45 protein-coding genes (2 of these 45 only partly in view) are annotated in these 57,671 nt (G+C 70.5%); 26 read left to right on the forward strand and 19 right to left on the reverse strand.

Annotated features, from left to right (window positions below; all coding sequences use genetic code 11):
- On the forward strand, nucleotides 1–368 hold the final stretch of the coding sequence (locus ACFOW8_RS22435) for a cytochrome P450 (protein WP_378553299.1). Its footprint begins 811 nt before the window's first position; only the last 368 of its 1,179 coding nucleotides appear in the window; its start codon lies beyond the left edge, outside the window; it ends in the stop codon at nucleotides 366–368.
- Nucleotides 369–377: 9 nt separating this feature from the next.
- Here ACFOW8_RS22435 and ACFOW8_RS22440 read toward each other — a convergent pair whose 3' ends face one another.
- Nucleotides 378–1,064 (reverse strand): cutinase family protein, encoded by a 687-nt coding sequence (locus tag ACFOW8_RS22440; protein WP_378553301.1) that lies wholly within the window; start codon nucleotides 1,062–1,064, stop codon nucleotides 378–380.
- 182 nt (nucleotides 1,065–1,246) lie between these two features.
- On the opposite strand from ACFOW8_RS22440, the gene ACFOW8_RS22445 reads away from it, so the two are divergent.
- Entirely contained in the window at nucleotides 1,247–1,483 is a 237-nt protein-coding gene (locus ACFOW8_RS22445) for a hypothetical protein (protein WP_378553302.1), read from the forward strand.
- A 251-nt stretch (nucleotides 1,484–1,734) separates the two neighbouring features.
- On the forward strand, nucleotides 1,735–7,197 hold the full coding sequence (locus tag ACFOW8_RS22450; protein ID WP_378553304.1) for an ATP-binding protein: 5,463 nt from the start codon (nucleotides 1,735–1,737) through the stop codon (nucleotides 7,195–7,197).
- A gap of 130 nt (nucleotides 7,198–7,327) precedes the next feature.
- Here ACFOW8_RS22450 and ACFOW8_RS22455 read toward each other — a convergent pair whose 3' ends face one another.
- The 9 genes from ACFOW8_RS22455 to ACFOW8_RS22495 form a co-directional block, all read right to left on the reverse strand.
- Entirely contained in the window at nucleotides 7,328–10,654 is a 3,327-nt protein-coding gene (locus ACFOW8_RS22455) for a protein kinase domain-containing protein (protein WP_378553307.1), read from the reverse strand.
- 261 nt (nucleotides 10,655–10,915) lie between these two features.
- Nucleotides 10,916–13,387 (reverse strand): aminopeptidase N, encoded by a 2,472-nt coding sequence (gene pepN, locus ACFOW8_RS22460; RefSeq protein WP_378553309.1) that lies wholly within the window; start codon nucleotides 13,385–13,387, stop codon nucleotides 10,916–10,918.
- 82 nt (nucleotides 13,388–13,469) lie between these two features.
- Nucleotides 13,470–13,754: a GlsB/YeaQ/YmgE family stress response membrane protein gene (locus ACFOW8_RS22465; protein ID WP_378553312.1), complete on the reverse strand. Its 285-nt coding sequence runs from the start codon at nucleotides 13,752–13,754 to the stop codon at nucleotides 13,470–13,472.
- 126 nt (nucleotides 13,755–13,880) lie between these two features.
- A complete protein-coding gene (locus ACFOW8_RS22470) occupies nucleotides 13,881–15,464 on the reverse strand; it encodes an acyl-CoA carboxylase subunit beta (protein WP_378553314.1) in 1,584 nt (527 codons plus the stop codon).
- A gap of 150 nt (nucleotides 15,465–15,614) precedes the next feature.
- Nucleotides 15,615–16,334 (reverse strand): RNA polymerase sigma factor, encoded by a 720-nt coding sequence (locus tag ACFOW8_RS22475; RefSeq protein WP_378553316.1) that lies wholly within the window; start codon nucleotides 16,332–16,334, stop codon nucleotides 15,615–15,617.
- 10 nt (nucleotides 16,335–16,344) lie between these two features.
- Entirely contained in the window at nucleotides 16,345–16,758 is a 414-nt protein-coding gene (locus ACFOW8_RS22480; RefSeq protein WP_378553318.1) for a hypothetical protein, read from the reverse strand.
- A complete protein-coding gene (locus ACFOW8_RS22485) occupies nucleotides 16,755–17,927 on the reverse strand; it encodes a molybdopterin-dependent oxidoreductase (protein WP_378553321.1) in 1,173 nt (390 codons plus the stop codon). Before ACFOW8_RS22485 ends, ACFOW8_RS22480 begins: the two co-directional genes overlap by 4 nt.
- A gap of 28 nt (nucleotides 17,928–17,955) precedes the next feature.
- Nucleotides 17,956–18,642 (reverse strand): TIGR04282 family arsenosugar biosynthesis glycosyltransferase, encoded by a 687-nt coding sequence (locus tag ACFOW8_RS22490; protein ID WP_378553323.1) that lies wholly within the window; start codon nucleotides 18,640–18,642, stop codon nucleotides 17,956–17,958.
- Complete coding sequence (locus tag ACFOW8_RS22495; protein ID WP_378553325.1) at nucleotides 18,639–19,301, reverse strand: glycosyltransferase family 2 protein; 663 nt, start codon at nucleotides 19,299–19,301, stop codon at nucleotides 18,639–18,641. Before ACFOW8_RS22495 ends, ACFOW8_RS22490 begins: the two co-directional genes overlap by 4 nt.
- Before the next feature lie 113 nt (nucleotides 19,302–19,414).
- On the opposite strand from ACFOW8_RS22495, the gene ACFOW8_RS22500 reads away from it, so the two are divergent.
- Genes ACFOW8_RS22500 through ACFOW8_RS22510 form a run of 3 tightly spaced genes read left to right on the forward strand, consistent with a single transcriptional unit; the run spans nucleotide 19,415 to nucleotide 22,535 of the window.
- Entirely contained in the window at nucleotides 19,415–20,809 is a 1,395-nt protein-coding gene (locus ACFOW8_RS22500) for a hypothetical protein (RefSeq protein ID WP_378553327.1), read from the forward strand.
- 9 nt (nucleotides 20,810–20,818) lie between these two features.
- The gene (locus tag ACFOW8_RS22505; RefSeq protein ID WP_378553329.1) at nucleotides 20,819–21,514 is read left to right on the forward strand and encodes a response regulator transcription factor; all 696 of its coding nucleotides are present in this window, start codon (nucleotides 20,819–20,821) and stop codon (nucleotides 21,512–21,514) included.
- Entirely contained in the window at nucleotides 21,504–22,535 is a 1,032-nt protein-coding gene (locus ACFOW8_RS22510; RefSeq protein WP_378553331.1) for a sensor histidine kinase, read from the forward strand. Before ACFOW8_RS22505 ends, ACFOW8_RS22510 begins: the two co-directional genes overlap by 11 nt.
- On the opposite strand, the gene ACFOW8_RS22515 is transcribed toward ACFOW8_RS22510, so the two are convergent.
- Nucleotides 22,521–23,576 (reverse strand): NAD-dependent epimerase/dehydratase family protein, encoded by a 1,056-nt coding sequence (locus tag ACFOW8_RS22515; protein WP_378553333.1) that lies wholly within the window; start codon nucleotides 23,574–23,576, stop codon nucleotides 22,521–22,523. The genes ACFOW8_RS22510 and ACFOW8_RS22515 overlap by 15 nt on opposite strands.
- A gap of 145 nt (nucleotides 23,577–23,721) precedes the next feature.
- Here ACFOW8_RS22515 and ACFOW8_RS22520 point away from each other — a divergent pair, with 145 nt between their 5' ends.
- The 6 genes from ACFOW8_RS22520 (at nucleotide 23,722) to ACFOW8_RS22545 (ending at nucleotide 30,575) form a co-directional block, all read left to right on the forward strand.
- A complete protein-coding gene (locus tag ACFOW8_RS22520; RefSeq protein ID WP_378553335.1) occupies nucleotides 23,722–24,909 on the forward strand; it encodes an aminotransferase class I/II-fold pyridoxal phosphate-dependent enzyme in 1,188 nt (395 codons plus the stop codon).
- Between the two features lie 91 nt (nucleotides 24,910–25,000).
- Nucleotides 25,001–26,623, forward strand: coding sequence for an FAD-binding protein (locus ACFOW8_RS22525; protein ID WP_378553336.1), 1,623 nt, complete (start codon nucleotides 25,001–25,003; stop codon nucleotides 26,621–26,623).
- A gap of 114 nt (nucleotides 26,624–26,737) precedes the next feature.
- Nucleotides 26,738–27,532, forward strand: a complete 795-nt coding sequence (locus tag ACFOW8_RS22530) for an alpha/beta fold hydrolase (RefSeq protein ID WP_378553338.1) — start codon at nucleotides 26,738–26,740, stop codon at nucleotides 27,530–27,532.
- Between the two features lie 127 nt (nucleotides 27,533–27,659).
- Nucleotides 27,660–28,226 (forward strand): TetR/AcrR family transcriptional regulator, encoded by a 567-nt coding sequence (locus tag ACFOW8_RS22535; protein ID WP_378553340.1) that lies wholly within the window; start codon nucleotides 27,660–27,662, stop codon nucleotides 28,224–28,226.
- Between the two features lie 161 nt (nucleotides 28,227–28,387).
- Nucleotides 28,388–29,077, forward strand: a complete 690-nt coding sequence (locus ACFOW8_RS22540; protein ID WP_378553342.1) for a TetR/AcrR family transcriptional regulator — start codon at nucleotides 28,388–28,390, stop codon at nucleotides 29,075–29,077.
- A 97-nt stretch (nucleotides 29,078–29,174) separates the two neighbouring features.
- Nucleotides 29,175–30,575 carry an ABC1 kinase family protein gene (locus tag ACFOW8_RS22545; RefSeq protein WP_378553343.1) on the forward strand — a complete coding sequence of 467 codons (1,401 nt, stop codon included), beginning with the start codon at nucleotides 29,175–29,177 and terminating at the stop codon, nucleotides 30,573–30,575.
- 27 nt (nucleotides 30,576–30,602) lie between these two features.
- On the opposite strand, the gene ACFOW8_RS22550 is transcribed toward ACFOW8_RS22545, so the two are convergent.
- A complete protein-coding gene (locus ACFOW8_RS22550) occupies nucleotides 30,603–31,802 on the reverse strand; it encodes a PucR family transcriptional regulator (RefSeq protein WP_378553345.1) in 1,200 nt (399 codons plus the stop codon).
- Nucleotides 31,803–32,138: 336 nt separating this feature from the next.
- On the opposite strand from ACFOW8_RS22550, the gene ACFOW8_RS22555 reads away from it, so the two are divergent.
- The gene (locus ACFOW8_RS22555) at nucleotides 32,139–33,227 is read left to right on the forward strand and encodes an alpha/beta hydrolase (protein WP_378553348.1); all 1,089 of its coding nucleotides are present in this window, start codon (nucleotides 32,139–32,141) and stop codon (nucleotides 33,225–33,227) included.
- A gap of 1 nt (nucleotide 33,228) precedes the next feature.
- Here the strand turns inward: ACFOW8_RS22555 and ACFOW8_RS22560 are convergent, their stop codons facing one another.
- Both ACFOW8_RS22560 and ACFOW8_RS22565 read right to left on the reverse strand, forming a co-directional pair.
- Nucleotides 33,229–34,788 (reverse strand): ArnT family glycosyltransferase, encoded by a 1,560-nt coding sequence (locus ACFOW8_RS22560; protein WP_378553350.1) that lies wholly within the window; start codon nucleotides 34,786–34,788, stop codon nucleotides 33,229–33,231.
- Nucleotides 34,785–36,992 carry an MMPL family transporter gene (locus ACFOW8_RS22565; RefSeq protein WP_378553353.1) on the reverse strand — a complete coding sequence of 736 codons (2,208 nt, stop codon included), beginning with the start codon at nucleotides 36,990–36,992 and terminating at the stop codon, nucleotides 34,785–34,787. Before ACFOW8_RS22565 ends, ACFOW8_RS22560 begins: the two co-directional genes overlap by 4 nt.
- Before the next feature lie 318 nt (nucleotides 36,993–37,310).
- Between ACFOW8_RS22565 and ACFOW8_RS22570 the strand changes: the two genes are divergently transcribed.
- The 7 genes from ACFOW8_RS22570 (at nucleotide 37,311) to ACFOW8_RS22600 (ending at nucleotide 49,183) form a co-directional block, all read left to right on the forward strand.
- On the forward strand, nucleotides 37,311–43,709 hold the full coding sequence (locus tag ACFOW8_RS22570; RefSeq protein ID WP_378553355.1) for a type I polyketide synthase: 6,399 nt from the start codon (nucleotides 37,311–37,313) through the stop codon (nucleotides 43,707–43,709).
- Nucleotides 43,710–43,738: 29 nt separating this feature from the next.
- On the forward strand, nucleotides 43,739–45,172 hold the full coding sequence (locus ACFOW8_RS22575) for a condensation domain-containing protein (protein ID WP_378553357.1): 1,434 nt from the start codon (nucleotides 43,739–43,741) through the stop codon (nucleotides 45,170–45,172).
- On the forward strand, nucleotides 45,153–45,848 hold the full coding sequence (locus ACFOW8_RS22580; RefSeq protein ID WP_378553359.1) for a hypothetical protein: 696 nt from the start codon (nucleotides 45,153–45,155) through the stop codon (nucleotides 45,846–45,848). The genes ACFOW8_RS22575 and ACFOW8_RS22580 overlap by 20 nt, the downstream gene beginning before the upstream one ends.
- Nucleotides 45,845–47,245: an MFS transporter gene (locus ACFOW8_RS22585; protein WP_378553361.1), complete on the forward strand. Its 1,401-nt coding sequence runs from the start codon at nucleotides 45,845–45,847 to the stop codon at nucleotides 47,243–47,245. The genes ACFOW8_RS22580 and ACFOW8_RS22585 overlap by 4 nt, the downstream gene beginning before the upstream one ends.
- A 66-nt stretch (nucleotides 47,246–47,311) precedes the next feature.
- Nucleotides 47,312–48,574, forward strand: coding sequence for an inorganic phosphate transporter (locus ACFOW8_RS22590; RefSeq protein ID WP_378553363.1), 1,263 nt, complete (start codon nucleotides 47,312–47,314; stop codon nucleotides 48,572–48,574).
- On the forward strand, nucleotides 48,562–48,861 hold the full coding sequence (locus ACFOW8_RS22595) for a hypothetical protein (RefSeq protein ID WP_378553365.1): 300 nt from the start codon (nucleotides 48,562–48,564) through the stop codon (nucleotides 48,859–48,861). Before ACFOW8_RS22590 ends, ACFOW8_RS22595 begins: the two co-directional genes overlap by 13 nt.
- Before the next feature lie 10 nt (nucleotides 48,862–48,871).
- Entirely contained in the window at nucleotides 48,872–49,183 is a 312-nt protein-coding gene (locus tag ACFOW8_RS22600; RefSeq protein ID WP_378553367.1) for a DUF3349 domain-containing protein, read from the forward strand.
- 57 nt (nucleotides 49,184–49,240) lie between these two features.
- On the opposite strand, the gene ACFOW8_RS22605 is transcribed toward ACFOW8_RS22600, so the two are convergent.
- On the reverse strand, nucleotides 49,241–49,414 hold the full coding sequence (locus ACFOW8_RS22605) for a CsbD family protein (protein ID WP_378553368.1): 174 nt from the start codon (nucleotides 49,412–49,414) through the stop codon (nucleotides 49,241–49,243).
- 430 nt (nucleotides 49,415–49,844) lie between these two features.
- On the opposite strand from ACFOW8_RS22605, the gene ACFOW8_RS22610 reads away from it, so the two are divergent.
- Entirely contained in the window at nucleotides 49,845–50,282 is a 438-nt protein-coding gene (locus ACFOW8_RS22610; RefSeq protein ID WP_378553370.1) for an anti-sigma factor, read from the forward strand.
- Nucleotides 50,283–50,375: 93 nt separating this feature from the next.
- Entirely contained in the window at nucleotides 50,376–51,179 is an 804-nt protein-coding gene (locus ACFOW8_RS22615) for an RNA polymerase sigma factor SigF (protein WP_378553373.1), read from the forward strand.
- Between the two features lie 45 nt (nucleotides 51,180–51,224).
- Here the strand turns inward: ACFOW8_RS22615 and ACFOW8_RS22620 are convergent, their stop codons facing one another.
- Complete coding sequence (locus tag ACFOW8_RS22620) at nucleotides 51,225–51,497, reverse strand: hypothetical protein (protein ID WP_378553374.1); 273 nt, start codon at nucleotides 51,495–51,497, stop codon at nucleotides 51,225–51,227.
- A gap of 134 nt (nucleotides 51,498–51,631) precedes the next feature.
- On the opposite strand from ACFOW8_RS22620, the gene ACFOW8_RS22625 reads away from it, so the two are divergent.
- A complete protein-coding gene (locus tag ACFOW8_RS22625) occupies nucleotides 51,632–51,799 on the forward strand; it encodes a DUF4236 domain-containing protein (RefSeq protein WP_378553376.1) in 168 nt (55 codons plus the stop codon).
- A 7-nt stretch (nucleotides 51,800–51,806) separates the two neighbouring features.
- On the opposite strand, the gene ACFOW8_RS22630 is transcribed toward ACFOW8_RS22625, so the two are convergent.
- Complete coding sequence (locus ACFOW8_RS22630) at nucleotides 51,807–52,823, reverse strand: glutathione S-transferase family protein (RefSeq protein WP_378553378.1); 1,017 nt, start codon at nucleotides 52,821–52,823, stop codon at nucleotides 51,807–51,809.
- 164 nt (nucleotides 52,824–52,987) lie between these two features.
- Between ACFOW8_RS22630 and ACFOW8_RS22635 the strand changes: the two genes are divergently transcribed.
- Entirely contained in the window at nucleotides 52,988–53,911 is a 924-nt protein-coding gene (locus tag ACFOW8_RS22635) for a D-alanyl-D-alanine carboxypeptidase family protein (protein WP_378553380.1), read from the forward strand.
- A gap of 43 nt (nucleotides 53,912–53,954) precedes the next feature.
- On the opposite strand, the gene ACFOW8_RS22640 is transcribed toward ACFOW8_RS22635, so the two are convergent.
- The gene (locus ACFOW8_RS22640) at nucleotides 53,955–54,932 is read right to left on the reverse strand and encodes a fatty acid desaturase (protein WP_378553381.1); all 978 of its coding nucleotides are present in this window, start codon (nucleotides 54,930–54,932) and stop codon (nucleotides 53,955–53,957) included.
- Nucleotides 54,933–55,035: 103 nt separating this feature from the next.
- Entirely contained in the window at nucleotides 55,036–55,629 is a 594-nt protein-coding gene (locus ACFOW8_RS22645) for a TetR family transcriptional regulator (protein WP_378553383.1), read from the reverse strand.
- Between the two features lie 156 nt (nucleotides 55,630–55,785).
- On the opposite strand from ACFOW8_RS22645, the gene ACFOW8_RS22650 reads away from it, so the two are divergent.
- A complete protein-coding gene (locus ACFOW8_RS22650; RefSeq protein WP_378553385.1) occupies nucleotides 55,786–57,006 on the forward strand; it encodes an acetyl-CoA C-acetyltransferase in 1,221 nt (406 codons plus the stop codon).
- A protein-coding gene (locus tag ACFOW8_RS22655) for an SDR family oxidoreductase (protein WP_378553387.1) crosses the window boundary here: on the forward strand, nucleotides 57,003–57,671 show its 5' portion. The gene runs 87 nt beyond the window's last position; 669 of the gene's 756 nt are visible here — the first part of the coding sequence; the start codon lies at nucleotides 57,003–57,005; the stop codon falls past the right edge of the window. The genes ACFOW8_RS22650 and ACFOW8_RS22655 overlap by 4 nt, the downstream gene beginning before the upstream one ends.

Consider the following 57,671-nt stretch of genomic DNA (forward strand, 5'->3'; position numbering starts at 1 on the left):
TGCGCTGGGACCCCGCCACCCAGGCCCAGCTGCGCACCACCACGGCGCCGATCACGCTGCACGGCATCGAGATCCCGGCCGATGCGAGGGTGCTGCTGCTCACCGGCTCAGCCCATCGCGACGACGCCGTGTTCGACGACCCTGACGTGTTCGATCTCGATCGTGACACCAGTGCGGCGCTGTCCTTCGGAGCGGGCCGTCACCACTGCCTCGGCATGAACCTGGCCCAGCTGGAGATGCGGGTGGCGTTGCAGGAGATCGTCGCCGCGGTGTCGGACTACGAGATCGACACCGACAACCTGGTGCGGATCCATTCGTCCAACAACCGCGGCTTCGCCGCCATGCCGACGACGGTGACGCTGCGCTGATTCCGGCGCTCAGACCCGGTCGCGGACGAACTTCGCGGCCTTGTCGGCATGGCGGGCGTAGCGCAGGTGCACGTTCCAGTCGGAGCCGTCGGGATCGCAGACCGGATCGTTGTCGTTGCAGATGTCGAGGGTGCGCCCGGCATAGGTGCCGGTGATCGCGCGGCCGAGTTCGCGAATCGGGTTGCCGAACAACAGGACCGCGACGATCCGTGGCTCCAGCTCGTCGGGCAGCGTGGCGACGATCGGGCCGCCGACCTTCGCGCCCTCACTGCTGAAGCCGAGCGAGTTGTCCACCACGTTGGCGCCCTGGGAGTACCCGACCAGCACGAACCGCTGGTCGGGACAGGCCGCGGCCTGAGTGGTGACGTGCTCGACCAGATCGCGATTGCCCGCCTGGACCGAGGCGGGCTGATTGTGGTCGGCCGGGTAGTCGACGCGATAGGCGTCGACTTTCTCGTCCAGGGTGTCGTTGATCGCCTTGTACACCGGATTACCGACCACGGTGCCGAGGTGGTATTTGCTCCACCAGCCGCCGGGTTCGCCGGTGCCGCGGGCCGCGACCACCCGGATATCGGCACAGCCTGCCGCGGCGGCTGTGCCGGTCACCGGCGGGGCGAGCGTCGCTGTCGCGGCGCCCACCGTGACGGCCGCTGCCAGGGCGGCGAGCAGGGTGGTGCCAGGAGGGTGAGGGTGCATGACGGCCTTTCCGTTCGATCGGTCGACCCGGACGCTAGCCCGCGTGCGGTCCGCCGAGCCGTTGCCGAACGGGATCGCTGGGGCAGGTCACCACCGCTTCCGCGTGGCCGCTGTGCCCTGCCTCGGTAGGATGGTCGCAGTTCCCGTGCCGAGCACCCGAGCTGTTCGCCGAGGTTCCCGGCGTGGTCGCCCGCGGGGAGGGCGGGCTGCTCGGGCTCGCCATCGCGCCCGATTTCGCCGATACCGGGCTGGTCTACGCGTATTTCACCGCGGCCGACGACAACCGGATCGTCCGTTCCGTTCCGTTCCGGTGCGGCGCCCGTCTTCGCCGGAATCGCGACGGCGGGCAATCACAGTGGTGGCCGGATCGCTTCGGTCCCGACGCAATGCTGTACGCCGCAAACCGGCGACGCCGGTGACCGCGCGCTGTCGCAGGATCCGGCGAGCCCCAACGACAACATCCGGCCCGCTGAGGGGGTGGGTGTGAACAGCCGGTCCGGTGTCGCCGATACCGGAATAGGCACTGTCGATCGGGCGGATCCCATCGATACGTGCGGGTAACCCCGATCTGCTGTTCACATATACATGAGACACGTGCACACTGCGCAGGACCGTATTCGACAATCGCACCCGCCCGGGGGCAAGACCTTGGAATGGAAGGAGTCGGCGAGTGTTCAGCCGCATCGCCATCGTCAACCGGGGTGAGGCCGCCATGCGGCTCATCCACGCCGTCCGAGATCTGGCTGCGGCGACCGGGCTACCGATCGAGACGGTCGCCCTCTACACCGACGTCGACCGCAACGCGACCTTCGTGCGCTCGGCCGATATCGCCTACGACCTCGGTCCTGCGGCCGCGCGGCCGTACCTGGATCTGAAGGTGCTCGAGCAGGCGCTGGTCGCCACCAAGGCCGACGCGGCCTGGGTCGGCTGGGGCTTCGTTGCCGAGGACCCGGCCTTCGCCGAACTGTGTGAGCACATCGGCGTCACCTTCATCGGTCCCAGCGCCGAGGCCATGCGCAAGCTCGGTGACAAGATCGGCGCCAAGCTCCTGGCCGAGGAGGTCGGGGTGCCGGTCGCGCCGTGGAGCCGCGGCGGTGTCGACACCGTCGAGGACGCCATCGAGGCGGCCGAGCAGATCGGCTACCCGCTGATGCTCAAGGCCACCGCCGGCGGCGGCGGGCGTGGTATCCGCAAGGTCTCCACCGAGGCCGAGCTCGTCGACGCCTACGAGCGCACCAGGCAGGAGGCCGCCCGCGCCTTCGGCAGCGGCGTGGTGTTCCTCGAGCGCCTGGTCACCGGCGCCAGGCACGTCGAGGTCCAGGTCATCGCGGACGGCCAGGGCAGCGCCTGGGCGCTCGGCGTGCGCGACTGCTCGGTGCAGCGCCGCAATCAGAAGGTCATCGAGGAATCGGCGTCGCCGGTGCTCGGCCCCGAGCAGACCGCCGAGCTGAAGGCCTCCGCCGAGCGTCTGGCGGTCGCCGTCGGTTACTGCGGCGCGGCGACCGTCGAATTCCTGTACCACCCGGGTGAGCAGCTGTTCGCGTTCCTCGAGGTGAACACCCGGCTGCAGGTCGAGCACCCGATCACCGAGTGCACCACCGGTTTCGACCTCGTGCAGGCCCAGCTGTCGGTGGCCTCCGGCAACAAGCTCACCGGCGAGCCGCCGGTCGAGCGCGGTCACGCCATCGAGGCCAGGCTCAACGCCGAGGATCCCGACCGCGACTTCGCGCCGGCCCCCGGCCGTATCGTTCGCCTCGATCTGCCCGCGGGCCCCGGCATCCGCGTCGACACCGGCGTCAGCGAGGGCGACACCATCCCCGCCGACTTCGACTCCATGATCGCCAAGATCATCGCCTACGGCCGCGACCGCGACGAGGCGCTCGGCAGGCTGCGCAGGGCGATGGCGCAGACCAGGGTGGTCATCGAGGGTGGCGCCACCAACAAGAGCTTCGTGCTCGACCTGCTCGACCAGCCCGAGGTGATCGACGCCAGCGCCGACACCGGCTGGATCGACCGGGTCCGCGGCGAGGGCCGCCTTGTCTCGCACCGGCATTCCGCCGTGGCGCTCGCGGCCGCCGCGATCGACGCCTACGAGGAGGACGAGCGCGCCGAACGGCACCGCCTGCTGTCCACCGCGTCCGGCGGCCGTCCGCAGGTGCAGCACGAGAGCGGGCGCCCGCTCGACCTGAAGCTGCGTGGCGCGAGTTACCGCGTGCGGGTGGCCCGCATCGGCGCGCACCGGTTCCGGGTCGGCATCGAGTCGGGCGCCGAGCTGGTCGCCGCCGATGTGGATCTGGAGCGCTTCGACGAGCACACCGGGCAGCTGGTGGTCAACGAGACCCGCTACCGGCTGATCACCGGCACCCACGGGCCGATCCACCTCGTCGATGTCGACGGCGTCACCCACCGGATCAGCCGCGACGAGGGCGGTGTCGTCCGCTCGCCCGCGCCCGCCCTGGTCGTCGGCACCCCGGTCGAGGTCGGTGCCGAGGTCGAGGCCGGTGCCGCGGTTCTGGTGCTGGAGAGCATGAAGATGGAGACGGTGCTGCGCGCGCCGTTCCGGGCGCGGCTCAAGGAGTGCGCGGTCTCGGTCGGCACGCAGGTGGAGACCGGTGCGCCGCTGCTGCGCCTGGAGCCGCTGGCCGATGACGACGCGGCCGCCGACACCGAGGCCGTCGGCGCGGTCGAGCTGGATCTGCCCGGTGAGCCCGCTCCCCGGCAGGCCCACGAGCGGCTCGCGCGCGGGCTGCAGGACCTGCGCAGCCTACTGCTCGGCTTCGACGTGGACCCGCACGACGAGCGCCGCGTGCTCGAGGACTACCTGGCGGCGCGCCGCGACTCGGTGGCGGCCAACCACCGGCCGCTGGCCGAGGAGCTCGAACTCGTCCAGGTCTTCGCCGACCTCACCGCGCTGAGCCACAACCGCTCCGAGGACGAGCAGGGGCAGAGCCATGTGCACAGCGACCGCGAGTACTTCCACACCTACCTGCAGAGCCTCGACGCCGACCGGGCCGGACTGCCCGAGTCCTACCGCGCCAAGCTCACCCAGGCGCTGAGCCACTACGGCATCACCGAGCTGGATCGGACCCCCGATCTCGAGGCCGCGGTGTTCCGTATCTTCCTGGCCCAGCAGCGCCCGTCGGACACCGTCGAGGTCATCACCACGCTGCTGCGCGAATGGCTGCGGGAACCGATGCCCGATCAGGTGCTGCGCGAGCCGGTCGGCCTGACCCTGGAGCGGCTGGTCGTGGCCACCCAGGTGCGGTTCCCGGTGATCGCCGATCTGTGCCGCGGCCTGGTGTTCGGCTGGTACGGCCAGCCGCTGCTGCGCCGCAACCGGGCCAGGGTCTACACCAATGTCCGCAGGCACCTGACCTACCTGGACGCCAACCCCGACGCCGCCGATCGCGCCGAGCGCATCGCCGACATGGTCCGCAGCACCGAACCGCTGGTGCGGCTACTGGCCCAGCGCCTGGAGCGCAACAAGCCCGACCACACCGCCATGCTCGAGGTGCTCACCCGGCGCTACTACGGCAACAAGGGCCTCACCGGCGTGCACACCGAGCAGGTCGGCGGCAGCACTTTCGTCGTCGCCGAGCGTGACGGTGCGGGCCTGGTCTCGGCAGCTGTCGGTTTCGCCGACCTCGCCACCACGCTGCGTGGCCTCGGCACTTTCGCGGGCGGTGCCGTCTCGATCGACGCCGACATCTACGTGAGCTGGGAGGACCAGCCCACCGACACCGACGCGATGGCCGCCGCGCTGCAGGAGATCCTCGGCGCCGAGCAGCTGCCGCAGCAGGTGCACCGCATCACCGCCACCGTCGCGGGCAGCGGCGGCGCGGTCATGCACCACCACTTCACCTTCCGCCCTTCGGCCACCGGCATGGCGGAGGAACGCCTGATCCGTGGCCTGCACCCCTACATCGCGCAGCGGATGCAGATGGAGCGGCTGCGCAAGTTCGACCTCACCCGGCTGCCGTCCTCCGACGACGAGGAGGTGTACCTGTTCCGGTGTGTCGCCAAGGGCAACCCGTCCGACGACCGGCTCATCGCCTTCGCCCAGGTGCGTGACCTGGCGGCGTTGCGCGATCAGGACGGCAGGCTGGTGGCCCTGCCGACCGCCGAGAGCACCATCGCGACCTGCGTCGACTCGATCCGCCGGGCCCAAGCCCAGCGGCCGTCGGCCAAGCGGCTCAGCACCAACCGCATCGTGATGTACATCTGGCCGCCGATGGAGGTCACCCGCGCCGAGCTGGAGACCATCGGCGCGCACGTGCTGCCGAACGCGGCGGGTGCCGGGCTCGAGGAGATCCTGCTCATCGCGCGTCAGCGCGATCCGGAGACCGGCGAGCTGAGCAAGGTGGGGGTGCGGATCAGTTTCGACGCCACCGGTGGATCCACCGTGACCGTCGGCGAGCTGACCGACGAGCCGGTCGAGCCCGTCGACGAGTACCGGCAGAAGGTGCTGCGGGCCGCCGCGCGCAACACCGTCTACCCATACGAATTGACCGGCCTGCTCGGCGATTTCGCCGAGTACGACCTCGACGACGCCAACAAGCTGGTGCCGGTCGACCGGCCGAAGGGCCGCAATACCGCGGCCATCGTGGCCGGTGTGGTCACCACGAGGACCCCGCGTCATCCCGAGGGCGTCACCCGAGTGCTGCTGCTCGGTGACCCCACCAAGTCGCTCGGCGCGCTGTCGGAGCCGGAGTGCCGCCGGGTGATCGCGGCGCTCGACCTCGCCGACCGGCTGCGGGTGCCGCTGGAGTGGTACGCGCTGTCCTCGGGCGCCAGGATCTCCATGGCTTCCGGCACCGAGAACATGGACTGGGTCGCGGCCGCGCTCAAGCGGATCGTCGAGTTCACCCAGGACGGCGGCGAGATCAATATCGTGGTCGCGGGCATCAACGTCGGTGCCCAGCCGTACTGGAATGCCGAGGCCACCATGCTCATGCACACCAAGGGTGTGCTGGTGATGACGCCGGAGTCGGCGATGGTGCTCACCGGTAAGCAGTCGCTGGACTTCTCCGGCGGCGTGTCGGCCGAGGACAACTTCGGCATCGGCGGCTACGACCGGGTGATGGGCCCCAACGGTCAGGCGCAGTACTGGGCGCCGAACCTGCCCGCGGCCCGCGACGTGCTGATGGCGCACTACGAACACACCTACGTGGTGCCCGGCGAGCAGGCACCGCGCCGGACCAGGACCGTCGACCCGGTGGCGCGCGATATCTCCACCTTCCCACACACCATGGCCGAGAGCTCCTTCAGCACCGTGGGCGAGATCTTCTCCGCGACCGCCAACCCGGATCGCAAGAAGCCCTTCGACATCCGCACGGTGATGCGGGCGCTGGCCGACCAGGACCACGCGGTGCTGGAACGCTGGGCGGGCATGGCCGACGCCGAGACCGCGGTGGTGCAGGATGCGCACCTGGGCGGAATCCCGGTGTGCCTGTTGGGTATCGAGTCGCGTAGCGTGCCGCGGCGCGGTTTCCCGGCCACCGACGGCCCCGACACCTACACCGCGGGCACCCTGTTCCCGCGGTCGTCGAAGAAGGCGGCGCGGGCGATCAACGCGGCCAGCGGCAACCGTCCGCTGGTGGTGCTGGCCAACCTGTCCGGCTTCGACGGTTCGCCGGAGTCGATGCGTAAGCTGCAGCTCGAGTACGGTGCCGAGATCGGCAGGGCCATCGTCAACTTCGACGGTCCGATCGTGTTCTGCGTGATCTCGCGCTACCACGGCGGCGCGTTCGTGGTGTTCTCCAAGGCGCTCAACCCGAACATGACCGTGCTGGCGCTGGAGGGTTCGTTCGCCTCGGTGCTCGGTGGCGCGCCCGCCGCCGCGGTGGTGTTCGCCGGTGAGGTCAAGGCGCGGACCGCCGCCGATCAGCGGGTCCGTGACCTGGAGACCCAGGCCGCCAACGCTTTCGGCACCGATCGCGCCACCCTGTCCGCGGAGCTCGACGAGCTGCGATCCTCGGTCAGGGCGGAGAAGCTGGGTGAGGTGGCCGCGGAGTTCGACGCCGTGCACAACATCCAGCGCGCGGTCGAGGTCGGTTCGGTCGACGCGATCGTCAGCGTCGCCGAGCTGCGGCCGCGGATCATCGCCGCGATCGAAGCACATCTGGCGCGCTAGCAGGCCGTACGCGGTCGCCCCGATGGCTCGGGGCGACCGCGAACCGCCGCGGTGTCGGCACTGGAGATGCCGACCGAGTTGCCCTCGGATGCACCGGTGCCGACGTCGGTAGCAGCCGGCCCTTCGGCCGCTAAGTCGGCGCTGAGCCCGTGGTGGCGTCGAAGGGCAGCCGGACCAGCCCGAGCCGTGCGCACTGCCGGCGCAACGGTGTGAGAATCCCCTGCGCGTCGTTCGTCCGGCCTGCCACGCGCAGCGCGTCGCCGAGCAGGAATCCGGCGCGCAACGCGGCCATCGGCCTGCGCTCGGCATCGATCGCAGCGACGATGGCAGCGGCTCGTGCTACCGCGGCCTGCTGTCCGGCTGCCGAAGGTCCGGCGAGCAGCAAGCGGATCGCGGAGTCCTCGTCGAGCTCGTCGGCCAGGGTGTCGACGCCGTGGTCACGGCGGATCTCACGGTCGAGGAGCATTGCCGCGCGCACCGCAGGGTCGAGCGCGAACCCGAGCCGGACGCGTTCGTTGCGTAGGCGCGCGGTCAGGCGCGGCAAGTCGAGCCGTTCGGCGTGTGCGGCCCCCTCGTCGAGCAACGCGAGCGCGCCGGTCCGGTCGCCGCGCAGGATTCGCACGCGCGCGCCGGTACCGTAGGTCGCCAGCATGAAGTCCACCCCGCCACCGCCTTCGGTGGACAGCTCTCTGCCCCGGTCGAGCAGATCGGCCGCGGTATCGAGATCACCGGTCTCATAGCGCAATTCACCAAGCAGGGTGGCCGCGAGACGGGTGGCGTGCGCGGACGGTCCCATGGTGGCGCGCGCGTGTTCCACCGCCGTGCTGAACAGGTTGTCCGCGGCCGCGATGTCGAGCTGTTCCTTCGCCGCGAGTCCGCCGAAGCAGTGACCGTACACCGAAAGGAACGGGCCGACCGCCGCGTGGTAAGGCCGCGCCCAGTCCTGCCAGCGGCGCGCCGCGTCGAAGTCGAAACGCTGGATCGCCGCGAAGGACGCGATATTGGCGGCGACGCCGGGCACACGCGGCGAGAAGTCCTCGGGGCGCGCCAGCGCGTCGCCGAGCAGGCGGTCCACGTCGGGCACGCGGTCGGCGAACATCTCCCGCACACCGATCGCCACATCGGCCTCGGCGCGCAGATCGGCGCGCTCGGCGGCGGGCAGCTCGACGGCGGCGGCCAGGGCGGACTCGAACCGGGCCAGCGCGGCAGTGGTGGCCGCCGTCCGGCGGAACAGCAGGTCGATCCACACGCTGTACAGCTGGATCCGCGGCCGGTCCCGACAGACCCGCGTGGGCAGTTTGGCCAGGATGGCCTGCATCGGCACCATTCTCGACCGTTCCAGCAGATAGCCCGCCCCCTCGCCGACGAGCTCGGCCGCCCGCTCCGGCACGCCCGCCGCGAGCGCCTGATCGACCGCCTCGTTGAGCAGGTGGTGCCGTCCGAACCAGTCCGCCGCCCGCAGGCGCAGCTCGGTGACCTGCTCCGGCCGTTCCTTGGCCAGCCTGCGGCACAGGTAACCGGCGAACAGCTGGTGGTAGCGGTACCAGTCGCCGTCCGGGCTGTCCGGCCGCAGGAACAGGCCACGGTCGGTGATCTCGGCGAGCAGGTCGCTCGCATCGGCACGACCGGTCAGCGCGGTCGCGAGGCCACCGCAGAGCCGTTCGCAGACCGAGGTGGTCATCAGGAACTCGAGCGTGCCGGGATCCAGGGTGTCGAGGACGTTCTCGGCGAGGAAGACCCCGATGTCGGGGTGGGTGGCCAGACTGGCGAGCAGGCGCGCGGGCGCCTCGCCTGCGCGTAGCGACAGCACGGTCAGCTGGAGGGCCGCGACCCAGCCTTCGGTCGCGGTCGCGACTTCGGTCATCTGCTCGGTGGTCAGGTGCACACCGCCCGCCTCGGCGAGAAAGGCCCGCACCTCCTCGGGATCGAAACGCAGTGTCGCGGCGTCGATTTCGGCGAGTTCGCCCTGTATTCGCAATCGGCTCAGCGGGAGTTCGGGACGGGCGGTGCTGGTGAGCACCACGGGCAGGTGGTGGCAGCCGTGCTCGAGCAGGAAACGGACCGTCGAGACCGAAGCCGCGCCGGTCACGCGCTGCCAGTCGTCGAGGATCAGCGTCACCCGCCGATCGCTGGTGTGCAGGCCGTCGACCAGGGCCGTCAGCACCGTGCGGGCCGGGTCGCTCGGGTCGGCGTCGAGCAGCCGGTCGAGCTCGTCGGCGAGGTCGCCGACGGCGGGCCGCACGGCTTCGACGAGGTGGCTGAGGAACCAGGCGAGGTTGTCGTCGTCCTCGTCGACGGTCAGCCAGGCCACCGCGGCGCCGTGCTCGACCAGCTCGTCGTGCCATTGCGCGGCCAGCGTGGTCTTGCCGAATCCGCTGGGCGCGTGGATCACCGAGAGCCGGGTGCGTTCGTTGGTGCGCAGCTGCTCGAGCAGCCGCTTCCTGGCGAGGGTCGCCCTGGCCGGGGTGGGCGGGCGGTACTTGGTAGCCGGTGTCGGTGGCGCGGTGGTTCGTTCGTGCGGGCGCGGGGCAGGCGCGATGGGCGGTGCCGCGGGCTGCTGGGTGACCGGGACACGCAGGATGTCGACGGGAACGCCGGTATCGCGCTGCGCCGCAGCCAGTTCCGCGCCGAGCGCGGCGGCGCTGTCCGGACGTTCGGCCGGGTCGGCGGCCATGGCGTGTTCGATGACGGCCCGCACCTCGTCGGGGACGTCCTGCTCGGTGAGATCGGGGCCGGGCCGCGCCGAGACCCGGAGGAACTGCGACAGCACCTGCTCACCGACCTGCCGCTCGTAGGCGACATGCCCGGTGAGCGCGCAGAACAGGGTGGCGCCGAGCCCGTACAGGTCGGCGGCCGGGGTCGCGGGCGACCCGCGCAGCACTTCGGGCGCGGCGAAGGCGGGTGAGCCGGTGACCACACCGGTGGTGGTGCGGAATCCGCCCTGGATGCGGGCGATCCCGAAGTCGGTGAGTTCGGGTTCGCGATAGTCGCTGAGCAGGATGTTGGACGGCTTCACATCCCGATGCAGAATGCCGCCGCGGTGGGCTGTTTCCAGTGCGCCCGCCATCTTCACCCCCAGCCGCAGGACGGCGATCCAGTCCAGTGGTCCGGCGGTGTGGATGTGGCGTTCGAGCGAGCCGCGCGGGTGATACTGCATCACCAGGTAGGGGTGCCCGCCGTGGGTGGTGCCCGCGTGGAACACCGCGACGATGTTCGGATGCCCGGACAGCCTGCCCATCGCCTGCTGTTCGCGCACGAAACGCTGCAACCCGTCGGGATCCAGTTCGGCGGTGAGCACCTTCACGGCCACGACGCGATCGAGATCGGGCTGCACGCACCGGTACACCACGCCGAACCCGCCGCGCCCGATCTCCTCGGCGTCCTCGAAACCCTCGGCGGCCAGCTCCGCCGCGATGCCCGAGGTGGAGCTGCGCTGTGTCGGCGGGATGTCGGCCATGTAGGGCTCGATTCGGTGAAGACCTCCCGGCGGTGCGTTGCTGCGATCGCCTCTACCGAGAGTAACCCCGCCTGCTCGGCGATCGCACATGTGCGCGCCCGTGTCCGCTGCCGATTGCCGACGGGTCGCCCACGGGGTATCGCACCCCGAACGTCGGACAGCTGCTGACCGTGCCGGGCGATGCGGAAACCGGCGAGCTGGGGACGGGCGGCGCCGGGGACGGGCGGCGTCGTCGGTGACGGCCGCCTGGCGACGTCGGGTCTAGCCGCCGCGTATCCGCAGGTCGCGGGCGAGGTGGTCGCGTTGTTCGAGGACGAGGCGGCGCAGCGCGCCCGGCGCGTCGGTGTTGTCGGCGAGCCAGGCGTCGACGAGGTCGAGCGACTCGGTGGCGGGGAACAGGCCGAGCACGATCCGGCGCGCGATCTCGATGCTGCGCCGATCCCACACCGTGCGCAGCGCGGCGAAGTACCGCGCGTCGTAGCCGGCGATGAGGTCACGGCGCGCGCCGGCGCGGAAACCCGCGATGGTGGCGTCGAGCTGATCGTTGCTCAGGGCGGTGTCGTCGAGGATCGCGGCCCACGCGTCGGCTTTGACCCGCGAATCGGGTCGCGCGGCGAGCGCCCGGCGCAGCGCGGTCCGGCCGGAGGCGGTGTCGTCGTTGCCGAGTTCCGCGTCGAGGTCGGCGCCGGTGGCCGTGCCGGTGGCCGCCAGGGCCGTCCAGAACAGCCAGCGCAGATCGGGGTCGAGCGGAAGTCCCGCCGGCCCCGCCGATTCGCCGCGTAGGAGCGCGATGATGTCGGCGGCGCGCCCGTCGTCCAAGGCCGCGGCCTGTGCGGCGGCCCGGGCAAGCGCGAGTTGCGCGCCGGACCCCGGCTCGGCCGAACACATACCGGACCAGCACGATTCGAGCCAGTCACGCTGCCAGCGGGCGCGGGCGGGCGCGGGCAGGTAGTGGGTGATGGCGAACGCCGCGTTGGCCAGGACCGCGCCCTGCAGCGCGGTATTCGGTTCGGCCGCGGCGAAGGCGCCTGCCATGCCGAGATAGCGGTCGACGGCGAGTTCCCCGTCGCGCGTTGCGTTCCACAGGGCCGACCAGATCAGGCCACGGGCGAGCGGATCGGTCACCCGGTCCAGCGCCCGCTCCACGGTATCGAGGGAGCCGGTATCGAGGCGGACCTTGGCGTAGGTCAGGTCACCGTCGTTGAGCAGCCGCAGGGGAGCGGCGGGCAGGACCACCGCGGTGCGTTCGGCGGAGAGCTCCAGCTCGATCCGCTCGCGGCGCACCAGCTCGCCGTCGGCCGTGAAGTCGTAGAGTCCGACATCGAGCCGGTGCGGTCGCGGGTCGGTCTGCACCACGGTGTCCCCGTCGAAGAACACCGTCGACACCCCGGAGGTCTGCAACCAGGCCTTCGCCCAGCCGGTCAGGTCGCGGCCCGAAGCCGCCGAGAGCTCGGCGAGGAGGTCGGCGAGGGTGGTGTTGCCGAACGCGTGTGTCCGGAAGTACCGCCGCACCCCCGCGAAGAACTGTTCTCGGCCGACATAGGCCACCAGCTGCTTGAGCACACTGGCGCCCTTGGCGTAGGTGATGCCGTCGAAGTTGAGCTTGGCCGCTTCCAGATCGGTGATGTCGGCGACCACCGGGTGGGTCGTCGGCAGCTGATCCTGCAGGTAGGCCCACGTTTTGCGGCGATTGGCGAACGCTACCCAGGCATCGGTCCACTCGGTGGCCTCGGCACTGGCCAGCGCCCCCATGAAGTCGGCGAAGGACTCCTTGAGCCACAGATCGTCCCACCACACCATGGTCACCAGATCGCCGAACCACATGTGCGCCATCTCGTGCAGGATCGTGTTCGCCCTGCCCTCGTACTGGGCGGCGGTGGCGGCGCCGCGGAACACGTAGGCCTCGGTGAAGGTGACCAGCCCCGGATTCTCCATCGCGCCCAGGTTGTATTCGGGCACGAAGATCTGGTCGTACTTGCCCCACGGATACGGGTAGCCGAACTGCTCGGCGAAGAAGTCGAGGCCCTGCTTCGTCACGGTGAGCACGGTGTCGGCGTCGAGGTGGCCTGCCAGCGACGCGCGGCAGAGCACACCCAGTTCGACGGTGAGTTCGCCGCGGGTCCAGACGGACTCGACCCGGTGATACGGTCCCGCGGCGATCGCGGTGAGATAGGTGGAGATCGGCAGGGTGGGGGAGAACTCGACGGTCCGGCTCCGCCCGTCACCGGTGATCCGGTCGGCGGGCCGGTTCGACAGCACTTCCCAGCCCTCGGGCGCGGTCACCCGGAACGTGAACGGCGCCTTCATGTCCGGCTGCTCGAAGCAGGCGAAGACCCGCCGGGCGTCGGCGGGTTCGTACTGGGTGTAGAGGTAGGTGGCGTCGTCGACGGGATCGCGGAACCGGTGCAGGCCCTCGCCGGAGCGGCTGTAGGCGCCCGTCGCGCGCACGACGACCACATTGGTCGCCGCCAGACCGCGCAGGATGATCCGCGAGCCGTCGTATTCGACCGCTGCCGCCCGCCCGTTCACCGTCACCGATTCGACCTCGCCACCGAGGAAATCGAGCCAGGTCAGTTCCTCGGTGGCGTCGAACACCACGGTGGTCGTGGTGGGGAATCCGGGCAGGTCGTGGTCCCCCGCCGAGGAGAGATCGAGCTCGACGCGGTACTCGCGGACGGTGACCGCGGCCGATCGCGCTGCGGTCTCGGCACGGGTGAGATTGGCGGTGCGCACCATGCGATCCTGCCAGTCCGGCGGTGGGCGAGCGAAGCAGAACCCCTCCGGCGGGCGCCGAAGGGGTTCCGGTGGGGGGATATCAGGCGGCGGGCGGATGCTTGCGGGCGCCGACCGCCTCGGCCGCGAACAGCAGCACCACCGCGGCGATCACCGCGATGACGAAGCCCCAGAAATTGAGTTCGGTGATGGACCCAACGCCGATCAGGCTGGCGATCACGCCCGCGATGAGCGCGGCCACCATGCCGAGCACCAGGGTCATCCCCATGCTCATGTTCTCCTTGCCCGGCTTGAGCATGCGGGCGAGCACGCCGATCACCGCCCCGATGATCAGGAACCCACAAATCTGAACAATCGCGTTGAACATCGCTCGAACCTCCACGTTGTGCCGGTGCCGGGAAGTGCCGGTCACCTTCGATCATTTCTCCCGACTGGCGGTTGAGCCAGCATCGTGTCCCCGGCGTTGCCCAACCGTTGTCGACCCGACGCCGGATCACATCGGGTACACCGGGTGTTTGCGCGGGTTGAACTCGGGCTTGGTCGGGTGTTTGTCGCGCAGCAGGCGCAGCGCGTGCCGGATCTCGAGCCTGGTGGTGGCAGGTTCGATGACGGCGTCGATATAGCCACGTTCGGCGGCGACCCACGGGGTGGCGACGGTCTCGTTGTACTGGTTGATCAGGAATTCGCGGGCGGCGGCGCGCTGGTCGGCGGGCACCGCGGCCAGCTGCCGCTTGCCGATGAGGTCGACGGCGCTCTCGGCGCCGATCACCGCGATCCTGGCGGTGGGCCAGGCGAAGCTGATGTCGGCACCCACCTGCCGGGCCGCCATCATGCCGTAGGCGCCGCCGTAGGACTTGCGCACCACCAGATTGACGATCGGCACGGTCGCCTCGATGATCGCCCGTGGCACCCGCCCACCGCGGATGATCACCCCGGCGGCCTCCTGGTCCAGACCGGGCAGCACGCCGGGGGTGTCGACGACGAACACCAACGGGATGTTGAACGCGTCGCAGAGCCGGATGAAATAGGTGGACTTGTCCGAACAGGCCGCGTCGATCGAACCGCCGAGTACCAGTGGCTGATTGGCGATCACCCCGACCGGATGGCCGTCGACCCTGGCGAAGCCGGTGATCAGGTTGGGCGCGAACGCCGCCCGGATCTCGTGGAATTCGCCGTCGTCGAAGATCCGCAGCAGGATCTCGTGCATGTCGTAGCCCGCGCGGTCGGAATCGGGGATGATCGCGTCGAGTTCGCGATCGGTGGCGGTGATCTCCGGCTCCAGGCCCGGATTGACGATCGGTGGCGGTTCCAGGCAGCTGGTCGGCAGGTAGCTCAGATAGGCGCGGGCCCAGGCGTAGGCGTCGCGTTCGGTCTCGGCCACATGGTGCAGGGTGCCGCGTTCGGCCTGCACGGCCGCGCCGCCGAGTTGCTCGGCGGTGATGTCCTCACCGTTGACCGCCTTGATCACCTCGGGACCGGTGACGAACATGTACGAATCGGTGGTGCCGATGAGCACATCGGTGTTGATCGGTCCGTACACCGACCCGGCCGCGCACTTGCCGAGAATGATCGACACCTGCGGCACATAGCCCGACAGCTTCTCCAGCACCCGGGAGATATCGCCGAACGAGGCGATCGAGCCGACCGCGTCCTGGATGCGGGCCCCACCGGAATCGTTGATCGTCACCACCGGGCAGCCGGTGTCGAAGGCGAGTTTCAACGCGCGCATGAACTTGCGCGCCGAGGTGACCCCGACCGAGCCGCCGTACACGGTCTGGTCGTGCGCGATCACCACCACCGGCCTGCCGTCGATGAGCCCGCGTCCGGTCACCAGGCCGTCGCCGTAGAGCGCGTCGGGCCGATCGGGCTGGCGGGCCAGCGCCCCCGTCTCGACGAAGGTGCCGGCGTCGAGCAGCATGGTCAGCCGCTCGCGCACGCTCGGCACGCCCTTGCGCTCCCGCTTGGCGATTCCCTCCGCCCCCGCGGGTTCGGCCGCGACCGCGAGAATATCGACCAGCCGCGCCAGTTTCGCCTCGGTTCCGACCACGCCCACTGCCACCTTCCTGCTGTCCCTCATAGGTGACGGTAAGCGGGATCGCCGCGCGGGCAGCCTGATGCGGCGGGCCCAGGGACAGGTCACAGTCTTCGGCCGTCCGGCGCTCCGATGTGGAACAAGATCGACACTCGGGCCGAACCCGCCGCCACCGACCGCGTGCGGATCAGTGAGTCAGCGAGCGGAACGAATCTCGCCCGCGCTGCGGTAGTACTCCTCGAGCCGGGCGCGCACGGCGGCGCGAGCCCGGTGCAGGATCACCCGCTGATTGCCCGCCGAGATACCGAGCAGATCGCAGACCTCCTCGGCGGTATAGCCTTCGGCGTCGCGCAGGGTGAGCACGATCCGGCCGCGGTCGGGAAGCGCGGCCAGCGCCTGCGCGAGTACCGCGCCGATCTCGCCGCGTTCGGCGGAGTCCTCCGGTTCGGACCAGCGCTGAGGCTTCGCGTCGTGGCGCCAGTGCCCCGGATAGGGATCGTCGGCGGGCCGGAACAGGTCGGGGTCGACGGCCGGTTCGCCGTCCTCGGGCAGACTGCCGAAGAGCACGATCCGGTGCTCTTTGATACCGCGCTTCTTCGCGGTGTTGACGAGGATGCGGAACACCCAGGTCTTGAGCGAGGACCGGCCTTCGAAGCGGTCCAGCCCGCGGATCACCGCGATCCAGGTGTCCTGCACCACCTCCTCGGCCGAGGCCGCAGTGGTGACGAACGACCTGGCCAGTCGCAGCATCGAGCCGGACCAGGCGGTGAGCACCGCGGCGAACGCGGAATCGTCACCGGCGCGCAACCTCCGGACGAGCTCGGCGTCGGTGGGCAGGGGGTAGCGGCTGCTGCCCACGTGCTGTCCTCGCTCTCGTGCCGGCACGGTGTCGACGGCCCACTCTAACGTCGGCACGGCATCTCCTTCAGCCCCGGCGCCGGGTCGCCGCACGCCACCCGACCGTGCCGATACCGACGAGCACCCACACCACGACGACGGCCGCGAGCAGCCCGGCCGGGTAGTCGCGGTCGAGCACGGTCGGATTGGCCGCGACCGCGAGTTCCCGGCCGAGCACCGGAACCGAGATCAGCACCAGGGTGACCGTACAGACGGTGCCGACGGCGACGGGCGCCGCCGATGTCGGTGGCAGCAGGCGCTTCCCGCCGACACCGAGCGCCGCGCAGAGCGGGGCGAACACGCCGTCGTGCAACACGATCGCGCCGACGAACCACAGTCCGGCCGAGATCAGGTCGATCCGGCTCTGCCCGAGCAGCAGGTCGATACCGATCCAGGCCAGCCACAGCCCGGCCAGCCCGAGCACGATCCGCACCGCCGTCATCGTCGCACCTCGATCGCCGACAGCCATTTGGTCTGCAGGACACCAGGCCGGTTCGGGGTGATCAACCGGCACGGGAACCCGTGGTCGAGATCGAGTTCGGCGCCGCCGATGCGCAGCGCGACCAGCGAATCAGCCGCCCGCACATGGGTTTCCGGCAGCACCGACCGGTTGAACAACCCGCCCCGCTCGAGTGAACGGAACTCCACATCGCCGCCGCCGTAGTCGCCGACCGCGGCCAGCAGGTCGCGCACCGCCACCCCGGACCAGTCGGCGGCGGCGCTCCAGCCCTCCACACAGGTGATCGGCAGGGTGGCGGTGGTTTGCGGTAGCGCGGCCAGCTCGGCGAGGGAGAAGGCGCGGGTGCGCTCGCCGACGGTCACCGTGAGCCGGTAGGCGTTGTCACGGGCCGATTCGGTGACGCCCGCTTCACCGGCGGTCCGGTTGACCGGAAGTCCCTGCGGCCCTTGCCCACTGCGCGGCGCGAGCACGGCGAGCCTGCGCAGCGGGGTGACGGTCTGGCCCGCGACCGCGAGTCCGGCGACCGCGGCCGCCGCGATCGCCGAGCCGAGCACGACGCGGCGGGACACGACCGCGCGCTCCCGCTCGGCCGGTGTCGCCGCGGCGGCGTCGGGACGGGCCAGCGCGGCCCGCACGACCGGCAGTTTGACCGCCAGATGCACCGCCAGCGCCCCGATCGCGACGAAGGCCATCGCGTAGTGGGTGGTGGTGAAGAAGAACCGCCACGGGTAGTACTGCGCGGTGTTGAACAGCCCGGTCACCAGCTGGAAGAGCATCGCTCCCACCAGCACCGCGATCGATCCGCGCTCGACCGCGCGCAGCGGGTTGCCCAGCAGCGGGCGGGCGAACAGCCGGGGGAACACCGACCACAGCTTCACCATCAGCAGCGGGATCGCGACAACGCCGGAGATCACATGCGCGCCCTGGGTGACGCGATACAGCCACACCGGGTGCGCAGGCCACCAGAACCAGCCGGGTGGATGCTGGATCCAGTGGCTGATCAGGCCGGTGAGGAAACAGATCGTGACGGCGACGCCGAGCATGATGCCGACCCTGGCCGCGACCGCGGCCGATCGGGCGGGCGAGATCCGGGTGCGCACGGCCGCGGGGAGCGCGAGCTCCGGATCGGGTTGCGAGTGCTTGTCGTTCATTGCCGATTCGCTCCGGTCGTCGTACTGGTCAGAAGCGGCCCGCGGCGACCAGCGGCGCGAGGCGGGCGGCGACGGCGGCGAACCGTCCGGTGGACGCGGCGGCGACGGGGGCGATATCGGCGACGTGGTCGACATCGGTCAGCACCGGTAGCGATCGGACCCGAAGACCGCAGCGGTGCAGGGCGTTACGGGTCAGCTCGCCGGTACGGTCGGTCGACATCGGCACCTCGGCGAGCAGCCGGGCGGGCCGCGGATCGGTCAAACCCAGTGCCCACCAGCCACCGTCGGTGGCGGGCCCGAGCACCGCGCCGCCACGGGCGATGAGCGTTCTTGCCGAGGACGCGAGCAGGGCTGGACCGGCCTGGGGCGTGTCCATGCCGATCTGGAGTACCGGAAGCCCGGTCCGCGCGGCGTCGGCGTGCGCGCAGGCGAGTCGCTCGCCGAAACCGTGCCCGCGCTGCGGCACCACCTCGAAATCGGCCAGCGCGGCGGCGATCTCGGTCGCGTACTCGGCCCGTGCGAGCTCGCCGGTCCAGGCGACCACGCCGTGGCGCGCGCCGCTGTCGCGCACCGCGGCGAGGGTGTCGAGCAGGGCGGCGGCGGCGAGTTCGGCCGCGGCGGCCGGGCGCAGCGGCGGGGTGAGCCGGGTCTTGGCGAACCCGGCGACGGGAGCCTTGGCGACCACGAGCAGGGTGGCGTCGACAGGTTCGCTCATCGCACACTCCAGAAGTCCCGCGCCGCGCGCAGCGTGCCCCGCACCGATCCCGACACCTTCGACACCCCATGGCTTCTCGGCCGATACGTGACATCGTGTTCGCGTACCTGCCAGCCCGCGCCCGCGGCTCTGGCCAGTAGCTCGAGCGGATACCCGGAACGTGGGTGCAGCGGGCCGAGCGCGACGAGGTCGGCCCGCCGGATCACCCGCATGGCGGCCAGATCGTGGACCTCGAGGCGATAGCGGCGGCGCAGCCAGGTCGCCAGCAGCCAGTTGCCCGCCCGCGCGTGCCACGGCCAGGCGCCGGGCACCGGCCTGCGCCGGCCCGCGACCATGGTCACCCCGTCGGCCAGCGTGTCGACCAGAGCGGGCAGTTCGGCCGGGTCCATCGAGCCGTCCCCGTCGAGCACCGCGACCAGTTCGGTCTTCGCGGCCTCGACGCCTGCCTGCACCGCGGCGCCGTAGCCAGGCCGTTCCTCGGTGAGCACGGTGGCGCCGTACTCGGCGGCGACGGTCGCGGTGCCGTCGGTGGAACCGTTGTCCACCACCAGCGCCAGATAACCGGCGGGGACGGCGGCGAGGACGCCGGGCAGGGCGCCCGCTTCGTTCCGGCAGGGGATCACCACGGTCACCCGTGGGATGTCGTCGTCTACGGTCACATGTCGACCGTAGAGCCGTCGAGCCGGAAAAGGCCTGATCGAGACGGTGACAAAAGTGTGACGGCGCGGCGGCGGGGGTGCGCACCCGGTCGGCGGACTCCTACGGTGGGGGCGTGCGGAATACCTCTGTCTCCGGCGCGCGCCGGGTGCGTGCCGATCGGGCCGATCTGGCGTGGGCGGCCGGTGCCGCACTGCTCGTGGCCGTCGCCGTCGCGGTGCCGGTGCTGATCGGTGGCGGCTGGCGCGACCGGCTCTACGCCGGGGCCGCTCCACTGTTCGGCACCTGGCTGCCGCACGTCGGCACGGGGACGGTGCCCGCCGTCGTGCTCGCGGCGGCCGTCGTGCGGTACGGGCCCGGACTGGCCGCGCGGCTGCCGTGGCGGCGCCTGCTGCTCGTCACCTGGGTGACCGCGGTGGCCTGGGCATTCCTGCTGGCCATGGTCGACGGCTGGGAGCGCGGCTTCGCGGGTCGCCTCACCTCCGAGCACGAATACCTGCACGAGGTGGACGGCGTCACCGATATCGGGGCGATGGTGCGTGGCTTCGCCGACCGGATCCTCGATTTCCAGCCCGACTCCTGGACCACCCACGTGTCCGGGCATCCGCCGGGCGCGCTGCTCACCTTCGTGCTGCTCGACCGGATCGGCCTCGGCGGTGGCGCCTTGGCGAGTCTGCTCTGTGTGCTGGTCGGCGGGAGTGCCGCGGTCGCGGTGCTGGTGACGGTGCGGGCACTCGGCGCGCCGGACCGGGCCAGGTCGGCCGCCCCGTTCCTGGCGCTCGCGCCCGCCGCGATCTGGCTGGCGGTCTCGGCCGACGCCCTGTTCGCCGGTGTCACCGCGTGGGCGGTGGCTCTGTTGGCGCTCGCGCTGGCACCCGGCGGACGTCCGCTGCTCGGCGTCGCGTCCGGCCTGCTCTTCGGCTTCGGGCTGTTCCTGAGTTACGGCCTGGTCCTCATGGCCGTCCCGGCGCTCGCCGTCCTCGCGCTGCGGGGGTGGCGGGGTGTGTGGCCGACGGTCGTCGGCGTCGCGCTGGTGGTCGGTGCGTTCGCCGCGGCCGGATTCTGGTGGTACGACGGCTATCAGCTGGTGGTCCAGCGGTACTACCAGGGCATCGCCGCCGAGCGGCCTGCCGCGTACTGGGTCTGGGCGAATCTGGCGGCCACCGTCTGCGCGATCGGGCTCGCGGGCGCCGCTGCGCTGCACCGGCTGCCCGGCGCTCTCGCGGTGCCGTCACCACGCGCGGTGCGCGCGAGTCCCGGTGCGGCACTGCGGGCGTGGCGTGACAGCGTCGATCCCGCCGCGCTGCTGGCCACCGCGGGTCTGGCCGCCCTGCTGCTGGCCGATCTGAGCCTGCTGAGCAAGGCCGAGACCGAACGGATATGGTTGCCGTTCGAGATCTGGGTGCTCGCGGGCACCGCCCTGCTGCCGGCCGAGACGGCGCGCAGGTGGCTGACGGTGCAGGCGGTCGGCACACTGCTCGTCGTCCATATCGTGCTGACCGGGTGGTGAACCGAGACCATGCGCATCCTGATCGCCGACGACGACCCCGTGGTCCGTGAGGTCGTCCGCCGCTATCTCGAACGCGACGGTTTCGACGTCGTCGAGGCCGCCGACGGGGTGTCCGCGACGACAGTGCTCGCCGACGAGACCGTCGACCTGGCGATCCTGGATGTGATGATGCCCGCGCCCGACGGCATCACGCTGTGCCTGCGGGTCCGCGCGGGCCCGCGGCCCGACCTGCCGATCATCATGCTCACCGCGCTCGGCGAAACCGACGACCGGGTGGTCGGGCTGAGCGCGGGCGCCGACGACTACCTGACCAAACCGTTCAGCCCGCGCGAGCTCGCCCTGCGGGTGGCCTCGGTGCTGCGCCGCAGCCGCCCCGCCGACACCGTCGGTGACCCGGCCCTGCGCAGCGGCCGGGTGGAACTGCGGCGCGCGGCCCGCACCGTCACCGTCGACGGGACCCCGATCGACCTCACCGCCCGCGAGTTCGACCTGCTCGCCTTCCTGCTGGCCAATCAGCAACGCGTGTTCAGCCGCACCGAGTTGCTCGAACAGGTGTGGGGCTGGACCTTCGGCGACCAGTCGACGGTCACCGTGCACATCAAACGCCTGCGCGCCAAACTCGGTGCCGCCCACCGCATCGACACCGTGTGGGGCCGCGGCTACGCGTGGGGCAGGGCCGGGAACGGGGACGACGATGCCCGCTGACGATATCGCCGGGCTCATCGGTCTCGCCCTGCTCGGGACCGTCCCGGTGGTGCTCCTCGGCGCGCTGGCACTGCGACTGGTCCGCAACCGGCTGCTCGGCGCCAGCATGGTGATCCTGGTTCTCATCCCCACCGTCGCGACCCTCACCGGGTTCGTCGCGGTGAGCAGACTGATGTTCACCGATGAACTGAGCCGTGTCGCCGTGGTACTCGGCGTGGTCACCGCGGTGACCGTGCCCGCCGCGGTGCTGCTGGGCCGGGTCCAGGCCAGGCAGTTGGTGTGGGAGAAACAGATGCTGGAGCAGGAACGGGCCGCCGAACGTTCCCGCCGGGAACTGGTCGCCTGGGTGAGCCACGACCTGCGCACCCCGCTGGCCGGTATCCGCGCGATGGGCGAGGCACTGGCCGACGGCGTGGTGGCAGGCGAGGACGATGTGCGCCGCTACGGCAACCAGGTCGTGCGCGACACCACCCGGCTGTCCGGCATGGTCGACGATCTGTTCGAGATGTCGAAGATCAGTGCGGGCGCGCTTCGCCTCACCATGGAACCACTCGACCTGCGCGAACTCGTCGACGAGGTGTACGCGGCGAGCGAACCCGCCGCGCGGCGCGGCGCGCTCACCGTCACCGCGCGGCAGCCACCGGACCGGATCCAGGTCAGCGGCAGCGATCAGGCGCTGACCAGGGTGCTCACCAATCTGCTCGCCAACGCCATCGCGCACACCCCGCCCGGCGGGCGGATCGAGATCACCGCGGGCACCGGCGCCGGGCAGGCCTGGGTGCGGGTGGCCGACACCGGTCCCGGCATCGCCGAGGCCGATCTGCCCCGCATCTTCGAGGCCGGGTACCGCGGCAAGGCGGCCCGCTCGCCGGACGACACCGGCGGCAGCGGCATGGGTCTGGCCATCGCCGCCGGGCTGATGGCGATGCACCACGGCACCATCACCGCGCGGAACCTCGAGCGCGGCACCCGTTTCGAGATCCGGCTACCGCTGCTGGCCGTGGCGTCACCAGGTCGGTGATCCGGCACTGGCCACCGCCCGCAGCGGCGCCGCCGCGAAGGCCGCGAGCCCCTGTTCCGGGGTGATCGCGGCGGTGAACCCGAGCAGCCGCCCGGCCCGGTCCGGGCTGGCGACGATGTGGCGGACATCGCCGGGCCGGTACCGGCCGGTGACCACCGGCGCCGGGCCGTCGTGCGCGGCGGCGAGGACGTCGGCGACCGCGCCGATGGTGATCGGATGTCCCGAGGCGATATTGACCGGGACGAATCCGCCGAGCGGAGCGTGTACCGCCGCCAGGTTGGCGGCGGCGACATCGTGGACGTGCACGAAGTCACGCAGCTGTCTGCCGTCCTCGAACACCTGCGGCGCCGTGCCCGCTTCCAATGCCGACCGGAAGATGGCCGCCACTCCGGAATAAGGTGTGTCCCTTGGCATCTCGGGGCCATAAACATTGTGGTAGCGCAGCGCGGTGACCGTCGCGTCCGTCGCGGTGGCCCACGCCGCGGCGTAGTGCTCCTGGGCGACCTTGCTGGCCGCGTAGAGGCTGCGTGGGCGCAGCGGAGTGTCCTCGTCGACGGGCAGCCAGCCCAGGCTGGCCCCGGATCGCGGGTCGAGGTGGTCGAATTCGCCCCGCGCGAGGTCGGCGGGATCGCGCGGCGGCGGGACGACTTCGGCGTCCGCGGCGCGGTAGCGGCCCTCGCCGTACACCACCATCGAGGAGGCCAGCACCAGCGTGCGGCAGCCTGCCCGGTCCATCGCGGCCAGCAGCATGGCCGTGCCGAAGTCGTTATGACTGGCGTAGGCGGGCGCGTCCTGCGCGCTGACCCCGGCCCCGACCACCGCCGCCTGATGCGAGACCACATCGATGCCGCGCAGAAACGCGTCGAGTGCGTCGGCGTCACGGATATCGACCTGTTCGACTCCGTCCGGGGGTGCGGCGTCCGGCCCATGGGCAGCGGGGAGCATGAGGTCGATCGCCACGACCTCGTGCCCCGCGTCGGACAGTGCTTGCCGGACGTGGGACCCGATGAATCCGGCGGCGCCGGTCAGCAATACGCGCATGCCGTCGATTCTTGCCCGTCGGCCGCCTGAATTCCCGGCATCTCCGGCCGGTTTTCGCATTCGGTCAGCGTTTCGTCATATTCTTCGCCGTCCGCGCCGGATGTCAGCGTTTCGTCAGAATTGACCCGGCATTTCCGGTGCCCCGGTGCGGAATGCTGAACGGGTGGCCGGAACAGATCTGGGAATCAGTCGCACACTGACGGTCGCCGAGCGGGTGCGGGCTCGCGTCGAGCGGGCCCGCCGCGCCCGGCTGACGGATTGGGGTGGGGCGGATCCCTTGCGCTCCCGCTGCCCCGCGCCCGGCGATATCGCGCTGACCAGCAACGACTATCTCGCGCTCGGGAGCGATCCGTGGATCGTCGACGCCCGGCGGACCACCGGCGACGATCCCGGCGCCGCGGCGGCGCTGGAAGCCGGCCTCGCCGCGCACCTCGGCGCGCCCGCCGCCGTGCTGTGTCAATCCGGCTGGGCCGCCAATACGGGACTCATGCAGTCGATCGCCGACCCCACCATTCCGGTCCATCTCGATCGCCGCGCGCATATGTCGCTGACCCACGGCGCCCGCGCGGCCGGTGCGCCGGTGCATTTCTTTCCACACAACGACCTGGCCGCCCTACGGGCCCGGATCGCGGCGTTCGGGCCGGGAATCATCGCCGTGGACGCGATGGACAGCGCATGGGGTGGCCGGGCCGACCTCGAGCAGCTCTGCGCGGTGGCCGAGGGCACGGGCGGACTGCTCGTGGTCGACGAGTCGCACACGCTCGGCGTCGACGGACCGGCCGGTGCGGGCGCGGTGGTCGGCCTCGGCCTGACCGATCGGGTCGCGTTCCGCACCGCGAGCCTGGCGAAGGCCTTCGCGGGCCGGGCCGGGGTGATCGCCGCCGGTGACCCTGACTTCGCGGACTACTTCCGGCTGGCGTCGGCTCCCGCCGTATTCTCCTCGGCTGTTCCCGGTCACGAGGCCGCCGCCCTGCGCGCTGCTCTCGCTCTCGTCCGTGGTGCGGGCGCCCGGCGCGACCGGCTGCGCAACACCGGTGATGTTGTGCGAAAGGGGCTGCGCGACATGGGATTCGACCTGGGCGGCGCAGCAGGGCAGATCGTCTCCCTGTCGACCGGGCCCGGCCGCCGTGCGCTCGGTGTCCGCGACTACCTCGCCGACCGTGGCATCACCGGATCATTGTTCTTCCCGCCCGCCGTCCCCGGCCAGGGCACCCTGCTGCGATTCTCCCTGCACGCGGCATTGTCCGGCGATCAGCTGGCACACCTGCTGGCCGCCTGCGCCGCCGTGGCCGACACCTTCGGTCCCACCCCGCCCGACCCGACCGCGTCATGAGCGCGCCGAGCCCGGCGGCGGCCGCGAGGTTCGAGCACGCGTCCATACCGTCATTTCTGGAACACGTTATAGTTCTGTTCGGGTGTGTGCGATGTGGCCGCCCCGGAAGGTGAGGTCGGTGCGGACCAGGGAACTGTCAGCCGAAGTGGTCGTCGTCGGGTACGGCGGTGCCGGAGTGAGTGCGGCACTGGCCGCGCGGGAGAGCGGGGCCGAGGTGCTCGCGCTCGACCGGTATCTGGGTGGTGGTGCGACCGCGCTCTCCGGTGGGATCGTGTACGCGGGCGGCGGCACCTGGGTGCAGCGCGCGGCCGGGGTGGACGACGATGTCGAGAACATGCTCGCCTATCTGCGCGCCGAGGTCGGTGACGCGGTGAGCGCGGAGACGCTGCGCCGGTTCTGCGACCAGTCGCCCGCGATGATCGACTGGCTGTCCGGGCACGGTGTGCCGTTCCAGCCGTCGCTGTGCCCGTACAAGACGTCCTATCCCACCGACGACTACTACCTGTACTACTCGGGCAGCGAGAACTCCGGTGGCTACCGTGACCTGGCGACGCCGTGCCAGCGCGGCCACCGCGCGCACGGTCCCGGTGTGTCCGGCAAGGCGCTGTTCGGCCCGCTGGCCGCATCCGCGGCCAGGAACGGGGTCCGCGTACGCACCGGCACCAGGGTGACGAATCTGGTGGTCGAGGACGGCCGGGTGACCGGGGTGGACGCGATCACCCTCGACAGCGCGCCCGCCGCGGTGCGCCGCCGGTTCGCGGCCCTGGCCGGGATCTCGGCGAAACCCGGTGTGTACCACCAGGGTCTGCGCCGCGCGATGGAGGCGCTGCTCACCGGTATCGAACGCAAACACGGCCAACCGCTGCGCGTCCGTGCGACCTCCGGTGTCGTACTCACCACCGGCGGGTTCATCGCCAACGGATCGATGGTGGCCAGGCACGCGCCCACCTATCCGTGGGCGCAGGGCCTGCCGCTCGGCACCGCCGGTGACGACGGCAGCGGTATCACCATGGCCACCGAGATCGGCGCGGCTACCGGCAAGATGGACGCGCTGTCCACCTGGCGGTTCATCGCGCCACCCGCGGTGCTGTTCGGTGCGATCGCGGTGAATGCCCTCGGCGAGCGCATGATCGACGAATCCCGGTACGGCGCTGCGCTCGGCGCGGCCATCGCCACCAGCCCCGGCCACCGCGCCTGGCTGCTGGTCGACGCCGAACTGGAGGCGCAGGCCCGCGCGCAGCTCGGCCCGCAATCGGTGTGGTTCCAGCGCATGCAGACCGAGCGACTGCTGCGGTTCGGGCGCATCGCCGGTGCCTCGGTCGATGAGGTCGCCGCTCGCGCCGGGATCGACCGGAGCGTGCTGTGCGCCACCGTCGACGCGCACAACGCGGCCATCGCCGAGCAACGCCCCGACCCGTTCGGCAAGCCCGACGACCTGCGCCGCCCGATCGGCGCGGGTCCGGTCGCCCTGCTCGACATCTCCTTCACCGCCCGGCTGACCTACCCGATGCCCATGCTCACCCTGGGCGGCCTTCTCGTCGACGAGCGGACCGGTGCGGTGCGTGCCGAGTCCGGTGGCGTGATTCCCGGTCTCTTCGCGGCGGGCCGCGCGGCTGTCGGCGTCTGCTCGAACTCCTATGTCAGCGGGCTCTCCCTCGCCGATTGCGTGTTCTCCGGCAGGCGCGCGGGCGCCTGCGCCGCTCAGCCGGGCTGAAGCGGCAGTGCGGGGATGGTGAGCCGGTCCCGTTGTCGGGCCCAGGCCGGTGAATTCGGGGCGGTCGCGTCGTCCTAGTAGTCGACCGCTCACCTCGCGAACGGAGAATCGCTCATGCCGACCGTCCAGTCGAAGGACGGCACCACCCTCGCCTATGACGTGCTCGGGTCGGGCCCGGCGCTGGTCTGCCTCACCGGCGCCACCTGTTTCCGCACGTTCCGGCCCGTCGCGGCCGACGCGAAGGTGTTCGCCTCCGCGTTCACCGTGTACAACTGGGACCGGCGCGGCCGCGGCGACAGCGGCGACACCCCGCCCTACGCGGTGGCGCGCGAGGTCGATGATGTCGAGGCGATGATCGACGCCGCGGGTGGGCACGCCATCCTGTACGGGCATTCCTCTGGTGCCGCGCTGGCCCTGGAAACCGCCGTTCGACTGCCTGCCAAGGTCGACGCGGTCGTCGTCTACGACGCGCCGTACGTGCAGGACGAGACCGCGCGAGCCGAGTACGCGCGACTCGCGGCGCGGGTCGATGCGCTGCTGGACGAGGGCTCGAATGCCAAGGCGTTGAAGGCTTTCCTGCGCGGCATCGGCATGCCGCGCGCCTTCGTCGGACTGCTTCCGCTGGTTCCCGGCTGGCGCACGATGAAGGCGCTCGCCCCGACCCTGCGCTACGACATCGCCCTCACCGAGAACCTGCCGCCGTTGGCGCGCTGCGCCGGGATCGAGGTTCCGGTGCACGTGGTGGTCGGGGAGAAGAACCCACCCGGCCTGGCGGTGGTGGCCCGGCAGCTGGCCGACGCCATTCCGAACGCCACCCACCGGACGCTGGCAGGCCAGAATCATCTGGTGAGCGCGAAGGCGTTGCTGCCGATCCTGTCCGCCGCGGCAGCGCAGCGCCGCCACCGCTAGCGCCGCAGATCAGAATTGAACGAATGGCGGTGTTTGGTAAGTTACCGCCAGTGCAGCGGCATCCCGGACCGCCGCGACGGCGAGTGACAAGGGGGGCGGCATGCCGCGCACGGTGGGGACGAAAGGGATGCCGAGAGCGCAGCGGGAGGAACAGATTCTCGACGCCGCCGCCGAACAGATCGCGCACGTCGGCTACGCGGGCCTGTCGCTCGGCACCGTCGCCGAGCGAGTCGGGGTGTCCAAACCGCTGGTCTACTCGTATTTCGGGACCAAGGACGGCCTCTATTCGGCCTGCGTGCACCGCGCTGGCCGGACCATCGCCGACGCCATCGAGCCGGTCCTGGCCGGGCCGCCGGAATTGGCTATGGCCGAGGCCACCCTGGCCGCGATCTTCGGGGTGCTCGCCCGGCGCCCACACGACTGGAACGTGCTGGCCGACCGTACCCACCCGGTCGACGGCCCCGCCGCCGAGGCCGCCCGCGCCGCCCGCCGCCGCATCGCCGAACAGGCGGCCACCGGCAGCGGCGCCGTCCTGACCGCCCGCGGCGTCACCGACCCGGTCGATCTGTCGATCATGGCCGAGGTCTGGATGGGCATGGTCGGCGCGATGGTGGCATGGTGGCAACGACACCCCGAGGTCTCCGCCGAAACCATGGCCGCCCGCACCGAACGCCTGATCGCCGCCTTCGGCTGAACCGGCGCACCGCCTGTCGGTCGGGTTCACAGCGCCCCGGTGGTGGTTCTGTCACCCGGGACAGTGATCAGGGCGACGGAGGTCGAGTCCGGCTCCGCGACGCGGATCGTTCTCCTAGGGTGGGGAGCGGTTGACTCCAAGGCGCTGGTTTGGAGGTTGCGGTGCCGGCACGAACGACGAATCGACGCAAGCAACCCGCGCAGGCGCGGCGGCAGCCCTCGCAGGACCGGGCGAGGGAAACGCGCGAGCACATTCTCGACACCGCCGCGGCGCTGTTCGGCGCGCACGGGGTGGAGCAGACCTCGACCAATCGCATCGCCGCCGAGGCGGGTGTCAGTATCGGCACGCTGTATCGGTACTTCGCGGACCGTTCGGTGATCGTCGACGAACTGCTCGACCGGCTGCTCGGCGATCTGGAACGCGGGTTCACCGCCCGCGCGTTCGAGTTCGCCGGTCCGCGTACCGAGGTCACGGTCGAATACTGCGCGGGTATCGTCAGCGAGATCCTGGCGATCTTCGCCGACATCCTGGTGGCGAACGCGGCTCTGGTACGCGCGCTGATCGGGGGCGTGCAGTTCTACAGCACCGGACTGCCCCAGTTCGAACAGCGGCTGCGGCTGATCGTCAAGGTGGTGCTGATCCAGGGCCTCGGCCCCGCCGACGACCGCTATCTCGACACGGTCGCGTTCGTGTTCATCAACACCGGATTCGCCGCGGTGGTGCGGGCCGCCGCCGACGCGGTGACCGAGCGTGAACGGGTCGACGCCATCGCGATGACCGCGCGGATGATGGGTACGTGGCTCGCGGCCGAGGTCGCGGCCCGCACCGCGCAAGCGACCGATCCGCGCTGAGCCGCCGTCGTGATCGGTCACAGAAGTCCGCCGATCCGGCCCGGATCGGCGGGCCAGGGGCCACAATGTGGCCCACCGAGCAGTCGGAGGAGGACAGATGGCGGAGCGGCGGGTACCGACGGGCCGGGTCTCGCGCGGGTCCAGGCTCGGCAGGCTGGCCGCCGGGCAGGCCGCCCGTGGGGTCGGGACCCGGCTGGCGATGATCGGGCGCACCGAGCAGGCGCGGTCGGTGATGGCCCAGCGGTCGTCGCTGCGGGCGGCACAGCAGATCGTCACCGTGCTCGGCGGGATGAAGGGCGCGGCGATGAAGCTGGGCCAGATGGTGTCGGTGCTGGATCTGGACCTGATCCCGGAGGACTACCGGGAGATGTTCCGCGACAAACTGGCCGAACTGCTCGACAGCGCACCGAAAGTGCCGTTCGCCGAGATGCGGGCGGTGATCGAAGCCGACCTCGGCAGGATGAACGGGGTGTTCGCCGAGTTCGATCCGGAACCGGTGGCCTCGGCCTCGATCGGGCAGGTGTACCGGGCCCGGCTGCACGACGGCAGGCTGGTCGCGGTCAAGGTGAAGTATCCGGGAGTGGACCGGGCGGTGCGCTCCGACATGCGTAATCTGCAGTTCTTCAGCGGGCTGTGGAAATCGTTCCTGCCCAGCGCCGCCGACACCGACGTGCTCGACGAGATCGCCCGCAACATCACCGCCGAACTGGACTACCGGCGCGAAGCGCGTACCCAGCACCGGGTCGCCGCCCGCTACCGCGATCATCCGCTGATCATGGTGCCCGACAGTGTCGGCGAGTTCTGCACCGACAACGTGCTGGTGACCGATTTCGTCGAAGGCAGGTCGTTCCAGGCGATCCGCGCGCTGCCCGCGCCCGACCGGGACCGGATCGGGGAACTGGTGTACCGCTTCTACATCAGCGGCATGTTCGCCGACGGCGAGTACTGCGCCGACCCGCATCCGGGCAATATCCTGCTGGCCGACGACGGCCGGGTCGCGTTCGTCGACTTCGGGCTCTACAACAGCATCGGTCACGCCCACCTCGCACTCGAACGCCGGGTGCTGTGCGCTGCGGCGGACTTCGACGCCGACGAGATCTATCAGCTGTGGTCCGAGCACGGCATCGTCGACCCGCGCAGCGGGGTGAGCGCCCAGGACTGCCTGGAATACGTGTGGTCGGTGACCGGCTGGCATCTGCTCGACGAGGAGGTGACGATCACCCCCGAGATCGCCACCAGCGCCGTCGTTCTCGCCACCGATCCGCGCGCGGACGAACACCGAGACGTCCGGCACCTGCTGTTGCCACCCGAGCACGTGTTCTCCCGGCGCGCTGACCTGTTCACGCTCACCGCGCTCGGCCAGATCGAGGCGACGAGCAACTGGCACCGGCTGGCCCGTGAATGGCTCTACGAGGAACCACCGACCACCGACCTGGGCCGCCGCATCGCGAACTGGCAGGCGCAACGCCGCGACGCTGTCGCGGCGCGGGACCGGTAGCGCGCGGCCCTGCGCCCCGGTGGCGGGTCAGCGCGTCCGCACGCCCGCAGCGCGGCGCTGCGGTCTGCGCCCGAAACTGTGGGCGATCATGGCCGAACGCAGGTGCCACAACCCCGAGCACTGGGTGGGGTCGAGGCCGGTGAGCTGGGCGACCCTGCGGATGCGGTAGTCGACGGTGTTGGTGTGGATGTGCAGCACATGCGCGGTGCGCTGCCGGTTCATGTTGTTGGCGATGTGCACGCGCAGCGTGTCGTACAGTTCGGGGTGGTCGTCGAGGGGACGCAGCAGTGCGCCGAGTTCGGCCCGGCCCGGCCCGGGACGGGTGAGCTGGTATTCCAGGGCCAGGTCGGCGAAGCGGTACAGGCCGGGGGCCGAGCCGAGGCGTTCGACCATGTCGAGCAGCTCGTGTGCCTGCTCGGCGGCCGTCGGGATGTCGGCGGTGCGGGCGCCGACCACGGCCGCGGTGATGTCGGCGCGGGCGGCGCGGGCCAGCGCCTCGACCAGCCCGTCGAGGTCGGAGTCGGCGCCCAGCTCCGCAGGCACGAGCAGGGTGCCGCCGTCGACCGAGAGCAGCGCCAGTATCCGGTCGCCGCCGCGCTTGGCGAGGCAGGCCTGCACCCGGCGCAGCTTGCGCCTGGCGACGACCGCGCCGTTCATCGCGCTGTCGTGCTCGTCGGGGTGTTGCCCGATCCACAGCGCCAGGACCGAATACGCCTCGGCGATCGGGATCCCGGAATCGGCATCGGCGCCTGCCGTGCCCGCGAGCAGGGCCGAGGCGAGCGAGCCCACCGAGGTGTGGTGTTCGCTCACCACGGCACGATGTTCCCCGATGTAGGCGCGCGACACCGTGGTGCACAACAGATCCGAGGTGGCCATGGCGGTGCGGAAGCCGTCGAGCAGGAGGGTGTCGGAGCGGGCACCCGCCGCGTCGAGAGCGCGGTGAACTCCCGTGTGGACGGCGTGCAGGATGGTGTCGACCGGAACACCGTCGTGCGCCCAGGAGGCCGCCCGGGTCGCGAGCCGGGCCAGCTGGTCGCCCGGGTCGGCGCCGTCGATGGCGTCGCGCACGATGGCGGCGCAGATCCGGGTGGCGGTCTCGGCCACCGTGCCCGGCGACGTCGCCGCAGGGGCGGCATCGTCGGTGGGGCGGGCGATGGACCGCGGGCCGACCTGGTGGATCTCGCGCAACGGGTGTGTGGGCACTGGGCTTTCGAGCTGGACAGTCATCGTCGACTCCTTCTCGTTCGGTGTTCGCCACGACGGTAGATCGAGCGACTGCTCACCTTCTACTCTTCTTTCGCAGCCGGGCAGTCGGCGGAAAATGTGCCTGTTACCTGGGGATACATCTCAAGAGTCCGGGTGTGCCGGAGATTGATCGCCAGTTCCGGTCGCAGCTGCTCATTTCTTCGGTCGGCCCGGCGGCGGCCGGAGTTGTGGTCGATCCCAGTGGGGTGTGGCGAGCGCATGGGAAGCTGCGCAGAACCGCCTGGTCCCCACCCGGATCCCGGCGGCCGACTCCTACGTTGACGACACCCACCGACTCCGCCAGCGATTCGAGGAGCCATGGAAGTCGACCCCGCCGCGCGATCCAGGACCCCGGCGGTGACGCGGGCCGCCGTCCTCGCCGTCACCGTGCTGCTCGGTGTCTGCGGCGGCCACGCGGCCGCGGCGCCGCCGCCGGACGCGCCGATTCCGGTGCGCGCCTTGGCCTCCGCCCGCCCCGCGGCCAACGGATCACACCTGGCCACCGCGCACCAGGGGCCGGGACGCCAGGTCGAGCTCACGGTGTACTCCCAGGCGATGGGCAGACCGATCCCGGTGCAGGTGCTGCCCGCCGCCGACAGTACGCGGCCCGCCCCGGTGCTGTATCTGCTCAACGGTGTCGACGGCGGCAGCGATACCGAGCGCTGGGCCGAGGGCAGCAACTGGCTCACCAAGACCGATGTCGCAGAGTTCACCGCGGACAAGCAGGTCACCCTGGTGATGCCGGTCGGCGGTGGCGCGAGCTTCTACACCGACTGGCTGGCCGACGACCCGCGGCTCGGCCGCCACCGCTGGACCACCTTCCTCACCGAAGAGCTGCCGCCGGTGATCGATTCGGCGTTCCACGGCACCGGCGCCAACGCGGTAGCCGGCCTGTCCATGGCCAGTGCCGCCGTGTTCCAGCTGGCCATCGAGGCGCCGGGCAAGTTCCGCGCGGTCGCCGCCTACAGCGGGTGTGTGCGCACCAGCGATCCGGCGGGGCAGGCGCTGGTCGACGCGGTGGTGATCGGGCGCCAGGGCAATCCGCTCAATATGTGGGGTCCGCCGACCGATCCGCGCTGGGCGGCCAACGATCCGTATCTGCGCGCGGCCGAACTCCGCGGCACCGCGGTCTATGTGGCCACCGGCAACGGCTGGCCCGGCTCGCTGGACACGCTCGCCGGACCGGGCATCGGGCACAATCCGGTGAAGCTGGCCGATCAACTGCTGATCGGCGGTGTGCTGGACGCGGTGGCCAACCTGTGCACCCGCCAGCTGCGGGACCGGTTGGCCGAACTCGGCATTCCGGCCACCTTCGACCTGCGGCCGAGCGGTACCCACTCCTGGGGCTACTGGGAGCGGGATCTGCACCGGTCGTGGCCGCTGCTCGAAGCCGCGCTCACCCGGTGACTCAGCGGGCTGTCCCGTCGACCAGCGGCAGCGAGCGCAGGCCCGGCCAGACGGCCGACCACGGTGCCGACGGTTCCTGGCACAGCCAGATGCCTACTCCGCGGTTCACTCCGGGAAAGCCGAACGGTTCGTCGACGACAGCCAGCCGCCGCACGTCACCGAAGCCGTTGTCCAGCACGGTGTCCGGCCCGTCGACACCCACATAGAGCACCGTGGTGGCGTGGTCCGGCGGTGCGGCGAAGTAGCCGTACCCGCGATTCGGGCTGAACGCGGCGGGCAGTCCCCGGTCCGGCCCGAAATAGTCGAGTGCGGCCGCCTGCCAGTAGTTCTGGGTGAGCACCACCAGCTCGGACCTGGTCGCCGCCGGGAGCCCGTGATAAGCGATGTCCACCGCCGCTACGAGCTCGTCCCAGCCGCTCGGACCGAAGTACACACTGCGGGTATGGATCTGGGCGTAGCGATCGGTGGGCTCGGCGAGCCGGGACGGCGGCAACGGCAGCACGACCACCAGGGCGACGCAGATCGCGGCCGCCAGCCCGGCGAGGCCGGCACCGACGATCCCGATCCGGCGGGTGACTCCGAGATCGGCCAGATACACCGCGCCTGCGGCGAACAAGCCGGGGAACGCCGCTGCCACGAAATAGGGCCGCAACCCGCCGAGCACGACGCCGCCGAGCCCGAGCCCGATCATCGGGATCAGGAAGAAGTACGGACGCAAGCGCGCCGATCGCAACCCACCCCACATCCCGGCGAGCAGCAGCAGCCCCAGCGCGCCCGTCACCTGGATCATCGTCCACGGCATCGCGAGCAGCCCGGCGGTGGCCAGCTGCTCGTCCCGCACGACGGCACCCATGGCCAGCTGCGGCCAGCCGTTGACGTGCTGCCACCACAGGATCGGCACCGCCGCGGCCCCCAGCAGCGCCGACCCCGCCCACCAGCCCCGCGCGCGCAACATCGCGCGCGGACCGAAACAGAGCACGCCGAAGGCCAGCCCGGCCCACACGATCGGGATCAGCCACTTCACACCGAAATCCACGGCGGCCACCAGCCCCGCGGCCACCAGCAGCAGGTCGTGGCGGGTGCGCACCCAGCGGACCAGTAACCAGACCACCACCGCCGTCAGCGTGATGTCGACGGCGAAGGTGCTGAGCATCGCCGACTGCATCACCGCGAGCGGTGTCGTCGCGTAGGCGAACGCGGCGCACACCTGCGGGCCACGCCCGCCGCCGAATTCCCTGGCCATCACCGCCGCGAGCACGACCGCGAGCACCGTGCACAGCACGGCCGGAAAGCGCAGGGCCAGCAGCGATCCCGGGGCGAGCTGATCCGACAGCGCGGCCAGCAGCGGCACCAGCGGACCCTGATCGGCGTAGCTCGGGGACGGCCGGTGCCCGGCGGCGACGAAATACAGTTCGTCACCGCCGATCAGGTAGCGATCGGCGCGCACCAGGAACAGCGCGCCCGCGACGGCGGCGACCGCCCACACCTCGCGCCACGCGAACGGCGGCAGGATCCGCGCCGGCACCGTACGCAGTCCGGGCAGCTCGGAGCGGAAGATCATCGGGCGCTCCGCGGTTCGCCGTGCGTGCCGGACATCGCGACCTCGGCCGGCGAACGTTCGTCCCGCTCGGCCCGCGTGCGCAGCGGCAACCAGGCGGGCGCCCACCAGCAGGCCTCGCCGAGCAGCCGCATGGCCGCCGGAACCAGGACCGCCCGCAGGACCGTCGCGTCGATGAGCAGCGCGGCCACCAGCCCGAACGCGATGTACTGCATCATCAGCAGATCCGAGATCACGAACGACCCGGTGACCACGAGCAGAATCAGGGCGGCTGCGGTGATGATCCGCCCGGTTTGGGCGACGCCGGTCCGCACGGCGTCGGTGGTACTCGCGCCCGCCGCCCGCGCCTCGACGATCCGGGAGAGCAGGAACACCTCGTAGTCGGTGGACAAGCCGTAGATCACCGACACGATCACCACCAGGATCAGGGCCATGATCGGCTGCGGCGTGAAGCCGAGCCGGTCGGCTCCGTGCCCGTCGACGAAGATCCAGGTGAGGATGCCGAGAGTGGCGCCGAGTCCGAGCAGGTTGAGCGCCGCCGCCTTCAGTGGCAGCACCACGGACCCGAAGGTGAGGGTCAGCAGCACGGTGGTGGACAGGAACACCAGGGCGATCATCAGCGGCAGCCGTCGCTCCAACGCGTCGATACTGTCCAGCTCGACCGCGGGCTGGCCACCGACCAGCAGGGTGGTGCCGCCGGGCAGCGCCATCGACCGCAGGTAGCCGATGGTCGCCTCGGCGTCGCCGCCCTCGGCGAGCACGGTCTGGGAGGTGAGCACCTGCGGTTGGAACGGGGATTGCAGCAGCGACGGGAACGGTGCGGCCAGCCCTGGTGCGTGATTGGCCGCGGCCAGCACCCGATCGGCCGCGGCCGTGTCGAACGAGACGACCACCAGGTCGATCGGATCGATCTGCCGGAGCGGGAAGATCTCGTCGAAATGCTGCTGCGCGAGCCGCTGTGGATGCTCCGGCGGCAGGAACCGCTCGCTGATGGTGCCGAAGGCGAGGTGCTGAATCGGCAGGATGAGCAGCAGCAGCCCGAGACATACCGGAAGTGCCGTCGTGAGTGGACGTTTCATCACCGCACCGGCGACGCGGCCCCACGGGTTGCGCACGGCGGCCGCCGGGGTGGCCGTGCGGCGGAACCAGTCGACACCGAGCAGATCGACCCGCCTGCCGAGGACCGCGAGCACCGCGGGCAGCAGCGTGATCGAGGTCAGGGCCGCCAAGGCGATGGTGATGATCGCGCCGTAGGCGAACGACCGCAGGAAGCCCTGCGGGAACACCAGGATCCCCGCCGCGGCCACCGCGACGATCGTCGCCGAGAACAGCACGGTGCGGCCCGCGGTCACCACCGATCGGCGCACCGCGACCTCGACCTCGTGCCCGCACGCGAGTTCCTCCCTGAACCGGCTCAGCACGAACAGCCCGTAGTCGACCGCGAGGCCGAGCCCGATCATCGACACCACCGGTGCGACGAACGAGTTCACCTCGACCACCGCGGTGAGCAGACGCAGCAGACCCAAGGCGCCGAGCACGGTGAGCCCGCCGACCAGCAGCGGCAGTGCCGCCGCGACCACCCCGCCGAACAGGAAGAACAGCAACACCGCCACCGCGGGGATCGCCAGCAGTTCGACGCGCCGCTGATCCTGGGCCATCGTGTCGGTCAGTGCCGCGGCGACCGGCTGACCGCCCGCGACCTCGGTGTCGATCCCCGGCACCGGCAGGGCCTCGGCGACCGCGCGATAGTTGCGCAGCTGGGTCGTCGGGTCCTCGCCGCGGATGGCGACCGAGGCGAACGCCTGCCCGCGATCGGGCGAGCCGAAGACCTCGGGCATGGTCAATCCGGTGTCGGTGGGCCAGTAGGCGCCGTTGATCCGCTCGATCTGCGCCGGGAAGTTCCGCGGCAGCTCGTTCAGATGCGCGACGACGGCAGCGCCGAACGTGGGATCGTCGATGGTCGACCCCGGCGGGGCGGTGAACAACAGGATCACATCGGCACTGTGATCACCGCCGAACGCGCGGTCGCGGACATGCGCGGCACGCACCGATTCCGACGCCGGATCGTCCCAACCGCCCGCGCCGAGCCGGTCACCGAGGCCCATTCCGTAGGCGCCCAGGGCCAGCAATCCCGTCACCAATACGACGATGACGGTGTATTTGCGCCGCACCACGGCATCGGCCCACTGCGTCAACTCGGCGAACACGATCGCCTCCCGCCTGATCTGTCGAAGATTCGTCGGGTCGAACATGGCACCGGGCGTGGACACCGAGAAGGTGAAAAGGCAAGGTTGCGGCCGGTCACAATACTTCGCGAATTCCGTTGTGATGTGTGCCTTTTCCGCGGCGGCGCATCGGAAGAACCGGAACTTGGGCACGTTCACAACACTTCGCGCCCTGATCCGTCGGAGTTTCCAGAGGTCGGATTTCGGGCCGTCGCCGCAGCGCCACCCTCTTACGTTGGGCACAGCGGTCGGATCCGGGAGGCCGCGGGAATTGTGGCCGTGGCGCCGGGAGGTAATTGCGTGTCGGATATTGCCATCGTTGGTATCGGGTGTCGGTTCGCGGGCGGTATCGACTCACCGGAATCGTTCTGGGATTTCGTCGTCGGAAAGCGTGACGGCGTCGTCGACATTCCCGCCGACCGGTGGGACTATCGCCGCTACTACGATCCCGAGCCGCGCACACCGGGCCGCATGTACACCAAGCGTGGCGCGTTCCTGACCACCGATCCGTGGGAATTCGATCCCGACTTCTTCGGGATCTCCCCGCGTGAGGCCACGGTGCTCGACCCACAGCAGCGACTGATGCTCGAGGTCACCTGGGAAGCCCTCGACGACGCCGGGATCGCGGGCCGGGCGGCCGGGCGGCAGGTGGGCGTGTACGTCGGCGGATTCGTGGTGGACCAGTCGGTGATCGGGGTGGTCGGGCCCGCGCTGTTCCACACCGACATGCACACCCCGGCCAGTGCCTCCTACACCATGCTGTCCAACCGGATCTCCTACGCGCTCAACCTGATCGGACCCGCGATCACGGTCGACACGGCGTGCTCGTCGTCGCTGGTGGCGTTCCATCTGGCCTGCCAGGCGCTGGCGAACGACGACTGCACCGTCGCGCTGGCCGGCGGCGTGAACGTGATGCTGCAGCCGGAGACCTTCGTCCTCATGTGCAAGGGCGGCTTTCTCGCCGCCGACGGGCGCTGCAAGTCCTTCGACGCCACCGCCGACGGCTACGGCCGGGGCGAGGGCGCGGGCATGGTGGTGCTCAAGAAGCTCGACGACGCGGTCCGCGACGGCGACCGGATCTACGCGGTCGTCAAGGCCACCGGCTCGAACCAGGACGGCCGAACGACCGCGATCACCGTGCCCAATGTCGACTCCCAGGAGGGCCTGGCCAGGAGGGTCTGCCAGCGCTCGGGTCTGGCCGCGTCCGACATCACCTACCTGGAGGCGCACGGCACCGGAACCCTGGTCGGCGACCCGGTCGAATTGCGGGCGCTCGGCAAGGTCTTCGGTGCCGCTTCGGGCCGTACCGGCACCATCGGCGTCGGCTCGGTGAAGGCGACGCTCGGTCACACCGAGGCCGCGGCGGGTGTGGCCAGTGTGATCAAGGCGGCGCTGGCGATCCGGCATCGGACGCTGCCGCCGCAGGGCTGGCTCGACAACCCCAACCCCGACATCCCCTTCGACGAACTCGGTCTGCACGTGCAAACCGAGGCGCAGCCGTTGCCGTCGGGCACCGGCCCGATGTCGGTGGCGGTCAACGGATTCGGCTACGGCGGTACCAACGCGCACGCCATCCTCACCGAGTACGCCGCCCCGGTTCCCGACCGGCCGGCCGGGCAGGCACAGCACCTGGGCATCCTGCCGGTCTCCGCGCGCAGCACCGCCGCGGCCAGGGCGCTGGCAGGCCGATTCGCCGACCTGATCACCGCGGGTGCCGACCCCGAGCACCTGGCCGAGGCCGCCTGGACCAGGATGGCGCAGCACCCGTTCCGCACCGGCGTACTGCTCGGCACGAGCACCGAGGACCTGGTTTCCGAGCTGCGCAAGTACGCGGGCGGGGAGGGGCGCGATGCGGCCCGGACCGTCGTGTCGGCGGTGCCCGAACCGGTGTTCGTGTTCTCCGGGATGGGCCCGCAGCACTGGCGGATGGCCCGCGACCTGCTCACCGCCGACGGCGTGTTCGCCGCGGCCGCCGCCGAGGTCGACGCCGAGTTCCGGGCGGTCGCGGGCTGGTCGATCATCGACGAGCTGCTGCGCCCCGAAGACGAATCCAGGGTCACCAGCACCGAAGTGGCACAGCCCGCGAACTTCCTCGTCCAGGTGGGCCTGGTCCGCGAACTCGCCGCCCGCGGCGTGCTGCCCGCAGCCATCGTCGGCCACAGTGTCGGCGAGGTGTCGGCTGCCTACGTGAGCGGGATGCTGACGTTGCGCGACGCCGTGCGCGTGGCCTTCCACCGGGCCAGGCTGCAGGCCACGACCGCGGGGACGGGCGGCATGCTCGCGGTGGGCCGCTCGGCCGCACAGGCAGGCGAGCTCGTCGCCGATATCGACGGTGTCGATATCGCCGCGATCAACAGTCCCACCGCGGTCACCCTCTCCGGTGACCCGGATCGCTTGGACGAGATCGCCGAGAAACTCACCGAGGACGGCATCTTCGCCCGCAGGCTGCGCGTCGAGGTGCCTTATCACAGCCGCCTCATGGACCCGATCGAAGCCGAACTGCGCACCGCGCTCGCCGATCTGGCGCCGCGGGAGCCGGTGGTGCCGCTGTACTCGACCGTGACGGGCGAACAGGTCACCGAGACGCGGTGGGATGCCGAGTACTGGTGGTCGAACGTGCGCAACCCGGTGCGCTTCCACAACGCGATCCGGGCGCTGCTCGGGCGCGGCAGCCGGATCTTCGTCGAGGTGGGCCCGCATCCGGTGCTGTCGGGCAACATCCGCGAGGCACTGCTCGACGCCGACGTCAACGGCACCACCGTCGCCACTCTCGATCGCGAGCAGCCCGACTCGATGAGCCTGCGGCGCACGCTGATCGGCCTGCACGCGGCGGGTGTCCTCGACACCGAGCTGCTGTTCCCCGCGGATCGCCCGGCTACCCCGCATGTTCCGCTGCCGCGCTACCCGTGGCAGCGCACCCGCCTGCACACCGCGCTGCCGCTGTTCGAACAGGCGCGTCTGGGCACGCCCGACGGCTATCCGATGCTCGGTGATCCCGATGTCGAGGGCAGGCCGGAGTGGCTGTTGCAGGTGGGCGGGCAGTTGCTGCCGTGGCTGGCCGATCACGTCGTCAACGGCGTGAAGATCATGCCGGGCGCCGCCTACCTCGACGCGGCATTGAGTGCGGCGGCGTCGCGCCTCGGCGTGAAACAGGTCGCGCTGGAACAGGTCAGGTTCGTCGCACCGCTGATCATGGGCGCACCCGATGTGCCGCTGGTCTCGCTGAGTGTCGAGGAGGCCAGCGGTCGCTTCCTGATCCGATCACGCAGCGCCACCGGCACCGCCTGGACCGTGCACGCCTCGGGGCGCACCCTCACCGGCGGGCACGAGCAGACCACCGTCGAGCTGCCCGAGATCGAGGTGGGCATCGACATCGATCCCGCCATGTTCTACGCCGGGCTGGCGGCGGCGGGCCTGAAGTACGGCCCGTCGTTCCGGCGGGTCACCTCGGTCCGGGTCGGCAAGGACGTCGTGCTCGCCACCGTCGACGGCAGCATCGCCGCGGACTCCGGTCACCTGGCCCACCCCGCCGTCGTCGATGCCGCCATGCAGTGCGCGGCCATGCTGTTCGCCGACGAGCGGATCACCGAAGGCATCATGGTGCCGGTCGGGGTCACCGCGGTGCGGCTGCTCGCCGAACTGCCCGAGACGATCACCGTGGTCGCGCGCAAGGACCCGAAAGCCCGGCTGCGCGCCGACGTCGACCTGCTCGACGCCGACCGCAACCTGGTCGCCCGGCTCACCGGCCTGCAGATCGGCGCGCTCAAACCCGGTGACGACCCGATGCACCGGATGGCCGACTTCTACTACGCCGACACCATGGAGGAGCGCGACCCGATCGACCCCGCCGCCTTCGCCGACGCCGGCCCGGCGGCGACGCTGATCGTGGAACTCGGCGAAAGCCACCACGCGCTCGGCATCGCGGCCGCGCTGCCACAGGCCCAGGTCTATGTCGCCCACCCCGACGATCCGGCGCTCGAACAGGGCCTGCTCGCCCGGTTGCGGGAACGTCCGGCGGACACCCGGCTGCACGTGTGCGTGGTGGCGGGCACGGTCACCGACGATGTGGCGTTCCTGTGGGCGCTCAAGCGCATCGCGGTGACCGTGGACGAGTTCGTCGATCCGCCCGTGGAAGGCGCTGCGCCGCAATCGGTCTTCGGCGACGGCAACGCGCACGCCACCCTGGTCACCGAGCGCGCGTTCGCGCTGCCGGACAGCACCGGGACACCCGATCCCCGCCAGGCCGCGCTGGCAGGCGCGCGGCGCGTCCTGCTCAACGAGCAGACTCCGTTGCGGTGGCGCCTCATCGACACCACCCCCGACACCGCGATCGCCGACCTGGTCGCCGAGCTGGCCGTGCCGGGCGCGTTCACGGCCGACAACTGCGACGAGGTGGTGTTGCGCGATGGCAGACGCTGGGTGCCGGTGGTCACCAAACCGCTGCCGGAGCGCCTCGAGGAACTCGATACCGCCCGTCCGCTCACCGACCCCGAAGCCAACTTCGCCCTCGACGTGCCGCGCACCAGGCTGCTGTCGCAGGTGGGCTGGCGGGCCTGCGAGCGCCCGGCCCCCGGCCCCGGCGAACTCGAGGTCAGGATGGCGGTGATCGGCCTGAACTACAAGGACCCGCTCAAGATCATCGGACTGCTCGGCGAGCGCGAACTCGCCCCCACCTACTTCGGCACCGTGCCGGGGATGGAAGGCGTCGGCACCGTGGTGCGGGTCGGACCCGGTGTCACCGACGTCGAGGTGGGTGCGCTGGTCGCGGTCGCCGCCAAGGGCATGATGCGCCGATTCGCCGTGGTGGACCGGCAATTGGTGGTCGCGCTGCCGCCCGACACCGACCCGGGCCACTGCACGAGCACCATCGCCTTCGGCACCGCCGAGTACGCGCTGCTCGATCTGGCCCGGCTCGAACCGGGGGAGACCGTGCTCATCCACGGTGCGGCGGGCGGTGTCGGCACGGCCGCGATCCAGGTGGCCAAGGCGTGCGGTGCCCGCATCATCGGCACCGCGAGTACACCGGAGCGGCGCGAGCACGTGCTGGCGATGGGCGCCGACCACGCGGTACATTCGCGGTCGCTGAACTTCGTCGACGACGTGCTCGCCCTCACCGGCGGAGTCGGCGCCGATGTGGTGATCAGCAGTGCGCCCGGGGAGATCCTGCGGCAGAACTTCAACGCCGTCGCGGAATTCGGCCGCATCGTCGAGGTCGGCAAGGCCGACATCTACACCGGCGGGCTGCTGGAGCTGGCGAACTTCGACAAGAACCTCGCCTACTACTCGATGGACCTCGACCGCCTGGTCGCGGTGCGTCCGCAACGGCTGGCCCGGCTGCTCGAGCGGGTGTTCGAGAAGGTCACCGAGGGCACCTACACCCCGCTGCCCTACCAGCTGTACGAGACCGCCGAGGTGAGCAAGGCGTTCGAGGAGACGCTGCGCTCGTCCCGGCCGACCCGGATCGCGTTGCGGATCGACGGCCCCGAACCCGAAGTGCGCCCCGGCCTGCCCGACCTCGACATCGACAGTCTCGGAAGCTATCTGATCACCGGCGGCTTCGGTGGTTTCGGCCTGGCGATCGGCCGCTGGCTGGCGCTGCGCGGTGCCCGCAGGCTGGTGCTGCTCGGCCGCGGCGGTGCGACGACCGAGACGGCGGTGCGCCAGCTGGCAGCCTGGCGGACACTCGGCATCGAGGTGGTCGAAGAACTCGTCGACGTCACCGATCCCGCCGCCGTCGCCGCCGTGATCGCCAGGGCGCACGGGCCGGAGCATCCCTTGCGAGGGGTGTTCCACGCCGCCGGCGCGGTGGCCGACAACCGGGTCTCCGCCATGACACTCGACGAGCTCGACCGGGTGTACCGGCCGAAGGTGCACGGTGCGCAGGTGGTGCACCAGGCCGTCGCCGACGCGGGCATCGACCTGGACATGTTCGTGCTGTGCTCCTCCGGGGGTTCCATGTACGGCATCTACGGCCAGTACAACTACTGCGCCGCCAATGTCGCGGTGGAGACGCTGGCCGAACAGTGGGCGCGGGCAGGGGAGCGGGCGCTGTGCGTCGGCTGGGGTCACCTCTCCGGTGCCACCGGCGGCATGGCCGCCGACGAGACCGCCGAAAAGTACTTGGACCTGGTCGGTTTCGGCCCGATCGACATGGCCGACGCCACCGCCTACCTGGAACAGACGCTGCGACTCGGCGTCACGAGGGCCGCGATCATCCCCACCGATTGGGCCAAACTCACCGGCACCTTCCCGCAGCTCACCCGCACCGGCCGCACCGCGGGCCTGGCCAAGGCCGCGGCCAAGGACACCTCCGAGCTGGCCCGGCTCCGTAGCGAACTGGCCGCCATGGACGAGCCGAAGCGCGGACCCCACATCGCCCGCAAGATGGCCGAGGAGCTGGCCGTGGTGATGGGTGTGCCGGTCGAGTCGATCGACATGACCGTGCCCGTCCCCGAACTCGGCCTCGATTCGCTGATGGCGGTGGAGCTCGGTGCCCGCGTCACCAAGACGCTCGGCATCGACCTGATGTCACTGCAGATGGGCCGCTCGTTCAGCCTGGAACAGGCCGGGCCCAAGGTCGCGGAACTGATCCTGGCCCACGAGCCGGAGGCCGCGACGCCGCTGCCCGACCTCGCCCCCGCGCAACCGCAGGCATCGGCCGAACCCGCCGCGGACAAGACGCTGGCCGCGGCGCACTGATCCTCGAATTCGGAAGTGGAGCAACGACAGTGGTCGACTTCGGACTCATCGACGAATGGGAACCGGCACCGGGCAGGCTGGTGACCTGGTTCGCCACCCCGGAATCGTCCCGCCGCGCGGCGACGGCGCCGGTGCACCCGGCGCCACCGTCGCTGCAACAGGAGCAGTATCTGCGGCTGGCCGACCGGCACTCCGCCGCCGACTTCCGGTTCTCCGGACTGTGCCTGGTCACCGCCCGGCTGCCCACCGGGCAACTGGACCGGGCCGCGATGACTCGGGTGATCCACAAATTTCTGATGCGGCACAACACCTTCCGCACCTGGTTCGACATCGACGCCGGCGGCACGGTGCGCCGCCACCTGGTGCCGGAGGCCGACATCGACTTCCAGCCGGTCGACTACGGGCGGATCGACAACCCCGAAGCCATCCGCACCCACGTGGAGAAGACCACGCCCGGCCCGTTCGACTGGGACTGCTTCACCTTCGGCGCCATCGAACACGGCGACTCCACCACGGTGTATCTGGCCGTCGACCATCTGCACACCGACGGCCTCGGCCAGTACCTGTCGGCTGTGGATTTCGCCCACCTGTACGCGGCCGAGATGTGGGGGGAGCTGGAACCGCCCGCACCCGCTGCCAGCTACCTGGACTACTGCGTGGCCGAACGGGCGCTCAGCGACCAGCTCACCCTCGCCTCGCCCGGCGTGCGCAAATGGCTGGAGCTGGTGCGAGGCAACGACAACCGGTTGCCGTCGTTCCCGCTCGACCTCGGCACCGGCACCGACGGCTATCACCGCAGCGCCCACCGGACCCTCCAACTGCTCGACCCCGACCAGGGCGAGCGGTTCGAACAGGTGTGCCGCGCCACCGGCGCCGACTTCGCCGGTGGGGTTTTCGCCGCGGCCGCGCTGACCGAACGCGAACTCACCGGCACCGACTACTACTTCGGCATGACGCCGCTGAGCACCCGCACGTCGGCGGCCGAGAACAACTCCGTCGGCTGGTATGTCACCCTCGTGCCGGTGGCCTTCCCGCTCGGCCCGCGCACTCCCGCCACTCGGGTGATCAAGCTCGCCCAGCACGCCTACGACAACGGACTCCTGTTGGCGCCCACCTCGTTTCACCGGGTGCTCGACCTGCTGCCCGCCGACTCCGAGATCAAGGTCGAACCCGGCTGGGTGACGCCGATGATCTCGTTCATCGACGCTCGCGACTTCGCCGGGCACGAGCTCTTCGACGAGGTCTCCGCGGGCGTGTTCGCCAACCGGGCTGCCTCCGAGGAGGCGCTGATCTGGATCAACCGCTTGCCGAGCGGCACCACGTTGAGCGTGATCTACCCCGACACCACCGTCGCGCACGAGTCGGTTGACCGCTATCTCAGCGCCATGCGCTCGGCGTTCCTCGCCATCACGGCCGAATCGATCTCACCTGGAGGTGTCGCACGTGCACACCGCGTTCCGTGACCCGTTCATCCCCGACGGCGAGAAGTCGGTCTACACCGTCGGATTGCTCGGCCAGGCACCGGGTTTCGAGATGGCCCACCATGTCGCTCGCGAAAAGGGTGGCTACCGGACGACACTCGACGCCCGCCCGAGCGGCCCACTCGGCGACAACGATCTCACCATGACCATCGAACAGCGCTTCGGCCGGATCGGCGGTCGGCTGCGCGCCGAGCACTACCGCGCCGAGACCCGCAGCGGCGGCACTGTCGTCTCCCGCGAGGAAGCCGCGTTCATCGACACGATGCACCTGCAATTCGGCGGCGCCCCCGCGCCCTTCCCGCTGAACGTGATGCCCATCGCGGGCGGGCTGACCCTGTTGCGTGGACTGGATTTCGCCGAGGGATTGGTGGAGACGGTGCACGTGTGGCTGGCGTTCTCGGTGCACTGGCCGCTGATCGCCAGGGTCGAGAAGCAGTCCACCGTCGAGGTGCCCGCCGGGTCGGTGCCCTGCTGGCAGGTGCGGATGCGGCCCGGCTTCGCGCAGGTGAACTCCCTGCTGGACAAGGTGATCGGCTCCGTGCTGCCACCGTTCGTCGCGCATTTCGAACAGGAGGCGCCGCACCGGCTGGTGCGGATGACCTTCCCGACCCAGCTGTCGCTGTCCGCGCCGCGCGCGGTGATGGAGCTGCGCGCATGACCGTCGCCACCGCCTCGGCCCGGCTGCGCGCGGAGTATCGGGCCTGGCTGGCCTTCGCTGCGTGCTTGATCGCGGTTTTCCTGCAGATGATCGACGTGACGATCGTCAACACGGCGCTGCCCGCGCTGACCGCCGATCTCGGGGCGTCCAGGTCGGCGCAGCTCCTGGTGATCTCGGGGTATTCACTGGCCTTCGCGATCACTCTGCTCCCCGCCGCCAGGATCGGCGCGATGGTGGGCAGGCGGGCGATGTTCCTCGGTGCGGTCGCCGCCTTCACCGCCGCCTCGCTGTGGTGCGGAACCGCCGGTGGGGCTACGGAACTGGTGCTGGCCAGAATCGTGCAGGGCGCGGCTGGCGCCGGGATGGCCGCGCAGACGATCGCGATCCTCACCGCCGGGTTCCCGCGGGAACGGCATCCGCTGGTGTTCGCGCTCTACGGTGGCATCGCCGGCTTCGCCGGGATGCTCGGGCCGATCGCGGGCGGGGTGCTGCTCACCGTCGATCCGCTCGGGCTCGGGTGGCGTTCGGTGTTCCTGATCAATCTGCCCGTCGGGGTGTTCGCGTTCGTGCTGGCGTGGCGCTATCTGCGGATGGGCCGCTCCGGGCAGACACAGCGCTTGGATCTCGGCGGGGTGGTGCTCTCGGCAGGCGGGTTGTTCGCGCTGATCTACGCGCTGTCGGAGATCCAGCAGTACGGCTGGCGTCCCCACCTCGTCGCGCTGCTCGGCGCCGGGCTGACGACCACCGCGGTCTTCCTGATCCATCAGCGGCGCCGTGCGGACCCGCTGGTGCGGCTCGACCTGTTCGCCGACCGCCGGTTCCGGATCGGGTCGGTGCTCGTGGGCGCCTTCTTCGGCCTGTTCACCGCGTTCGTCTTCGCCGCGTCGATCACCCTGCAGGACGTCCTCGGCTATTCGCCGCTGGTGACCGGTCTGGTGATGACGCTGTTCGCCCTCGGCGCCGGAACCGGAGCCGTCGCGTCGCTGATCCTGGTGCGGCGCTGGGGTGTTCGCGCGCTGGCCGCCGGGATGGCCTGCTACGGCGGCTGTCTGGCCGCGGGCGCGATCTACCTGTACCTCACCTCGGGCCACCCGAACGCCCTGCTCGTGGCGGGACCGGTGTTCCTGTCCGGCGTCGGCGTCGGCGTCTTCGGCATCCAGCTCCAGCCGATCATGCTCTCCGGTCTGGCGCCCGACCTCATGGCGGAGGCCTCCGGTGTGCTGCCGACCGTGGAGCAGATCGGCAACGCCGTCGGCCTCACCGTCCTCACGACGATCTTCTTCAGCGCCCACACCCTCGGCGGCAGCATCACCATGACCGCCGCCGTCGCCGCCGTCGCCCTGCTCCTGGCCGCGATCACGCTGCGACTCCCCGAACCCGCGACCGCCGAGCACTGACGCGGGCAGGCATCGGCCCCGCCCCGGCGTGCCGGACGCGCCGTGGCACCGGGCACAATGTGCGCGGTGAACAGCGAACTGGTCATCCTGATACTGGTGATCGTCACGGCACTCGCCTTCGATTTCACCAACGGCTTCCACGACACCGGCAATGCGATGGCAACCTCCATCGCGACCGGTGCGTTGCAGCCGAAGACCGCCGTCACGGTGTCCGCGCTGCTGAACCTTGTCGGTGCTTTCCTGTCGGTCGAGGTCGCCCTCACCGTGACCAACGCGGTGATCAAGATCCAGAATCCGGACGGTTCACCGAAGGCGGAGTTCACCGCGGACCACGGCCGCGCGTTGCTGATCATCGTGATGGCCGGTCTGATCGGCGGCATCATCTGGAATCTGCTGACCTGGCTGCTCGGCCTGCCGAGTTCGAGCTCGCACGCGCTGTTCGGCGGCATGATCGGTGCCGCGCTGGTTTCCGGCGCCGGCGTGGTGTGGATCGGGCACGGCAAACTCGACGGCGTGATCGGGAAGGTGATCATGCCCGCGCTGTTCTCGCCGGTGATCGCGGGCATCGTCGCCGCGGTCGGCACCTTCGCGATCTTCCGGATCGTGGCAGGCGTGGCGGTGCGGTTCACCGAGGCCGGATTCCGGTGGGGGCAGATCGGCAGTGCCTCGCTGGTCTCGCTCGCGCACGGCACCAACGATGCGCAGAAGACGATGGGCGTGATCACGCTCGCCCTGATCGGCTACAGCGCAGGCACACCCGACTCGACCGGCTTCTTCGCGTGGCACGACACGCAGGCGGTGCCGCTGTGGGTGAAGGTGGCCTGCGCCGTCGCGATCGCGGCAGGCACCTACCTCGGGGGCTGGCGGATCATCCGCACGCTCGGCAAAGGCCTGGTCGAGATCAGCTCGCCGCAAGGTATGGCCGCCGAATCCTCGTCGGCGACCATCATCCTCGCGTCCAGTCATCTCGGCTTCGCGCTGTCGACCACCCACGTCGCCACCGGCTCGATCCTCGGTTCCGGCGTCGGCAAGCCCGGTGGGCGGGTGCGCTGGAACGTCGCGTTGCGCATGGTCTCGGCCTGGGTCATCACCCTGCCCGCGGCGGGCCTGTTCGGTGCCCTGATGTGGGTGATCGCCGCGAAGATCCCCACGTTGGCCGGCCCGCTCGTCGCGTTCGCGATCCTGTGCGGCCTGGCCGGATACATGTACCTGCGCGCACAGCAGCAGAAGGTAGACCACACCAACGTCAACGCGGACTGGGAGGGCGAGCCAGATCCCGCCGCACCGTCCGCCGACACCATCGCGAGGTCCGAAGCATGGAAACTCTGAAACTCGTTCTCGAATCGGTCTGGCGAGTCCTGCTCGTCGGGCTGCTGCTCGGGGCCGGGCTGCCCGCGCTGTTCGCGGTCGGCGTGCGCGGCGCGGCGATCGGCAACGGCTACGAGGCCACCGACGGCACCACCCACCGGCCGAACCCGCTCGGCACCGTGCTCGCGGTCGTCATGTTCGCTGCCGTGATCGTCGCCGTGATACTCGGCATCACGGTCATCGTGGCCTCGGGATTCGGCTTGCGGGTGAGCTTCGAGAACATCTACCCGACACTGGTCGAGAGATAGGAGTGCGGCGATGTCTGAATCCGACCACAACGACAACCTGCTGACGCAGATCCTCGGCTGGCTGCGCGGCGGCTACCCCGACGGTGTACCGCCCAAGGACTATATCCCGTTGCTGGCCCTGCTCAAGCGCTCGCTCAACGAGCACGAACTGCATCAGATCCTCGGAAAGCTACTCGCCGAACGGCCGGACGCGGTGGATCGCCAACAGGTCGAAGCAGCCATCGCACAGGTCACCCACTCCGAGCCGAACGATGCCGAACTGCGTCAGGTGGCCGCGAAACTCGCCGCGGGTGGGTGGCCGCTGACCGGCTTCACCGGTTGAGCGGCCCGGACATGGGAGGGCCGGGCGATGCCGCCATCGCCCGGCCCGGCGCACCGGTCAGTCGCGGAAGGCGTCCTTGACCTTCTCGCCTGCGTCCTTCAGGTTCGACTTCACCTGTTCGCCACGACCTTCGTTCTCGAGATCCTTGTCCTCGGTGGCCTTACCCGCGGCCTCCTTGGCCTTTCCCGCGAGCTCCTCGGCCTTGTTCTTCGCTTTGTCCGCCAGGCTCATGTGGTATTCCTTCCGTCAGATCGCTCGGCCACCAGCGGTGGCCGTGGGCCGTCCGGTGGACCCAGGACGGCGGTACCCGGGCCGGTGCCGGACAAACGGCGCCCGCCGTGGCGATCATGTGTCGGCCACCACCCGGACGGTCCGCCGGCTCCGGTCGCCGGTGGTGGGCACACCGATGCCGCGGTCCCGCGGTGCGCGGGTAGCCGAACGGCGATTGCCCGGCGCCGGTGCGGGTACGCGCGGGATATGGAGATTCTGATACTGATCGCGCTGGTCGTTGTGGTCGCCGCGGTGATCCTGGTCCGGAAGTTCCGGGGAACTCCGCCGGATCATCCCGAATCCACGGGCAATCCGCGATGACCGGCAGGCGTGCGGGCAGGCGCGCTGGGTATTCTGCGTCCCAGCGGTGGCGGTGAGTCGGGGAGGCGGCGTGTGGGCAGATGATCGTGACACCGCGCCTCGGACGCGCACGGTCGGGTTCCAGGTGCCTGCCGAACTCGGTCAGCTCGCCATGGCTCACGCCCTCGCCGAGACGGTCCTGCTCGTCGAGGGTTTCGCCCTCGACGAGGTGACCGATTTGCTGCTGGCCGTCGACGAGGTGGTGACCGCCCTGGTACTGGTCGCCGTTCCGGGTGCGCTGATCGACTGCGCGTTCACCGCGGGCGAGGGGGCGCTCGGCGCCCGGATCAGCACCTCGGCCCGCGGTCCGGCGAGCATCGACGAGGACGCCTTCGGTTGGCATGTGGTCGCCACCCTGACCGATGCCTTGCATACCGAATACGGTGCGTTCGACTCCGCTCAGGACGGCTATCCGACGACGGTCGCCTTCGGCTGGATCCGGCGCGCGCCGGGGCCCGCTGCCGCCTGAATCGGCGATCGGTCCGAACACGGGGTATCGGATCGAGGGCGAATGGGTACCCAACCGGTATCCGACTCCCGCCCGGAAGCGAGGCACCTGGCGATGACCGAGGAAGTACGAACACATTCGCGCGGCGACAGCTACGACAACATCGAGCCCTGGTTCGAGAAGCTGCGCGACACCCCACCAGGCGACGAACACGCCGCGCTGCGCGCCCACATCATCGATCTCGGCTTGCCGCTGGCCGACCATATCGCCCGCAAGTTCACCGGCCGCGGCGAACAGTTCGACGACCTGGAACAGACCGCCCGGGTCGGGTTGGTGCTCGCGGTGGACCGCTACGACGTCAGCCGTGGCTCCTCGTTCCTGTCGTTCGCGATCCCCACGATCATGGGCGAGGTCCGCAGGCATTTCCGCGACCGCACCTGGGCGGTGCATGTGCCGCGGCGGCTCAAGGAGATTCAGCTGCGCATCGGGCCGGCCACCGAAGAGCTCTCGCAGCGGCTCGGCCGGATCCCGAATGCGCGCGAGCTCGCCGAGGAACTCGGCGTCGAACTCGCCGAGATCACCCGGACGCTCGTCGCGGGCAACGGATATCAGACCAATTCCATCGACGGCATCACCGACGACGACCGGGACAACGCCACCCCCGCGATCACCGAAGTCCTCGGTGCCGAGGAACCCTGCTACCAGCTCACCGAGGACGCGATCGCCGTCCGCCCGCTGATCGCCGCGCTGCCCGCCGAAGAGCGGGAGGTCCTGGTCATGCGTTTCTACGAGAATCTGACCCAGAGCGAGATCGCGGCGCGGCTCGGCGTCTCACAGATGCAGGTATCGCGCATCCTTGCCCGCACACTCGCCGGTCTGCGCGAGCAGGCGCTGGCCGACCCGGCGCGGGCACGGTGACGGCGGCCGGGTGCGGCGCGTGGTCTGCCGCACCCCGCGTCCGGCTCAGCGACGGTTTCCGGCACGCTCCCTGACCCGGCGGTGCTCGGCGACGACGAGTCCGATCCCGGTCAGTAGGCACGCCGCGCAGGCCAGGCCTGCGACGACGGCCCAGCCCGCGAAGCCGTATCCCGCGGCGGTCAGGGTCAGGCCGAGCAACACCAGCCCGATCGCGGCCAGGATCAGACCGGGCCAGTTGCGCACGTCCTCGATGGATTCACCCGCGTGCGGGCGTGCGGTGCGAGCGGTGTCGGGGAAGCGGTCCTCCGGCGAGGTCATCGCGGAGCTCCTTTCGTCGACGGTGTCCTGCCGACGTGATGCCCGCTCTCGGCCGGCCTAATCAGCGGTCGTCGAAAGGCATGGGACGCAACCGGATCGGCTATCCTGCTTGGAGCGATTCAGGAAGGCTCGGTATGCCCATCAGGTTCCGTCAGCGCAAGTCCTTCGGCCCGCTGAAGTTCAATTTCACCCAGAACGGCCTGTCCTCGTGGGGCTTCAAGATCGGGCCGTGGAGCTGGAACTCCCGCACCAGGAAGAACAGCGTCGATCTGCCGGGACCGCTGAGCTGGCGTCAGCGCTGAACCCGGCTCAGGACAGCGCGGGGACCTGTTCGGCAGGCCGGGGTGGTGGGGGTGGGGTGCCCTCACCGAACGGGCGGCCGCCGAGCTGTTCGCGGTGGTGCGGAGTGAGCCAGTTCGACAGGTCCGGTCCGGCGGGGACGATGCCGGTGGGATTGATATCCCGGTGCACCATGTAGTAATGCTCCTTGATCTGCCCGAAGTCGATGGTGTCGCCGAAACCGGGCGTCTGGAACAGGTCGCGCGCGTAGGCCCACAGCACCGGCATCTCGGTGAGCTTGCCGCGATTGCACTTGAAGTGGCCGTGGTACACGGCATCGAAGCGGACCAGGGTGGTGAACAGCCGCACATCGGCCTCGGTGATGGTGTCGCCGACCAGGTAACGCCGGTCGCGTAGCCGCTCGCTGATCCGGTCGAGCGCGGCGAAGAGCCGGGCATAGGCGGCGTCGTAGGCGTCCTGCGAGCCGGCGAAACCGCAGCGGTAGACGCCATTGTTGATGTCGCGGAACACCTCCCGATTGATCTCGTCGATCTCCGCGCGCAGCGGTTGCGGATACAGTTGCGGCGCGCCGGGACGATGGTGGGCGGTCCACTCGGTGGCGAAGTCCAGCGTCATCTGCGCGTAGTCGTTGGTGACGACCTGCCCGGTCCGCACCTCGACCAGCGCGGGCACGGTGATCCCGCGCGGATAGTCGGGGAACCTGGCCAGGTAGGCGTCGCGCAATCGGTGGATACCGAGGACCGGGTCCACACCGCCGGGATCGAGATCGAAGGTCCAGCTGAGCTTGTCGTGGGTGGGTCCGCACAGACCGAGCGACAGAACCGGTTCCAAGCCGAGCAGTCTGCGTACGATCAGCGTGCGATTGGCCCACGGACAGGCACGCGCGGCGACCAGCCGATACCGGCCGGTCTCGACGGGATATCCGTCGCGGCCGTCGGCGGTGATCCGCGTGGTGATGTAGTTGGTATCGCGCCGGAACTCCCCGGCCTCGACGTAGCTGCCCGCCTCGGCGTCCGCGCCGCTCATACCGCCGCCTCGCCGGGCTGCGGCACGAGTGCCGCGCATCGGCACCTGATTCGCTCACTACGCTCGATCATGCCGCCAGTCTGGCAGACTCCGGCGCCGCGGTGCACGACGCGGCGGCCGCCAAATCCCGCAGGTCGGCGCCGATGTGCGCCAGAATGGCGGTCATGCGGACATTTGCCAGGGTGTTGCATGTGGCCATCGCGTGCGTCCTGCTCGTTTCGGCTGGTCACGGCATCGCCGCCGCGGCTCCCACCGCGAGCGCGGTGCGCACCCAGCTACCGTGGACCGCCACTGGACCCGACGGCCTGCGGGCCCAGGGTGCGGCGCTGGCCGACGGTCTCACCGGCACCGTGCTGTGGTCACGCGAGGCGCACACCCGGCTGCCGATCGCCAGCATCGCCAAGGTCATGACGGCCGTCGTAGTCATCGCGAGCAACGATCTCGAACGGCCGGTCACCGTGCCCGCCGAGGCCGCGGGCTACTGCGCCGGGCACAACGGCAGCACCGCGGGCCTCGCGGCGGGGGAGGTGCTCACCGGCAGGCAGCTGCTGTACGGGCTGCTGCTGCCCTCGGGCTGCGATGCCGCCTACGCGCTCGCCGAAGCGTACGGACCGGGGCAGCAGGGCTTTCTCGCCAGGATGAACGACACCGCCCGCGTGATGGGTCTGGGCAATACGCATTTCGCCGACCCGAGCGGCCTGCCGTACCCCACCGACCACGCCACCTTCTCCACCCCCGCCGACCTCGTCGCCCTCGGCGTGCGCGCGATGGCCCTGCCGGTGTTCCGCGAGATCGTCGCCGCCCGCGACTTCGTCGTTCCCGCCGGTGCGGCCAACCGCGAGCACCACTGGTCGACCACCAACCGCCTGCTCCGCGAATACCCGGGCACCATCGGCATCAAGACCGGCAACACCAACGCCGCGGGCCACTGCCTGCTCTTCGAAACCGTCCGCGCGGGCATCCCCCTCGTCGGCGTCGTCCTGCACAGCTCCGACACCAGCAGCGTCGAGGCCAAGAACGATGCCGAACGCATGCTGAACTGGGCCTACGACCCCATCGTCGGCGCCCTGGGTTCCGCGGCACGCTGACCTCCTGCCCGTCAGCCGCGCGGGTTTGCCGGTAGGTACCAGCTCAGGGCAGCCGGATCGGGCCGCGGAACTGCCTGGCCACCGCGCCGAACCAGCCGAGATGATAGTGGCCGCCCTCGGTGCGGAAGCGGGCGCGCAGTTCGTACCAGCGCAGGCCGGGGTTGCGGTGGTGGACGTCGTGCAGATTGAAACTGAGGGCGAAGTGTTCGAGCGTGCGGGGTAGGCGCAGGTTCATCGCTTCGCGTGGTGCGTTCAGGTCTGTGCCGTAGTGGTAGGCGTTGTCGGACAACGAGATGATCAGGGCGCGGGCGCCGATCGCGGCGAGCAGCATCCAGCCGTGCGGGCCGTAGGCCAGGAAGGCGGCGGCGTGCACGGTGACGATCAGCAGCGCGTCGGTGCGGAACCTGGCCAGCACCTTCGGCTCGGCGATACGTTCGAGTAGCAGGCCGCCGACCGAATCGGGTGCCTCCACCCGCCGCGCGAGCGCCCGGATCAGCCGCGCGGGCAGTACCGCGAGCAGCAGCGCGATCACCTCGAGCAGATAGAGGCCACCGAGCAGGGTCAGGTAGAACGCGGGTGCGGCACCGCGCCAGGTGGTGTGGGCTGGATCGTAGATCTCGGCGCGTTCCCTGGTCCGGCTGTATCGATGGTGCAGCAGATGACCGGCCTTGAGCATGGCGAACGGCGACCCATAGCACACCGCGAGCAGCCGCCCGGCGCGGTCGTTGCGGGTCCGATCCCGCAGCAGCGCACCATGGATGGCCTCGTGGATGAGGGACCAGAACGGGGTGGTCGTCAGGGCGAGCGGCACCAGGATCCAGCCGAGCGCCGGGTGCAGCGGCAGCAACACCAGCGGAACGAGAAACAGCTGCGTGGCGCCGATCGCCACCGCGATCACGATGAGCCAGGCATTGCCGAGATCATCGCCTGCGGCGCGGGGGGTTCGAGTCGGTCGGGGGGTGCGGGTCTCGGTCATGCTGCGGTATCGCTCCGGGTAGATCAGCCAACTCCCGTGGCTCATCCTGCCATCGCGATGCGGCGCGCGACAGGGCCGCAAGTCCAACGCGGGTACCCGGATCGGTCGCGTCGATCACAGCGGCGCGGGGCCGCGAATCACCGGCCGGTCAGCGCGCGCCGACGATGCGCAGAGCCATCTCCGCGTAGGCCTCGCCGATGTCCTCGGGGGACCAGTCACCCTCGTCGCGGTACCAGCGGGAGATATCGATCCCGAGCGAGAGCAGGGCCACCGAGGCCATCCTCGGGTCGGGGGCATCGAAGACACCCTCGGCGACGCCACGCTCGACGAGTTCGCGGATCTCGCGGTCGATGCGCTGGCGCAGTGTGCGGATCTCGGCGTGGTGCTCGGGTGTCAGGGCGGCCAGCTCGTAGTTCACGATGCGGGCGCCGGTGTGCCCGCGCGCGTGGTGAGCGGCGAAGGCGCGGATCACCGCGCGTAGCGCGGTCGCCGGATCGGGCGAGGAGCGAGCCGCGTTCTCGACGAGCTCGACGACCGCCTGGTGTCCCGAGCGCGAGATCAGGTACAGCAGCTCTTCTTTGGACTTGTGATGCACGTACACCGCGGCCGGGCTCATGCCTGCGGCAGCGGCGATGTCGCGGGTGGTTGTGCCGTTGAAGCCCTTCTCCGCGAAGGCGGCCACGGCGGCCTCTAGCAGGCGTGCGCGGGTGGAGTCACCGCGAAGTTCGGTGGTTTCGGTCATGTCGGACGCCATTATCTCGCTGCGGGAATACCGCACCGGACCCGGGCGGTCGTGATGTGGATAACACGGTTGGTCACGGTGCGGTACTTGACGGGCCGGTGTGACCTCCTGCACTATACACACCTAAGCAAGCGCTTAGTTACCGAAGGAGTTTCCATGCCGGAAGCCGTGATCGTCGCCGCTGCCCGCTCCCCGATCGGGCGCGCGGGGAAGGGCTCGCTCAAGGAGATGCGTCCCGACGACCTGACTGTCCAGATGGTCCGTGCGGCCATGGCGCAGGTGCCGGCCCTCGACCCCGCCGAGGTGGAGGACCTGGTGCTCGGCTGCGGGCAGCCCGCGGGCGAATCCGGCTTCAACATCGCCAGGGTCGTCGCGGTGCTGGCCGGGCTCGACGCGGTGCCGGGCACCACGGTCAATCGCTACTGCTCGTCGAGCTTGCAGAGCACCCGGATGGCCCTGCACGCCATCAAGGCAGGCGAGGGCGACGTGTTCATCAGCGCGGGTGTCGAAACGGTGAGCCGCTTCGTCAAGGGCAACGCCGACGGCATGCCCGACACCCAGAACCCGATCTTCGCCGATGCCGTGGCCAGGACCGCGCAGCGTGCCGAGGGCGGAGCCGCGACCTGGACCGACCCGCGGGCGGGCGGCACGCTGCCCGATGTGTACATCGCCATGGGCCAGACCGCAGAGAACGTCGCCCAGCACACCGGCATCACCCGCGCCGAGCAGGACGCGTTCGGGGTGCGCTCGCAGAACCTGGCCGAGAAGGCGATCGCCAACGGCTTCTGGGCCACCGACATCACCCCGGTCACCCTGCCCGACGGCAGCGTGGTCGCCGCCGACGACGGCCCGCGCGCCGGGGTCACCCTGGAGGCGGTGAGCCAGCTGAAGCCGGTGTTCCGCCCCGACGGCACCGTCACCGCGGGCAACTGCTGCGCGCTCAACGACGGCGCCGCCGCGCTGGTGATCATGTCCGACACCAAAGCCAGGGCGCTCGGCCTCACCCCGCTGGCGCGGGTCGTCAGCACCGGCGTGTCCGGCCTGTCGCCGGAGATCATGGGCCTCGGCCCGGTCGAGGCGAGTAAGCAGGCGTTGCGCCGGGCCGGGCTGAGCATCGACGACATCGATCTGGTCGAGATCAACGAGGCGTTCGCGGTACAGGTGCTCGGCTCGGCCCGTGAACTCGGCATCCCAGAGGACAAGCTCAATGTCAACGGTGGCGCCATCGCGATCGGCCACCCGTTCGGCATGACCGGCGCGCGGATCACGAGCACGCTCATCCATTCGCTGCGCTACCACGACAAGCAGTTCGGACTGGAGACGATGTGCGTCGGCGGCGGCCAGGGTATGGCCATGGTGCTGGAGCGGCTGTCGTGACCGGCCGGTTCGCGGGCAAGACCGCGATCGTTACCGGGGCCAGCCGCGGAATCGGCCTCGGCATCGCGCAGCGGCTGGTGGACGAGGGTGCGAAGGTCGTCATCACCGCGCGCAAGAAGGACGCCCTCGACGCGGCCGTCGGGCAGCTCGGTGGTGCCGAGCACGCGCTCGGTGTGGCCGGGCGTTCCGACGACGTGGCCCACCAGATCGACACCGTCGAGCGCGCCGTGGCCACCTTCGGCAGCGCCGACCTGCTGGTCAACAACACCGGCATCAACCCGGTCTACGGCCCGATGATCGAGCTCGATCTCGACGCCGCCCGCAAGATCGTCGAGGTGAACTGTCTCGGCTCGCTGTCGTGGACCCAGCAGGTACACAAGCGGTGGATGGGCGAGCACGGTGGCGCGGTGGTCAACGTGTCCTCGGTGGCGGGTGTGAAGCCTGCGCCCGGCATCGGCTTCTACGGCGCAAGCAAGGCGATGCTCACCCACATCACCCAGGAGCTCGCCGTCGAGCTCGGCCCGGACATCCGGGTCAACGCGGTGGCACCGGCCGTGGTGAAGACGAAGTTCGCCACCGCCCTGTACGAGGGACGCGAAGAACAGCTTTCCGCGACTTACCCGCTCAAGCGGCTCGGTGTGCCGGAGGATATCGCCGGAGCGGTG

Source organism: Nocardia rhizosphaerae (assembly GCF_042650365.1).
Classification (GTDB): Bacteria; Actinomycetota; Actinomycetes; order Mycobacteriales; family Mycobacteriaceae; genus Nocardia; species Nocardia rhizosphaerae.

Excerpts from the sequence above, each read along its gene's own strand:
- ACFOW8_RS22550 (WP_378553345.1), bottom strand. The coding sequence starts at position 31,802 with ATGACTGTCCAGCTCGAAAGCCCAGTGCCCACACACCCGTTGCGCGAG.
- ACFOW8_RS22535 (WP_378553340.1), top strand. The coding sequence starts at position 27,660 with ATGCCGAGAGCGCAGCGGGAGGAACAGATTCTCGACGCCGCCGCCGAA.
- ACFOW8_RS22620 (WP_378553374.1), bottom strand. The coding sequence starts at position 51,497 with ATGACCTCGCCGGAGGACCGCTTCCCCGACACCGCTCGCACCGCACGC.
- ACFOW8_RS22480 (WP_378553318.1), bottom strand. The coding sequence starts at position 16,758 with ATGACGGCGGTGCGGATCGTGCTCGGGCTGGCCGGGCTGTGGCTGGCC.
- ACFOW8_RS22470 (WP_378553314.1), bottom strand. The coding sequence starts at position 15,464 with ATGAGGGACAGCAGGAAGGTGGCAGTGGGCGTGGTCGGAACCGAGGCG.
- ACFOW8_RS22545 (WP_378553343.1), top strand. The coding sequence starts at position 29,175 with ATGGCGGAGCGGCGGGTACCGACGGGCCGGGTCTCGCGCGGGTCCAGG.
- ACFOW8_RS22615 (WP_378553373.1), top strand. The coding sequence starts at position 50,376 with ATGACCGAGGAAGTACGAACACATTCGCGCGGCGACAGCTACGACAAC.
- ACFOW8_RS22555 (WP_378553348.1), top strand. The coding sequence starts at position 32,139 with ATGGAAGTCGACCCCGCCGCGCGATCCAGGACCCCGGCGGTGACGCGG.
- ACFOW8_RS22525 (WP_378553336.1), top strand. The coding sequence starts at position 25,001 with ATGTGGCCGCCCCGGAAGGTGAGGTCGGTGCGGACCAGGGAACTGTCA.
- ACFOW8_RS22505 (WP_378553329.1), top strand. The coding sequence starts at position 20,819 with ATGCGCATCCTGATCGCCGACGACGACCCCGTGGTCCGTGAGGTCGTC.
- ACFOW8_RS22455 (WP_378553307.1), bottom strand. The coding sequence starts at position 10,654 with ATGGCCGACATCCCGCCGACACAGCGCAGCTCCACCTCGGGCATCGCG.
- ACFOW8_RS22440 (WP_378553301.1), bottom strand. The coding sequence starts at position 1,064 with ATGCACCCTCACCCTCCTGGCACCACCCTGCTCGCCGCCCTGGCAGCG.
- ACFOW8_RS22595 (WP_378553365.1), top strand. The coding sequence starts at position 48,562 with ATGGAAACTCTGAAACTCGTTCTCGAATCGGTCTGGCGAGTCCTGCTC.
- ACFOW8_RS22625 (WP_378553376.1), top strand. The coding sequence starts at position 51,632 with ATGCCCATCAGGTTCCGTCAGCGCAAGTCCTTCGGCCCGCTGAAGTTC.
- ACFOW8_RS22490 (WP_378553323.1), bottom strand. The coding sequence starts at position 18,642 with ATGAGCGAACCTGTCGACGCCACCCTGCTCGTGGTCGCCAAGGCTCCC.
- ACFOW8_RS22630 (WP_378553378.1), bottom strand. The coding sequence starts at position 52,823 with ATGAGCGGCGCGGACGCCGAGGCGGGCAGCTACGTCGAGGCCGGGGAG.
- ACFOW8_RS22510 (WP_378553331.1), top strand. The coding sequence starts at position 21,504 with ATGCCCGCTGACGATATCGCCGGGCTCATCGGTCTCGCCCTGCTCGGG.
- ACFOW8_RS22605 (WP_378553368.1), bottom strand. The coding sequence starts at position 49,414 with ATGAGCCTGGCGGACAAAGCGAAGAACAAGGCCGAGGAGCTCGCGGGA.
- ACFOW8_RS22515 (WP_378553333.1), bottom strand. The coding sequence starts at position 23,576 with ATGCGCGTATTGCTGACCGGCGCCGCCGGATTCATCGGGTCCCACGTC.
- ACFOW8_RS22645 (WP_378553383.1), bottom strand. The coding sequence starts at position 55,629 with ATGACCGAAACCACCGAACTTCGCGGTGACTCCACCCGCGCACGCCTG.
- ACFOW8_RS22485 (WP_378553321.1), bottom strand. The coding sequence starts at position 17,927 with ATGAACGACAAGCACTCGCAACCCGATCCGGAGCTCGCGCTCCCCGCG.
- ACFOW8_RS22640 (WP_378553381.1), bottom strand. The coding sequence starts at position 54,932 with ATGAGCCACGGGAGTTGGCTGATCTACCCGGAGCGATACCGCAGCATG.
- ACFOW8_RS22465 (WP_378553312.1), bottom strand. The coding sequence starts at position 13,754 with ATGTTCAACGCGATTGTTCAGATTTGTGGGTTCCTGATCATCGGGGCG.
- ACFOW8_RS22530 (WP_378553338.1), top strand. The coding sequence starts at position 26,738 with ATGCCGACCGTCCAGTCGAAGGACGGCACCACCCTCGCCTATGACGTG.
- ACFOW8_RS22635 (WP_378553380.1), top strand. The coding sequence starts at position 52,988 with ATGCGGACATTTGCCAGGGTGTTGCATGTGGCCATCGCGTGCGTCCTG.
- ACFOW8_RS22560 (WP_378553350.1), bottom strand. The coding sequence starts at position 34,788 with ATGATCTTCCGCTCCGAGCTGCCCGGACTGCGTACGGTGCCGGCGCGG.
- ACFOW8_RS22650 (WP_378553385.1), top strand. The coding sequence starts at position 55,786 with ATGCCGGAAGCCGTGATCGTCGCCGCTGCCCGCTCCCCGATCGGGCGC.
- ACFOW8_RS22600 (WP_378553367.1), top strand. The coding sequence starts at position 48,872 with ATGTCTGAATCCGACCACAACGACAACCTGCTGACGCAGATCCTCGGC.
- ACFOW8_RS22585 (WP_378553361.1), top strand. The coding sequence starts at position 45,845 with ATGACCGTCGCCACCGCCTCGGCCCGGCTGCGCGCGGAGTATCGGGCC.